The sequence below is a fragment of the Acetobacter persici genome, assembly GCF_018256955.1.
Lineage (GTDB): Bacteria > Pseudomonadota > Alphaproteobacteria > Acetobacterales > Acetobacteraceae > Acetobacter > Acetobacter persici.
The window spans coordinates 57672-115342 of sequence record NZ_JAERKU010000004.1 but is presented as its reverse complement, the minus strand read 5'-3'; the positions used below and the strand labels follow the sequence as shown (position 1 = coordinate 115342).

The window sequence follows — 57671 nt, the reverse complement described above, 5'->3', positions numbered from 1 at the left end:
AAGATGCTGTAGAGCAGCGCAAAGCCAGCCAGAGAGAACACCATGTAGGAGGTGCTGTGCGTGGAGGCGGACAGGAAGGTTGGCAGCGTATTGAACACGGTCCAGGGCTGACGGCCTGCTTCTGCGGTAATCCACCCGAATTCTGTTGCCAGAATGGGGAGCGGAATGGACCACATGCAGGCTTTAAGAATGAGTTTATTACGCTCCAGCCTGTTCTTGAGGCTGAGGTAAGCGGAAATGGCGAACAGCGCAAAGAAGTAGAGCGCAAGAAACACCATGATGCGGAAAGACCAGAAGGTTACAAAAACGTTTGGGAGAATGTCAGGTTTTGTCTGAGTGATAACGCTCTGGAGTGCGTCCGCCGGGATAGCGGTTACGTCCTGATTGGGGGCGTGGCGTGTTGCCAGAAATCCAAAGCCGAGGTCGGCTTCATGCGCTTTAAACTGGTCCAGATCAGCCTGCTGGTGCGTCTCCTGATAGCGGTGCAGAGCCGCCACGGCGGTAATGCCGGATTCAATGCGCGGCGCCGCGGCGTCTTCCAGTTCATGCATGCCCATAATGGGTGTATTGAAGTCATGCGTGATAAGGGGTGTCAGAACAAACGGAACACCGATTTCAAAGTGATTTTCCTGTTTAGCATCGTCAGGCAGGGCCGCCAGAATCCAGGGTTCATAGGGCGGTTTACTGGTGTGCCACAGACCTTCAATCGCAGCGATTTTGGTGGGCTGTTCCATATAGTCTTCCCGCCCCAGAACATCGCCCAGCGTAATGACGGCAACCGTAGAGATAATGCCAAACAGGGCGGCCATGCGGAAGGAGCGGGCGGCAAACTGGCGGTGCTGGCCGCGCAGCAGATAAAATGCGCTGACCCCCATTACGAGGAGTGCCGCAGAAATATAGCCTGCAACCGAGGTATGGACGAACTTGGCCTGTGCATCCGGGCTGAAAATCAGCTTAACAAAGCTGTCAAATTCCAGACGCATCGTATCCGGGTCAAAATGTGCGCCGTGCGGGACATTCATGCCGGCATTGGCAATCAGAATCCATAGAGCCGACAGGTTGGACCCCAGCGCAACAAGATAGGTAACAGCCAGATGCGCCTGTTTGCTCAGGCGGTCCCAGCCAAAAAACATCAGGCCGACAAAGGTCGATTCCATAAAGAAGGCCATCAGACCTTCAATGGCCAGCGGCGTGCCGAACATATCCCCAAAAAAGCGGGAATACATGGACCAGTTGGTGCCGAACTCAAATTCCATGGTGATGCCGGTCGCAACACCAAGGGCAAAGTTTATGCCAAACAGCTTGCCCCAGAACATGGCCATGTCTTTGTAAATTTTTCTGCCGGTAACGACATAGACTGTTTCCATGGCAGCCAGCATGAATGTTAGTCCCAGCGTGAGGGGAACAAACATGAAGTGGTAGAGGGCTGTCAGCGCGAACTGAAAGCGTGAGAGATCAACAACGGTCGGGTTGATCATATCCATTTTAAAAATCCTTTATCAGAGGCACTCTTAAGCGGGGGATTTTCAGGATTATCGTCTCATGGCACCTCCTCCGCCGGGCAGATCTGGCCGCCTGCCAGCGTGAGTGTCCGGTCCATAAACGGGATCAGGGTACGCCGATGTGTGATGCACAGAAGAGTGGCATCTGGCCTTGCGGAAATAAGGCTCTGCATCAGGCTGTATTCGGTTTTCTGGTCCAGACCTTCAGTGGGTTCATCCAGAATGAGCCAGGGGGTGTTGCGCAGTAGTGCCTGTGCCAGTACAAGCCGTCTGGCCTGCCCGCCGGAAAGGGCAAGCCCTTCATCCCCGATCAGTGTGTCCAGCCCGTTGGGGGCGTGCTGCACGAAGCCGTCCAGTTGCACAATGCGCAGGGCGTCATGGAGGCGTGCATCGTCGGCCATCGGGTCTGCCAGCAGAAGTGTGTCCCGAATGCTGCCGTTGAACAGATGGAAGTCTTGCTGTGCAACACTTATGGTTTTTGCAAGATCTTCCGTGGAGAAGGCCCGCAGGTCCTGCCCACCGAGCGTCATCTCCCCTTCCTGATACGGGTAAAACCGGCTCAGGAGGCTGATCAGGCTGCTTTTTCCAACCCCGGAAGCGCCGATAAGAGCCACCCGTTCTCCCTGCCGGATGTGCAGGCTGGCATGATGCAGAACCGGGTTCGGACTATCTGGATACCGGAAGGAGACATCATGCAGAATCAGATCCAGCGGCGCATGCAGAGCAGGGGGCTGGGTGACAGGAGCAGGCACACAAGGCGGTGCATGACATGCGGCTTGCAGGCGTTCCGCCGCAATCCGGGCGCGGGTGTAAGCCTGACAGGCGGCAGGTAAAGGCTGTGCGACATCAAAGGCGGCCAGACACCCCAGAGCGAGCATCGGGATTTCCGGTGCGGAGAGGATGTTCTGATGGCATGCCTGCATAGCCAGAAAAATGACGCAGAGTGTGGTGAGCAAGCCAATAAGCGTGATCAGGCTGCGCGCACCACTTTCCAGTGTGGCAAGAGAGCGTTCTGTCCGCTGGAGGCTTTTCTGCTGTGTCTCCAGCGCCAGAAGGCGGGACTCGCTGGCCCCTAACGTCAGATATTCCCCCAAACCCGTCAGCGTGTCTGCCAGATCGGCCTGAAATGCGCCGCGTTGTGTTGCGAGCGCACGCAGGCGGGGGCCAGATAACAGACCAACGCTTACAGGCACAGGCAGGCAGCAAACCAGCATACCCAGAGCCAGAACATAACCTGCCTCTTTGAGAAAAATGCCGAAAATGAAAGAAAAAACCAGCCCGCACAGGAGCGCCCGCGCAAAAGGAATAAATGTGTCTGTATAGGACTGGCCGACGCGATCTGTATCCGACACAAAGCGGGAAAGTAGATCGCCCCCCCGTTTGTCGGTCAGTCCGGCAGGAGCCTGTGGTGCGAGCTTTGTATAGGTCCAGACCCGCAGGCGGCCTGTCAGGCGCAGGCTGGCATCATGCGTGACCAGCCGTTCCAGATAGCGGGTGATAATCCGGAGCGTCGCAAAAAAGCGCACACCTGTTGCAGGCAGCATCATGTTGAAGGCCTGCTGTGCGGCCAGCTCCGCGGCTCCCGCGCTGGCTGCCCCGGCCAGAAGCCAGCCGGACAGGAACAGCAGTCCGAAATTGGCCAGAGCAGCCACACAGGCCAGTGCCAGACCCAGCAGGACAGGCCTACGCAAAGCGCGTGTGAAAAGGCCTGAGAAGGTCAGCATGGTCATGCGCAGGCCCTCTGATCTGTAAAGAGACTATCTCCCTGCCTCTGGCTGAGATGCAGGCGCTGGTCAGCCAGTGCCGTCATGGCGGCATGATGGGTGGCAACAAGAACAATCCGGTCTGCGGAGCAACGACGGATGGCCTGTGCCACACGCAAGGCGCTTTCCGGGTCCAGATCGGATGTGGGCTCATCCAGACACAGAATATCCGGATTGCGCAGCAGGGCGCGGGCCAGAGCCAGCCGTTTGATCTGGCCGCCGGAGAGGCATGCGCCCCTTTCCCCTACAGATGTTTCAAAACCTTCTGGCAGAGCCAGAATAAAATCCAGAGCATCGGCCTGCTGCGCCGTAGCGCGTAGCTCAGCCTCTGTTGCGTCTGGTTTTGCAAGGCGCAGAGTGTCAGCAATGCTGCCGAGTGCCATAACTGGACGCTGAGGAACCCAGGCGGTGTGGTTTTGCCAGCCCGCAACAGACGCGCCTGTTGCGTCACATGCGCGGATCTCACCGGACATCGGTTGTAAAAAACCGAGAACAAGGCGCAGGAAAGTTGTTTTTCCCGCGCCACTTTCTCCGGTTATGACGGTAAGTGTGCCACGGCTGAACGTGCAGGAGAGATCCTGCAACGTCGGGGGTGTTCCATCATACTTTGCACTCAGGCCGGAACAGACAAGCTGCTCTATGCGGCGGGTGGTGCCGGTGTTCTGTTGGTCTGCTCTGTTGGTTATGCCCATTTCCGGCAGAGCAAACACATCAGCCAGTCGGGATGCGGCGGCTGTTGCGTTCTGGCGGGCATGATAGCTGGCGGAAAAAGCCCGGAGCGGCATGAAATATTCTGGTGCCAGCAACAGAACGAGAAAGGCTGAACGGAAGTCCGCCGTGCCGGAGAGCAGTCTGGCCCCGAACACCACAGCAACGAGGGCGATGGACAGGCTGGAGAAAAACTCCAGAACGGCAGACGTCAGGAAAGCAACTTTCATGACAGACAAGGTGCTGGCCCGGTGTGCTTCCGTGGCGGCTGCCATCCGGGCGATGCTGGCCTGCGTCTGCCCCAGCAGGCGCAGAGTGGGCAGGCCGCGCAGGGAATCCAGAAAGCTGGAGCCGAGCACAACAAGCTGCATCCATTGCCGGTCCATGATGCTCTGGGCGCTGTACCCGACCAGCGCCATAAAAACCGGGATCAGCGGCCCTGTGCAGGCCAGAATTACAAAACTCCAGCCATCCAGATGGAACACCACGCCAAGAATGAGCAGCGGCAGCACGACCATCATGGCTGCACGGGGAATATACTGGGCAAAATAGGGTTCCAGCGCATCCACCCCTTCCGTCAGGGTGGTGAGAATACGGCCAGCGGGGAGCATCGTAGCCCCGACAGGCCCTGCCCGGAACAGATGGCGAGGGCGTCCTGCCGCACCTGTGCTGCAATCCGTAATCCGGCTTCCAGCCCGGCTCTGTCCGCCAGTCCTTGCAGAATCAGACTGCCGCTCAGTGCGGCGATGAGCAGGAAGAGCGTGTGCTGCTCTGTAGCAAAGGACGCGCCGTGGAAGGTCAGAGCATCAATCAGGCCCGCCAGCAGCGTGAGGTGGAGCACAAACAGGACCGCCGCCATACCGCCCAGCATCACGCTGCCAGCCAGCCAGCCTTTGGCCCGCCGGGCCATGCCGGCGGTCTGCCAGTCGTTGTTGGAAGAGTGAGCGTGCATGAAAGGGTGCCTGCCTGTGGAAGAGCGTCATGAAGAAATACACTTTCATAGTTAATGAAAGCAATATTAAAATATTTATGAAACTATTTTCCGTCAAGGGTACGGCGGTGCGCGCTCAGTGCAGGGCTGGCGCGAAAAAACAAAAACGGGGCCGTTAAGGCCCCGTCCCAGTCTTCAGCAGGAAGACGATATTTAATTTATTGGGTTAAGTATCCGCCGTTATCGGCCGGACAGGCATTGCCAGATCATGTAAGTCGCTACGCAGAAAATCACGCAGGCGAAAAAAATGGTCAGCGCCCCTTTGGATTGCGCCAGGGAACGGGCCACCCGAGTCCCGAGCAGGCTGCCCAGCGCGCCACCCAGAATGAACAGTCCGGCCAGAGACCAGTCCACATAGCCGGAGATCATGTAACTGGCGGCGGTGCTGAGTCCGAAGGCGGAGACGGCGACCAGCGAGGTGCCGACGGCATTCAGAATAGGCATGCCGGTGGAGGCAATCAGGCCAGGTACGATCAGAAAGCCGCCGCCAATCCCGAAAAAGCCGGAAAGCAGCCCGGTGCCCGCGCCATAGCCGGCCACTTTTGCGGCGTTATCCCGGTTACAGCTTGCGCCGGGGCAGCCTTCATTCCTGCGGCCCCGTAGCATGAGAATCCCGACGCCAATCATGAGAATGGCAAAGCACAGGAGCAGTTTTTTACCATCAACTGCTTTACCGAGAGCCGCGCCGATAAAAGCACCCAGCACACCGCAGGAGGCAAAAATGGCGGCGCATCGCCATTTGACGGTATGGGCGCGGGCATGTTGCGCCAGCCCGACCAGCGCGTTGATGGCAACAGCCAGTGCGCTGGTACCAATGGCGACATGCGGGTTGGCAACACCTACCAGATACACCATGAGCGGCACTGCCAGAATAGACCCCCCGCCTCCGATAAGCCCGAGCGTAAAGCCGACCAGAGAGCCGGAAAAAATTTCCAGCCCGGTCTGTAGGAGGGGATCTGACATTGTCTGCTGTGTGCCTCAGGTCGGAAAGAACAGGGTGTGTGCTCGCGCGGGGTTCAGAGCGTGTTGATGGGGATTTTGATGTAGCTGACGCCGTTTTCTTCCGGCTCCGGCATATGGCCGCCCCGTATATTGATCTGCACTGAGGGCATGATGAGGTTGGGCAGGGAGAGTGTGGAGTCGCGTTTGGTGCGCATGGTCACAAAGTCTTCTTCCGGCACGCCGTCATGCACATGGATATTATGGGCCCGTTCCGCGCCGACTGTTGTTTCCCACGCAAACTCCGTGCGGCCCGGTGCCTTGTAGTCATGGCAGAGGAAGAGGCGCGTCTGGTCCGGCAGCGTGAGCAGGCGGCGGATGGAGTGGAACAGCATCCGAGCGTCCCCGCCGGGGAAATCCGCACGGGCGGTGCCGTAATCGGGCATGAACAATGTGTCACCAATAAAGGCGGCATCCCCGATAACAAACGCCATGTCAGCCGGAGTGTGACCGGGAACATGCAGGGCTGTAGCCTTCAGGGAGCCAATCTGAAACTGGTCCCCGTCATGAAAAAGGTGGTCAAACTGAGAGCCATCCCGTGCGAAGCGGGTGCCTGCGTTGAAGATTTTTCCAAAAACTTCCTGAACCCGCACAATATCAGCGCCGATGCCCAGCTTGCCGCCTACCTGCTCCTGCAACCAGGGGGCCGCGGAAAGATGGTCGGCATGCGCATGGGTTTCCAGTTGCCATTCAACCTTCAGCCCCTCTGCGCGCACGTAATCGACAATCTTCTGCGCGGAGTCATACCGGGTGCGGCCGGATGCGGCGTCATAATCCAGAACGCTGTCCACCACTGCGGCGGCTTTGGTTCCCGGGTCATGCACCACATGGCTTGCGGTAAAGGTTGCTTCATCAAAAAACGTTTTGACGATGGGCTTCTGTCCGGGGGTGCGCTCAGCGTGCAGAATCTGGGCTGTGGCAGCGGCAATAGGGGCATCCGTCATGAGGAGCGTCCTTGTTAGTTTCTAATTTAATTTAAACCTGTATCTTCATTTTCATTAAATACGAAACCATCTTGCGTCAAGGATAGTAATCCGCGTAAGTAACGCAGCATGAGCGATCCTACGTTTGAAGCATGTCCTCTTTTTCAGGCTCCTGCACCTCTCAAGATTGGTGATGCGGCCCCGGATTTTGTGGCGCGGACCACACAGGGGGACCTGACTTTAAGCAATCTGCGCGGGCACTGGGTGATCCTGTTCTCCCATCCGGCGGATTTTACGCCCGTATGCACCAGTGAGTTTATTGCTTTTGCCAAGGCGGAGCCGCAGTTCCGGGCCATGAACTGTGCGCTGGTCGGGCTGTCTATTGATAGTCTGCCCTCGCATCTGGCGTGGGTGGATGCCATCCGGGCGCAGTTTGGCGTGGTGGTTCCGTTCCCGGTGGTGGAAGACCCGTCGATGGTTATTGGCCGGGCCTATGGCATGCTGGATGTTACAGCCCAGAGCAGTGCGACGGTCCGGGCTGTCTACATTATTGATCCGGACGGCATTGTGCGGGCCATTACATGGTACCCCATGACAGTCGGGCGTTCCGTCATGGAACTGATGCGTTTGCTGGCGGCCCTGCAACGAGTGGCGGAAGGCGATGTGCTGACGCCGGAAGGCTGGATGCCGGGGGATGATGTTGTAAGCCCCGCAGCCCAGACGCAGGATGCGGTGGCGGATGCCGGACCTGCGTGGTTCATGGCGCTCCAGCAGGACGCAAAGGCGTGAGTGGGCTTTCCTTCGACATGGCGAAGCAGCTTGTGGAGCGGCTGAAGCTGTTTGCACAACCGCAGCGCCTGATGATTCTGGATGCGTTACTGGGCGGCGCTCTGGCTGTGAGCGAACTGGAAAGCCGGACCGGTATTGGTCAGCCGACCCTCAGCCAGCAGCTGGGCACCTTGCGGCGTGCCGCCATTATTGTGCCCCGCCGGGAGTCCCGCACCATTTACTACAGTCTGGCCAATGATGATGAAGTGCTGCGGGCGCGGGCTTTGATTGCCCTGCTCCGGGAAGACCGTATGGCGTTGCCGTTGTTGCAGGAAGTTTCTGAACGGCGCGGCACGCCGCCTGCCCGGATAAAACCGCCAGAAGAAGGGGGCGCGCAGTTTGCGTTTATCCGCCCCGGTCTTTCTGCAACCTCTGGTTGAATTTACGCTTTTAGAAATTACTCCGGACGCAAGTGTCCGAAAAAAAGAGGCACATCCCGGAATGCAAGATGTGCCCCTCCTCACTGAATGCCCTCAGCGTGTGGTGGCCTCGGGTGCTTTCGGGGCAACCAGCCGGAAGAGCGGGCCAGTCAGCACCGTAGAAATCACCGCCAGCACCATCAGGGATGCAAAGGCAAATTCGGAAATCATCCCCTGCTGATGCAGAATGGTGGCTGCCACAATTTCCATCAGGCCCTTGCACTGTAACAGCGCCCCGATACTCAGCCGGAGCCTGCTGTTAAGGCCTGCGGCGGGCGGGAACAGAAAGACCGCGCCAATCTTGGTGATAACCGAGAGAACAACGAGCATCAGGGAGGCAATGACGGATGGCCACGTCAGGGCGTCTCCATCAATATGCAGGCCGCTATGGCCGAAGAACATGGGCGCAAGCCAGATGAGTGAGAAGGTACCAACCTGTTCCACCGGCAGGCGGCGCACCCAGCTTGGTGGCATGATAGCCCCGGCAAAATACGCCCCGATCAGCTCATGCAGCCCAAGCTGCATACTGGCCCATGACCCTGCCGCCAGATAAATGGGGACAGCCAGCCAGATAACCCAGAGCGGAGGATGTTTGAGGTTACGGGTGGCCCAGCTTCCCGCAAGCGCCAGCCCGGCCAGCAGGGCAATGGCGACAAATTCCAGCCCGGTCCAGCCCTTCAGGCTCGCAGAGCCTTTCGCGACAAATTGCAACGCGGCGAGGCCGATCCACAGGGCGGCATCATCCACGACGGCCAGTTTGAGGGCCAGATGGCCGATGGGCCGGTGGCCCGGTGACAGCTCACGCACCACGCCAATCAGCACCGGCAGGGCGCTGACGGCCATGCACAGCCCGACCGACATTGCGCCAATAAGCGGGGTTGTATGTGGGGGTGTCCAGCCACGCAGGGGCAGGAAGAAATAATATACCAGTACGGAGCCGATCAGGAACGGACCCGCCAGCGCGACCAACGCGCCGCCCAGCAAGCGACCCAGCGAGGGCGTGGGCAGAGGATCATCCTGCTCTTTTCCGGGGGTCTGCCACATTTCCAGCCCGGCCGTGAAGGCAAGGATCAGCACAGCCACCCAGCCTATGGAGGTGCCATACAGCGAGGGGATGCCGAGGTTCTGCACAGGGGCATGCGTGACGGCTAAAAGAATGCCGACAAGAATCGGGATTACGGCAATAGGAATAGTTTTATTAATCAGGCGCCAGAACCCCCATGGCACCAGAACAAATATGATCACATCAGCAAAAAGTGCTAAAATTTTCGGCATACGCTGATCCTGCCTTTCTTCTTCATTTTCATCTTTATTATATGAGAAGACGCAGAAAGTGAAACAATATTGAAAAAAGTTAATAATTTTTGGTTTATGCGTGTTAATTCTGAGAAGGATTTTAGTTCTGTAATTAATTTCTTTAAAATATCGTTCCGATACTGAATTTTATTTAAGGGGATGACTTTTATTGCTGAACAGCATGAAGACTGGCAGTGCATGACTGGTGTAAAAGCCATGCAGGGAGTGATGGCGGGCGTGGACCGGGAAGGGTTGGAAACAGACAGACTGCACTGCTATCCTGCCTCTCACGCCAGTCTTATCCAGAGTGTGACCAATTTTTGAGACGTGCTGTACAGGGTTGATCTGTTGTGCCAGACAAAAATGCTGAAAAAACCAGTGGAACGCCAGAGGCTCTTCTGACGTACGAAACACCTCTGTTGCTGGCGGAGGAGAAACCCACAAAACTGGGTAAGCTGAAAGCCGGAGCAAAAGCGGCTGGCCAGAAAGCAGGTGCGCTCCGCAAAAAGGTGGTGGAGACATACCGGCCCAAAGCCGAGCTTTCCAGACGGATCCTGAAAAAATACAGACCTTATATTGATAAGGCGGTTTTAATGGTCGCTGTTGCTGCGGCTAGTGAAGTGCTGAATGACCGTGAAAAAATGGAAGCGGTTTATCGGTGGGTGCTCAAACTGGTGCCGTCTTCCATCCGGTTGTTTCTGCCGGAAAAAATTCTGTTCAACACGCTCTGGTTTGTAAAAGATGATCTGATTAAGAGATTTTACGAGTACAGAGAAAAACTTGCCTCTTCTGGTGAGAGTAAAGAAGAAATACAGCGCCTGACGCATGAAGCGGATCAGTCTATTCAGGAGAGAGAGCAGGCAGAGGAGTCCTCTGGCGAAGAACTGCCTGCTAAAACTCTCGAAGACTGACATAACATGCTGAGGCCGAAGCCGGTGTCTGGTGTCCGCGACGGGATTCGAACCCATGGCCCCAGGATTCATCCCACTTCGGTTTTCACCGCCCCCCGGCTTTGTTCCCTTTAAAAGGGGCCGGGTGTTCGTGGTCTGGACTGTCCCTTTGCCGTAAGCCGTTTCCGGCCCGTAGGCACCGCCCGTCCAGTCTCTACACCTTCCGGCTCTGTTGCCAGAGCACGGCTTGGCTCGGGATCGGCACGGCAAAAGCTTGCCAGAGCGTTCCCCGAATTTGAGCGGATACACCATGAAGTTTCCCGTCATGGCGCCCAATTACCTTAGGAATCCTGTGCTCTATCCTGCTGAGCTACGCGGACACACCCCTCTGTCTATACTGAAAGCCCCCGGCCGGAGCAAGGGGAAGAGCCTCTAGCGTCGGGCGGCCAGAACCGCGCGGGCCGCAAGTCCGGCCACATAGCGTTTGCACAGCAGGGCATCCGGCGCGCCGGTCTGTTTGCAGGACAGTTCCAGCGCCTGTGTTTCCTGCACCGCTTTGGTCAGGGCGGCCAGCGGCCACAGATCCACCGCGTGGTTAAAGCTGTTGGTGCGCTTAAAAAAGACCGGGGGTCTCAGGCCTTTAATGGCATCGCTCCGGCTTGCCCCGTCCGCCATGGCCGCCCGCACCCGCCGCAGGCGGTGCAGGTGGGAGAGAAAGGTGCGGGCTATGGCAATCGGACTGATGCCTTCCGCCAGTGCGCGTTCAATAGCCAGATCAGCCTCTGTCCGGCGGCCTTCCGTCGCGGCAAAAGCCGCATCTTCCACAGAGACACTTCCCGCATCCCCAATGCAGGCATGTACATCCTCCAGAGAGAGTGTGCCGCTGTCACCCGCATACAGGGTCAGCTTTTCCACCTCGCTGCGGGCTGCACTGCGGTCAGCCCCCAGCCGGCCTGTCAGCCAGTGGAGTGCATCCGGGTCAATCCGTACGGTGTGGCTGGCCAGCATCTGGGTGATGGTCGCTTCCAGTGTGCGGCCTTCCTCCGGGTAGCAGCCAACACTGGCGCAGTCTTCACGCTTTTCCAGCAGGGCGCGCAGTTTGGAGCGGGAGGGCAGGCCGGGTGCTTCCAGCACCACCAGGGTATCGGTCTTCTGCTCCAGCACATGCGTCACGGCTTTGAGCAGAGTATCTCCGGCATCGCGCACCCGCACGGCCCGGCGTCCGCCCATCAGGGAAAAGGCGGTCGCTTCCTCTTCCAGCCGGTCATGCGTTTCCTTGTCCAGAACCGCAACGCGGAACGGATCATCCACAGACCCGGCAATCTGCCTGACAGCATCCTGCGCCCGCTCCCGGATCAGCCCCGTATCCTCACCATGCAGCAGAATAATCCGCCAGGCACCGGGGTCCCGGGTTACACGGGGCAGGCTGCGGGCATCAATCTTCATGGCGCGGCACCCTGCCTGTGGCCGCCGTTACAGGCCACCGGTCTGGCTTGGGGCCCCACGGCCTGTGGCCATATCCGGGATGGCATCATCCCCTTCCTGCTCCATTGGCGCATCCTTTTCAGAATTCGGGATGGCATTGGGCATGGGGTAGAAGGCTTTGGGACCCTGCGTGCGTTTTTGCGCCGGAGTGGCCTGTGTGCGGAACCACGTTGCCACCTGCTGCGTGACCTGATCCGCCAGCGTTTTGGCAACGCGGCCTGTCGTGGTCTCGTTATTCAGGGTCTGGGCAAAATACTGTTCGTAGGTGGAGGTATAGCCATCCAGCGCTGAGGCATCCCCCTGCGCCAGCATCCTTGGATATTGTTCAACGGTGTACAGCGTCCAGTGGGCGTGCCCGTTCATCCGCACGCGGCCGGAGGTGTTGTCCGAGTGGATGTCCAGAGATTCATAGCTGATGGAAGGCTGGACAACCAGTTTATAGCCTTCCGGATCTTCCGGACCGTCTCCCGCCATGTTCTGTTGCAGCGCCAGACGGACCTGCTGGCCCATCCGTTCAGGAATATTGGCGACGTAGACGCGCTTGAGTTCCGCGTTGATCTGCGGCGCATCCTCGCGCTCACCATAGAGTGGCTGAAAGCCGCACCCGCCCAGCGCAAGAGGAGCCCCCAGCAGCAGAACTGCCAGAGAACCATTGAACAGAGTTTGCGTGAAGCGGGATCTGGACATCAGCCTGCCGTTACAAAATTGACGATACGATTAGGCACATGGATGCGTTTGACAATCCGCTTGCCTTCCAGCAGCCGCGCCACGTTGGGTTCGGCTTCCGCACGGGCAATAACCGCAGCGCTGTCTTCATCGGGTGCAGCGTCAATCTTGCCACGCAGTTTGCCCATAATCTGCACAGCCAGCGTCACCTGCGTGGCGGCCAGAAGGTCAGGTTCGGCGTCCGGCCAGGGCAGGTCCACGACCATGGTCTTGCCCGGTTCCAGTTGCGCGAACATTTCTTCCGCCAGATGCGGCATCATGGGGGCGCAGAGCTGGCACAGGGCGCGGGCGGCCTCCCGGCGGGCAAACGCCATACCGGCCAGATCCGGTGTTTTCTCCGCATCCGCCAGAGCCGATGTCAGCTCATGGATACGGGCCACCGCCACGTTGATGGTGAAGGTTTCCAGAGCTTCCGTCACGGCGGCAATGGTGCGGTGGGTGGCGCGGCGCAGCGCATCCGCCTGCGGGGCAATCTCTGCCGGACAGGCGCCCTGAGCGGGCACGGTTTCTGCCACGTTGCGCACCAGACGGAACAGGCGCTGGGCAAAGCGGGCCGCACCGGACACACCGGCCTCCGTCCATTCCATATCGCGTTCCGGAGGGCTGTCAGACAGCACAAACCAGCGGGCCGTATCCGAGCCAAACCGTTCGATAATGGCTTCCGGAGAGACTGTGTTGCGCTTGGACTTGGACATTTTTTCCACGCGGCCAACCGTCACGGCTTCTCCGGTGTCACGCTTGACGGCACCTTCCGGCCGCAGGTCCACCTCTTCCGGATACAGCCAGTTTCCGGCGGTGTCCTTGTAGCTTTCGTGGCTGACCATGCCTTGTGTGAACAGCCCCGCAAACGGTTCGCTCAGGTCCAGATGGCCGGTCTTGCGCATGGCGCGGGTAAAGAAGCGCGCATAGAGCAGGTGCAGAATGGCGTGCTCAATCCCGCCAATATACTGGTCTACTGCCAGCCAGCCATCGGCAGCGCTACGCACCGTCGGTGTTTCGGCATGCGGGGCAGTGAAGCGGGCAAAATACCAGGAACTGTCAACAAACGTGTCAAACGTGTCGGTTTCACGCACCGCAGGCTTGCCACATTTGGGGCAGTCCACATGTTTCCATGTCGGGTGGTGGTCCAGCGGATTGCCGGGTTTATCGAACGTGACATCTTCCGGCAGCTTAACCGGTAGCTGGGCATCCGGCACCGCGACAGGGCCGCAATGGTCACAATGGATCACCGGGATGGGGCAGCCCCAGTAGCGCTGGCGGGAGACACCCCAGTCGCGCAGACGCCAGTTGGTGACGCCTTTGCCAACGCCCAGTTCTTCCAGCCGGGAAATGGCTTCTTTCCGGGCGTCTTCCGTGGTCAGACCATCCAGAAAGCCGGAATTGATCATCGTGCCATCGCCCGTAAAGGCAGTTTTGGTAATGGCGAAGTCGGCCTGATCCTTGCCCTGCGGCAGAACAACCGGCGTGACAGGCAGATTATATTTGTGCGCGAAGTCCAGATCGCGCTGGTCACCAGACGGGCAGCCGAACAGCGCGCCAGTACCATAATCCATCAGCACAAAATTGGCGATCCAGATCGGAAAGCTTTTGTCCATGAAAGGATGGTTGACGCGCAGGCCGGTATCAAAACCACGCTTTTCAGCCGTTTCGACAGCCTCGACCGAGGTGCCAAGGCGGCGACATTCCGCAATGAACTCGGCGGCCTCCGGGTTGCTTCGGGCCACAAAAGCCGCCAGCGGATGGTCCGGGGCAATAGCCAGAAAGGACATGCCAAACAGCGTATCCGGGCGCGTGGTGAAGACCTCGACCGCGTTCAGATTGCTGTCCAGCCCCTGATTGTTCTGGTCATGGGGCGGCTGATGCAGGGAGAAGGTGATGTGCGCCCCTTCCGAGCGGCCAATCCAGCGTTCCTGCATGACGCGCACACGGTCCGGCCAGCGGTCCAGCGTTTTCAGGCCATCCAGAAGGTCTTCTGCAAAATCAGTGATTTTCAGAAACCACTGTGAGAGTTTCTTTTTCTCAATCAGCGCGCCGGAGCGCCAGCCGCGGCCATCCACAACCTGCTCATTGGCCAGTACGGTCTCGTCAATCGGGTCCCAGTTCACCCAGCTTTCCCGGCGTTCCACCAGACCAGCTTCAAGGAAGTCCAGAAACAGCTTCTGCTGTTTGCCGTAATAGTCCGGCAGGCAGGTCGCAATTTCACGGTCCCAGTTGAGGGAGAAGCCGAGGCGCTGGAGGGTGGCGCGCATGGCGGCAATGTTTTTCAGCGTCCAGTCCTGCGGGTGCACGCCGCGTTCCCGCGCTGCGTTTTCCGCCGGCAGGCCGAAGGCGTCCCACCCCATCGGGTGCAGTACGGCGTAGCCACGGGCGCGCTTATAGCGGGCGACAACATCCCCCAGCGCGTAGTTGCGCACATGGCCCATATGGAGCTGACCGGAGGGATAAGGGAACATTTCCAGCACGTAGTATTTGGGTTTATCGGCCGGGGGGACGTCCGGCACGGTAAACACACCGGCCTCATTCCACGCTTTCTGCCACCGGGGCTCAACGGTCTGAAAATCGAAGGACGCCCCTGTGGAGGGCTGCGCCGGGGCGGTGGACGTGTTGGCAGGCTGTGTCATGGAACTCGCGCGGGTGAATTTTTCAAAATCAGGGAAAACCGGCCCACGGGGGGCCGGGGCGGCACAAAGCCGGGACGTCAGTCGTCCCGGTTGCCGTTATCCGCACGCAGCTTGCGCGCGCGGGAGAGGATACGGGCTGCAATGTCAGACGCCGTATTGCCAGCGGGCGGGGTATCCACCCATTCATTCCCCTGCTGGACCTGACGGAATACGGTCAGGCGCAGCGCATCGGAGCGCAGGCGGCGGTCCAGAATGAACGCGGTCATTTTAAAGCGTTCGCCGTGGGCTGCGGGTGGGGTGTACCAGTCCGTCAGGATAATCCCGCCTTCCGCATCCGCCGTGGCGACGGGCATGAAGGAGAGCGTATCCAGCGTGGCGCGCCACAGATAGGCGTTCACGCCGCCTTTCAGCACATCCTCACCCCCGGAGGCGCCCCGGTCTTCATGCAGAAGATGGTTGCGCGGGGCGGTCAGATCATTGCTGCTGCGGGGGCCACTGGAGCAGCCCGGCAGCAGGAGGAGGCCGGAAAGGGCAACGCCGGCCAGCCAGAAAGCAGGCCGTGAGCCGCTGGAGGCAGAACCGGAAGCGGGAGGGCAGGGCATGGGACGACGTGGCATAATGTCGATACGGCTCCTTCGGCGGTGGGGCGCCGATGTTCCCCGGCCTGCCCGACGCGCAGGGTCAGGTCCGGTTCATGGTCATGGGTCTTGGCTCTCTTCATATCCTGTCGGGGCAATCCCGCCAAGCGTCTGCTTGCGCTCTGCGCGGATACGGCGCTGTTTACTGATCAACAACCAGAATACAGGACAACCCCTGCTGACGAAGCTGCGAGCAGATGGAGCCTGTCTGGGTGCTGGACAGCCCCGCCAGCCGTGTCCGCCAGATCTGGCGTCCATTGGATGCGGGGATCAGCTCAATCCGGTTTACAGCACTGGCCAGCCCGCTGGCGGAATGTCTGGCCAGTGCGGCGGCCTGCACCGCGCGCTCCTGCGTGGAGAACGCTCCGATCTGAATCATGGCGTTCCCTCCCGTATCCTGTTGCCAGACGGTGGCGGCTGCCGGGGCGCTATAGGAGGCGGGTGTGACGGCCGGAGCAGTTAAGGCCTGCCCTGCGGCCTCTGTTCCTGTTGCGGAAGAGACGACAATATCGCCATCCGACGCATACGGGGCTGGAGGGGCAACCTCATCAGACTCAAGAGGCGGTGCGGTTGCGGCTCCGGCCGCACTGGCAACAGCCACAGCGGCTGGCGGGGAGGTTGCCACAACGCGATAGGCCGGCGGGGTGGCGGGCGTTATCACCTGCCGGGAGACGGTCTGTGTCGGGGCTGTGGCATACGCCATCTCGGTCGGGGTGGTTATGGCCGGAACCGGGTCATTCAGGTGTGGTTTGACCGCCGCCAGATAGGTCCGGGCGTAGGAGGGCAGGCTTGCGCCCCGGCTGCGGTGGTTTTCTGCGCATTGCGGCCCGCAATTATAGGCGGCCACAAAGTCCGGGGAGCCAAAGCGGTCATACAGTTCCCGGATATAGCCGCTGCCCGCCATGATGTTGTCATGCGGGTTATACGGATCGGACCCCAGATGGTAGCGTCTGGCCAGTTCCCGGTACGTGTCCGGCTTGATCTGCATGAGGCCGACGGCCCCATGCACAGAGCGCGTCAGCCTGCCGTGCAGATACTGATGCCCGCCCGATTCCTGCTGCATGATGGCCCGAATCCAGGCCTGCGGGATGGAAAAGCGGGTAGAGGCTTCCTGAATATACGGCCCCCATGCGTCCACTGCGGGACCGGGTGCGCGGTATGTGGAGCGTGTTGGCCCGGCACAGGCAGAAAGAGCTGCCAGCCCGCCAAGAAACAGCGAACAGAGCGTGCGTTTCTTCGCCTGGGCTGTTCCGGGAAGAAGAGAAGTCCGAACCATGGCGGTCATGGTGCCTCTCCTGAAAGCCGGATGCAATCACAACCTCAGAAGGCAGGTGCATTGCCGTGCAGGAAAGAATGCAGGGCTGGAGGTGTTGGGCAACGTGCCCTGTGGAATTTGCCGGGCGTTCCGGCGCCCAAAAAAAATCCCCACCGAAGTGGGGATTTTCCTGTGTTCCGAAACCAGAGTGTCCGCCGCTTATTTGGCAGCGGCATCATCCGGCAGGGTGTAGGCAATAATATAGTCGCCCACATCCGGGGAATGGCTCATGCCACCGGCAGAGATCACCACATATTCCTTACCGGTTTTGGGGGAGCGGAAAATGAGCGGTGCGGCAACAGCGCCAACCGGCAGGCGTTCACGCCACACTTCCTTGCCCGTGCCGGAATCCAGCGCACGCAGATAATAGTCCTGCGTTCCGGCAAAGAAGACCAGTCCGGATGCGGTGGAGGTCGGGCCACCCAGAGTCGGCATGCCCATGGGCACTGGCAGATGGGTTTTAATGCCCATCGGGCCCAGATCCTGCGTTGTGCCCATCGGCACCTGCCACAGCATCTTTTTGGTGTGCAGATCAATGGCGCTCATGGTGCCAAACGGAGGCGTATTGCACGGCACCTGTAGCGGAGATTGCAGGATATCAATGCGCACACCGGCATACGGTCCGGCAACCTGCGGACGGATGGTGCCCATAAAGCCCGGTACTTCGTCCGTGGAGACTTTATACTTCTTGGCTTCTTCAAGATTGACCAGCGTCATACGCAGGGGCATGCGCATGTCGTTCACAAACATGATGCCACGGGCTTCATCAATAGAGATGCCGCCCCAGTTCATGCCACCCAGCAGGCTGGGCCATTCAATGTAGGGTTTTTCACCCGGCGGTGTGAACGGGCCTTCATAAACCGAATCCTTGAACATGATGCGGCAATAAAGCTGGTCAAACGTGCTGACACCCCACATGGAGCTTTCCGTCAGCGGGTCCGCGCCAATGGTGGGCATCCCGACGGAGAAGGGCTGGGTGGGGGAGAGGTGTTCACCCTGCGCCGCTGGTGTTGTAGCCACTTTGCGTTCCTGAACCTCGGTCACCGGCTGGCCGGTGCGACGGTCGAGAACAAAGATATGGCCTGTTTTGGTGGTCTGGATCAGGGCCGGGACTTTTTCACCCTGTGCGTTGGTTACGTCATACAGCACAGGCTGGGACGGCAGGTCATAATCCCACACGTCATGATGCACCGTCTGGAAAACCCATTTGGTTTTGCCGGTTGTTGCCTCTACCGCAACAATAGCGGCACCGAATTTTTCCTTAACCGCGTTGCGGTCTCCACCCCAGTAGTCAGGCGGGCCGTTGCCAGTGGGCAGGTAGACGAGGTTCAGGTCTTTATCATAGGTCGGGATGGTCCACACATTGGGGGTTTCCAGCGTGTAGGTCTGCCCGTCCTGCGGTGCATTGGTGTTTTCCGGGTCACCCACATCCCATGCCCAGGCCAGAGCGCCGGTCCGCACATCATAGGCGCGCACAACGCCGGAGGGTTCACCGTGGACAATATCACGCACCCAGCCACCAATAACGGCAACATGGCCCATCACAACCGGAATGGATGTGGGGTGGTAGCGTTTGCCCCCTTCAACCGGACCCATCTGTTTTTTGAGGTCAACAGAGCCGTTTTCACCAAAACCGGAGCACAGGGCACCGGTATGCGCATCCAGCGCGATGAAGCGGGCATCCACGGTTGAGACCAGAATACGCTGGTGGCACATCGGAGCAGCGTCGTCCGCGGCTTTATCCTCAGCGGTCAGGCTCGCATCTTTCGTGGCATCGTAATAGCCAACACCACGGCAGGACACGTGCTCAGCCGTATGGGCCTTGGGGTCAAACTTCCAGATTTCTTTCCCGGTGTCCGCTTCCAGAGCCGTAATCAGGTTTTCCGGCGTGCAGGAATAGAGCACATTGCCAATCTGCTGCGGCGTGTTTTCATCGACCCCGGCGCCCGGCCCATGTGTCCGTCTGCCTGTGTGGTAAACCCAGGCGACTTTCAGCTTGCTGACATTGTCAGGCGTAATCTGGGTATAGGGCGCATAGCGCGTGCCCTGAGCATTCCGGCCGAAAAACTCCCAGTCGTCCGGTGCATCCGGTTTGCCCGCCTGTGCAACCTGCTGCGGTGCGGGGGCCGCGTTGGGGTTGCTGATCTGCCCGTGAGGGAAAAAGGCTTCAACCAGCGTGACCAGCAGACAGCCCACAATCCCGAGGCCACCATAGACGCTGCCACGGCGGATGGAGGCAGGTGTTGCAGGGAAGGTTGCAACGGCCCACACATTCAGCGTGAACAGAATGGCCGGGACAACCAGACGCGGCAGAAGAGCCCAGTAGCCAATTTCCGGCGTGTCACACAGGGCCCAGACAAACGTGGCGGCAAAAACAGCCACAGCCGCCAGCAGCGTTGCGCGATGCTTCAGAAAAACCAGAACAGCCAGCGCACAGTAGGCAAGCCCGGCCAGAAGGTAATAGGCCGAGCCACCCAGCATCAGCAGCTTCAGGCCGCCATATGCAAGAGCCAGACCGACAGCAAGGCTGATGATGGAAAAGATGGCGCGATAGACGCCACCGAGCGGAGAATGGTGATCTGCGGGTTGAGCGCCACCCATGCTATCACTCCAGTATTGAAATCGTCCTGACAGCAAGGTGTCGGGCCGGGGTTACGACTAAATCCTGATACGCTGGTGTCTGATAAGAGAGTTTTCCCGCAGGCACGGCCTGTGAGGGTCTTCATCAGTGTTTCCAGAGGAGCGGAACTTGCTCTGTGTCTAATATAGTCCGGCCTGTCAAGGAGATCCTGAAGCAAAATCTCATAAAAAGTCTGATTTTTTATAAAAGTTTCCGAGACTTCGTAAGCAGCCGACGTGAGCGCGTCTATTTTTGAAATGGCCGGGCCTTCCGGAGGGGGTGGAGTGCCAGATCGGGAGGAGCCGTTCTGGCCCCGTCAGAGGGGTGAAAACAGCCTTATCGGGCGGCTTTTAATGGTAACGTTCCGGTGAGAGTGCCCATAATCTGGCGTGAAACGCATGTCAGGCTGTGGGGTTCATTTAATGGGATATATAATTCTAAGTTTATGATTTATATAGGTTTTGTTTCTGGAAACCACACAATTTACGTATCAGTTCTGCAACTGACCTATATGAAATAAGTATGTATAACACTTCTTTCATATATTGGACAATGGAGGGGTTTTCAGCGCCTTAAGATCGGTATGACAAGCTGCAACGCAGCGGCGCTATCGGTTTGGCAGTTAAGAGGAGTTTAAAGGAAAAGAACGAGATTGTTGCTTATAAAATATTATAGTTTTTCTTTTTTAAGGCGTGGGAGACGTGCGTTCAGATTTTCTGATCGGCATCATCTCTGCCTGAGCGCGAATTATGGTATGACGATTGCAGTAAAAATTTGATTTATTGGAAATATTTTCCTGTTTTTAAAGTAGTTCATATTTTTAATCTTATTATTTTCAGATTTTTTGAAAAATATAGCGTCGCGGATCGTCTTCTTCTGTGTGTAGCAGAAGGGGACAGGCAGGCAGTCTCCTGACTTTGGAGTCTGTTTAAGATTTTTGCTGAATTTTTGCAGGTATGACCTGATTTTGAAAGCGTTCAACCCGGGATGCTTTTCTTGTCGTGCCTTCACCATTCTATGACTTTAACCGGGCACTTTCTGGCCGGAGTTCTGAAACTTTTTCGTGGTCAGATGATGTATCGTAAACGCTTCAACAGATTTTCTGTGTCTAAATCGTCCGCTGCTTTGGGGTATGTCACCGTTGCGGGGAGCCTGATAACCACTCTGTGTTTTGGGGCGGCCTATGCGGATGAACCCGCTGTATCCTCAGCGCCGGATAAAAAACCTGTTTATGTGAATGTTATTTCCGGAAAACCGCAGCAGCAGGATGATCCCTCTTTGCCAGAGGCAGGTGTGCTTGTGCGGCCTAAAAACTCGCCGCTTCCGGCAAGTGGTGTCCCGGTAGCGCCATGGCCCGGTCTGGCCACTATGGACGTGCCCAGTGTGGATGAATATCAGAGCGCGAAAACATTCCATAAAATGGAGCTGGATGATCTGACGGGAAAAGAAGGGCTGTCATGGCTCCTGCCCTCAGAGCTGGACGCGCAGCGCCGGACGGATATGGATGATCCCTATTACGTGCCCACGGCAGGCAGCGGCCATCTGGTTCCGCAAATCATGCCGTTCAGAGAAAGACTTCAGAAAAAAGGTTTCGTTTTTTCCTTTGCTTACAAAGGCGAGGCGATGGCCAATATTCATGGCGGCATGCAGCGCGGCATGGATTATGTGCATGAGCTGACCCTCCAGATGAACTTTGATCTGGGGAAGCTGGCAGGCCTGAACGGATGGTCTATTCACACCCTGCTCATGAACCGTGCGGGGCGTGAAGTTTCTCATGACCGTGTGGGCGAGTATTACGTAAACCTGATGGAAGTTTATGGACTTTCCGGACATGTTGTGGCGCATCTTGTTGATTTTTATGCGGAAAAGAAATTCATGCAAAACCGCATGGATGTCACGTTTGGCCGGATGTCCCTGACGCATGTTTTTGCCACATCGCCGCTGATCTGTTCTTTTATGGTAACGTGCTCCGCCCCCGTGGCGCTCAAGGTTGATCCGGGTTTTGCCGTTTACCCCAAGGCAACATGGGGCAGCCGTCTGCGCTTTCGGCCCACGCGGGATACATTGTTGCAGGTGGGGGCGTATCAGGTCAGCCCTCTCTCCACCAATCCCAGTGGCTGGGCGTGGGGGAGTGAGAACACGACAGGCCTGATGCTGCCCATAGAATTTACATGGCAACCCTTCCTGACGCGAAACCGCCTGCCGGGGCATTATGTTTTTGGATATGCGCATGATACATCGCGGTATCCGGATGTTCTGGGCGCGGCGCCTGCCAACAAGGTCATTGCCACCGGCCGTCTGCACAGCGCGCCGATGGATATGTTCTGGTTTGAGGGCGACCAGATGATTTACCGTAAAGGGGGCCGAAACCAGATGGCGGGTGGTTACCTCATGGCCGGGTATATCCATAACACGCCGCATGTTTCCTCCATTTCGGATGAAGCCTATGGAGGCCTTTCCTTCAACGGGGTTATTCCCTCCCGTGTGACGGACCGTCTGGGGATTTTATATTCCTGGTATCACGTCAGCCACCGTAAGGAGCTTGGGCAGATGTACGCGCAGGACGCCGGTCTTTCTCTGGGCGCACAGGTGCTGGCTCCGCAGACGGATTCTCATGTGATCGAGGCGTATTACGCGATTGATGCTGTGCCCGGCGTGCTGGTGCAGCCTGAATTCCAGTATATGATCCGCCCCGGCGAGACCTCCCGCAGGCCAGATGCCGCTCTGGTCGGACTGAAAGTTATTGCCAACCTCTGACTGTGTCTGTCTGAGTAGAAAATTTCTGAAATATACAGGATTTTTAGCGTCTGTGCTTGTCCTGAACGATATGCGCGCCCAGAGATTCCAGAGCCTCTTTAAGGGGGCTGTCTTCCATGTCAGGCAGAGGGCAGGGGCGCAGGGCGGCTCTGGGCTTCCGCTGTGCCGTGATGCGCTGCCCGGCAGCCGGGTCCTGCACAAACCGCAGGCGCGCCACAAGCGCCTGCCCGCACCATGTGTTGATCCGGGCGATCAGCGCGTCGCTCAGATGCTGAAGCTCCATGGCCACAGGTCCGGCGCAGGCAATGCTCAGTGTGCCTGCTGAAAGTTTGCGCGGGGTTGTCACCGCCGCATGGGCAGGCCCCACAATATCCCCCCAGTCCGTAAAAAGCTGCACGCCTGCGGGGGAGCGTTTTTTAAAAGCCGGAGCGGTGACGTTGGGCAGGAGCGCGGCCAGACTGCGGGCCGTCATGGCCCGGCGCGGGGGTTCCGGCGGGGTCTCTGCTTTTCTGGGGGTGGCAGTTTTGCGCCCTGTTGTCTTGCCGGAGGAACTCTCCTTCGTCATAACTCACTCCGTGAAAAAGCCATCCGCCCAATCCCTGCTTGACTGGTATGACAGACATCGGCGCACTCTGCCATGGCGTGCCGAGGCAGGCCAGCATGCCGACCCTTACTCTGTCTGGCTGAGCGAGATCATGCTTCAGCAGACAACCGTCAAGGCTGTCGGCCCTTATTATCATCGTTTTCTGGAGAAATTCCCCACAGTGCAGGCGCTGGCCGCGGCGGACCGGGATGAAGTCCTCTCCGCATGGGCCGGGCTGGGCTACTATTCGCGCGCCAGAAACCTGCATGCCTGCGCGCAGCAGGTGGTGGCCCTTGGCGGCTTCCCGAAGGGTGTTGCCGGTCTACGTGCTCTGCCGGGAGTAGGGGCTTATACGGCGGCGGCGGTTGCGGCCATTGCGTTTGGGGTGCCTGTGGTGCCGGTGGATGGCAATGTGGAGCGCATTACGGCCCGCCTGTTTGCGGTGGAAGAGCCTCTTCCGGCCGCCAGAAAAACACTGGCGGCGCTGGCGGAAGGGCTGAACACGGACAAGGCGGCACGGGCGCGCCCTTCCGATTTTGCGCAGGCGTTGTTTGATCTGGGGGCGTCTTTATGTTCCCCGCGCTCTCCCGCCTGTGGTCTGTGCCCCTGGCGGGAGAGCTGTGCCGCGCAAAAAGCCGGGATTGCCGCCACCCTGCCGCGTAAGGCCCCCAAAGTCGCGCGGCCTGTGCGGTATGGCGCGCATTTTCTGGTGATGGATGCGGCGGAGCAGATTCTGTTGCGTAAAAGACCGGAGACAGGACTGCTGGCTGCTATGACGGAACTCCCCGGCACGGACTGGCGTTCGGAACGCTGGTCAGAGGCCGGGGCTCTGGCGCAGGCTCCCTGCACGGCATCCTGGCAGGCCTGTGGTGTGGTCCGGCATGTTTTTACGCATTTTACGCTTGAGGTTACTGTTTACGCTGCGCGTGTGCAGCATTTTTCCAATCACGTCGCGCAGACCGGCTTTCTTGCGCCGGCAGGGCGTGTGGCGGGGCTTTCATTGCCCTCTGTCATGCTCAAGTGCATAAAACTGGGGCTTAAAGCTCTGTAAGAGGTTTCATGGTCTTCCAGCATATTCCCCCTCGTAAACATCCTGATGGCGCCGCCCGGCATGAAGGTCGTCCCGGTATTCTGTTGCTGAATCTGGGAACGCCGGAGGATACGGGCTACCGGGCCGTGCGGCGCTATCTGTCCGAGTTCCTTTCAGACCGGCGGGTTATTGAAGGCTCCCCCGTGCTCTGGCAGCCTATCCTGCAGGGTGTTGTGCTGACGGTCCGTCCCGGCAAAAGCGGCAAGGCGTATGAACGCATCTGGGATAAAGAGAAGAATGAAAGCCCTCTGCGGGGCTATACCCGTGGGCAGGCAGACGGGCTGAGGGCGCGGTTTGAGGCGGATAATGTGCCCGTCGTCTGGGCCATGCGCTATGGCACGCCTTCCGTTGAGGCCGGGGTGCGCGCTCTGCTGGAACAGGGGTGTGACCGTATTCTTGCCATGCCGCTTTACCCGCAATACAGCGCTACCACGACGGCCACCGCCAATGACCAGCTTTTCCGGACATTGATGACGCTGCGGAACCAGCCTGCCATCCGCACTCTTCCGGCCTTTCCGGATGAAGCGACTTATATTGAGGCTCTGGCAGGTTCCGTCCGTAAGACTATGGCGACGTTAGCCACACCCCCGCAGATGCTGGTGGCCTCATTCCACGGTTTGCCAAAAGAGTATGTGGATAAAGGGGATTCCTATCTTGCGGACTGCCAGAAGACCGTAACGGCCCTGCGTGAGGCACTGGGAATGGATGAAGCAATGCTTCCGCTCACCTTCCAGTCCCGTTTTGGCCCGACCAGATGGCTGGAACCCTATACCGCGCCGTTTATTGCGGGCCTGCCGGAAAAGGATGTGAAGCGCATTGCGGTTGTCACGCCCGGCTTCATGACGGACTGTATTGAAACGCTGGATGAAATTGGAAACGAGGTCTGTGAAGACTTCCTCAAGGCCGGTGGAGAAGAATTCACACTCATCCCGTGCCTGAATGACAGCATGGAAGCCATTGACGTGCTGGAACGGCTGGCCCGGCAGGAACTGGCTGGCTGGTTGTAACGGCCGATATGCCCCTGATACGTTCTGAATACGCTCTGACGGGGCCTGTCTGATTACAGGGTCTGCCGGGGCGGTTTGATAACGGGCCGGTCTGTTTTGACCGGATACAGGCAGGGCGTGCTGGCTGCACACCGCCAGCATTCCGGCTTGCGGGCCTTGCACACGTAGCGGCCTTGCAGGATCAGCCAGTGGTGGGAATCGCGGATCATCTCTTTCGGGATACGGCGTTCAAGCGCGGCTTCCACGGCTTCTACCGTCTTGCCGCGCCCAAGCCCCGTGCGGTTGGCCAGCCGGAACACGTGCGTATCGACCGGCACGGTGGGCTGATGGAACGCAACATTCAGCACTACATTGGCCGTCTTGCGTCCCACACCGGCCAGTGCCTCCAGCGCTTCCCGCGTGCCGGGGACCTCACCGTTATGGTGCGTCAGGAGCTGGCGGGAGAGTTCGACCACGTTTTTGGCCTTGTTGCGCCACAGGCCAATGGTGCGGATCAGTTCTCCAACGCCGTCTTCCCCCAGCGCGACCATGGCGGCAGGGTCAGGGGCGGCGGCAAATAACGCCGGGGTGACACGGTTGACAGAGGCATCCGTTGCCTGAGCGGAGAGCACAACGGCAATCAGCAGCGTAAAAGGCGTGCTGTAATGCAGCTCCGTTTCCGCATCCGGCCACGCGCGCTCCAGGTCTGTCAGAAACTGCACAATTTCAGGCCGCGTCATGTCACGCGGGGCTGTTGCCTTCTGATCGGCTGAGGCAGCGCGGTCAGACGCTTTCGCTTTCGCTGCCGTGCGTCTGGCGGAGGCGGGTTTTGCGGGTGGAGTGTCTGCCTTGGCAGGGGAGCGTGTCGGTCTGGCCATAGGGCCGACTCTACTCCGCTCAGTGTGGCCGCGTCTATCGTCCGGCAGTCATTCTTGCAGTCTTCCGGTGGGTGATACGGAACCAGATTTAACAGTCAGATGATTTGCCAAATACAGGGCAGCAGGATACAGACAAACAACCAGACCTCAGCCGGGGTCCGCTATTTTCTCCCTTTTTTCGGATTGTTCTGATGAGTACCTCCTCTTCCGATACGGGTCGTGCCGTACGGGGGCCAAACCTGTTTGTCGATGTTCTGAAGTTTGTCATGCGGCGCTGGCTGGAGTTTCCACGCCCGCTGGCAGCAACAGTCGGCGGCGTTATGCTTGCGACTCTGCTGGATGTGCTGATGCCGGTTCTGGCAGGCCGTCTGGTGTCAGACGTGGCGCAGCCTGCGGGCCAGTCTGCCGCTCAGTCCGGCCTGATCCGGGATGCGTTGTGGATGCTGGCTGGCATGGCCGCCTGCGGCGTGGGCAACGTGCTGGGCAAACGGGCGGCCTATCTGGGTATTACGCATCTCAGCACGCAGGTTATGCAGAAAATTATCGGGCAGGCTTTTGCGCATGTGCAGAAGCTTTCAACCGACTGGCATGCCAACACCTTTGCAGGCTCCACCGTGCGGCGGCTGACGCGCGGCATGTGGGCTGTGGACATGCTGGATGATACCCTGCTGCTGATGCTTATTCCGGAAGCCAGTCTGCTGGTGCTCACCACTCTGGTTCTGGCATGGCACTGGCTGATGATGGGTGTGCTGCTTGGTGTGCTCTCTGTGGCGTTTATTACCTGTTCCTGTCTGCTCACGCTGCGCTATGTGGCTCCCTCGGCCCGGCAGGCTAACCAGTGGGACAGCAAGATGGGGGCTGCACTGGCGGACTCCATTACCTGCAACGCCGTGGTGAAAGCCTTTGGCGCGGAAGAGCGGGAAGAGGCCCGTCTGATGCAGGTTGTGTCTGAATGGAAAAAGCAGACCTGCCACACATGGACGCGCGGCACCAACAGCGCCAGCATCCAGAACCTGATGGTCACGGCGATGCGTGTCATTCTGTCCGGTGCGGCCGTATGGCTGTGGCTTAAGGGCAAAGCCGGGCCGGGGGATCTGGCCTATGTGCTGACCATGACATTTCTGGTGCAGGGCTACCTGCGGGATATTGGGCAGCAGGTTTCCGTCGTGCAGCGGTCGGTGAATGAAATGGAAGAGCTGATTGAACTGTGGCGCACGGAACCCGGCGTGAAGGACCTGCCCGTGGTGCAGCCTTTTGCGATCCGGGACGGGGAAATCCGGTTCGAGCATGTCTCCTTCCAGTATCCCGGCCAGACACGCCCCATTTTTACAGACCTGAACCTGACGATTGCACCGGGCAGCCGGGTGGGGCTGGTGGGGCCGTCGGGGTCCGGGAAATCGACCTTCACCAAACTCTTACAGCGGCTTTACCCGCTTAGCGGAGGGCGGATCCTTATTGATGGCGTGGATATCGCGACTGTCAGCCAGTCCCGGCTGCGCGCGGAAATTGCCATTGTGCAGCAGGAGCCGACCCTGTTCCATCGTAGTCTGGCGGACAACATCGCCTATGGCCGCCCGGATGCGACACAGGCGGAAATTGAAGAGGCCGCCCGTCTGGCCAATGCGTCGGACTTTATCGCCCGCCTGCCGGATGGCTATCAGACTCTGGTGGGGGAACGGGGCGTGAAGCTTTCTGGCGGTGAGCGCCAGCGTGTGGCCATTGCCCGGGCTTTTCTGGCGAACAACCCGATTCTGGTGCTGGATGAAGCAACGGCCAGCCTTGATTCAGAATCTGAATCTCTGGTGCAGGACGCTATGCAGCGGTTGATGGAAGGCCGCACGGTGATTGTTATTGCGCATCGTCTGGCGACGGTGGTGGATCTGGACCGTATTCTGGTGTTCGAGCGCGGGCAGGTGGTGGAAGATGCCCCGCATGCGGAACTGGTGCAGAAGCCGGACGGCCTGTATCGCAGGCTGTATAATCTTCAGTCTCTCTGACGGGATCTTTTCAGGGTAAGGGGCGTTAACCCCCTGCTCTGGCCTGCGGGAGCCCTGCGGCCTTTGTAGCATACCCTGTTGCAGGATCAGCACACCTCTGAATAATACGAGTAAAACCGCACCTCTCCTAATTGTGCATTTTTATAAGTGTTATAAATAAACGATCAAGACAGTTTGTTTATTAAGTGTGTGTTTGGGAGCGTCCGCCGTGCGCAAAGGTTTTTCCTCAGAAACTGTTATTCGGGTCCGTTCAGCGCAGGCACGCGGACCGGTGTGCGGACGCGGCTTTTCTTCTGCTTTGCTGGCCGCGACCCTGCTTTCCGGTTTTGCCGGAGGGGAAGCTCTGGCGGCTGAAAGCACACAGTCCGGCAAAGCTGTAAAACATGCGGCCAGACCGGCTGCACAGACAGGTGCGGCCCGCCATGCTGGCACAGGGCCGTCTGCGCTGTCTGCCGCCGTGCGCCCGGCCTCCAGTGTGGTTCCGGCATCAGCATCTGCGGCAGCTGGACCTGCCGCATCGTCCCCCCGGCAGATGCGCGCTCTGCGCGACGCTGTCGCGGCCCCCGCTCCAGTGGCTGCTGAGGGTGAAGAATCTGTAATTGTCACCGGCACGCGTGAGACGGGCGGGCGCAAGGCGCGGGAGAGCCTTTCCCCCATTGATGTCGTCTCGGCCAAACAGATCAGCCAGACCGGACAGCCCAACCTGCGGGAAGCTCTGGCGCAGCTTCTGCCCTCGCTCACCATGCCCACAGGCGGGTTTGATAGTGGCGCGCTGACGGATTCCATCAGCCTGCGTGGCCTCAACCCGAATGAAACGCTGGTGCTGGTGGATGGAAAACGCCGCCACACCACCGCGAACATCTACGCTGACCCCGGCCCGCAGCAGGGGTCCACAGCTGTTGATATTGACATGATCCCGATGGCCGCCATTGACCATGTGGAAGTGCTGCGGGATGGCGCATCGGCCCAGTACGGGTCAGACGCCGTGGCCGGGGTGGTGAATATCATCCTCAAAAAGCAGGATCATGGATTCCACGCGGAATCCATCTCCGGCATTACCGCCGCCAAGGATGGCTTTCAGCAGGGCGTGTATCTGGATGGCGGCGCAAAGCTCGGCAACCGTGGCTTTGTGCATGTGAGTGGTGATTTTTATCATACGGACCATACCTTCCGCAGCGCGCCCGATGCCCGGACCGGCCAGAAAAACAACTATGTGCTGGGCCAGCCGGAACAGACGCGTGAGAGCGTTGCCATCAAAGCCGGGTATGATCTGACGGACAGTATCCAGCTTTACGGCACCGGCACCTATGCCCACCGGCATGCGGAATCTTACCAGAACTATCGTCTGGCGAGTTCTCTGGCCAAATATCCCGGTTATGCCGCTATTTATCCGTGGGGCTATTCCCCGCTGGAAACGCTGGATGAAGATGATTTTGAGCTGACGGCGGGTGTTAAAGGAAAAGTCTGGGGCTGGAACTGGGATCTTTCCACAGTCTATGGCCGGGATTTTGATGATATCGGGGTCATCAATTCCGCAAACCTGGCTCTTGAGAAAGATACTGGCCGCACACCGACCCGTTTTGACGTGCAGGGTTTTAACAACTCCCAGTGGAGCAATAATTTCGATCTGTCCCGCAAATTTAAATTCTCCGGCTGGCCGCATGAAATCAATGTGGCGGGCGGGGCATCCTACCGGTATGAAAGCTACTCCATTGGCACCGGGAGTGAGGATTCACTCTATGGCAGCGGGTCTGACGCCATGGCAGGCACCAATGCCGGGAATGCGGGCAACTTCAACCGGGATGTTGTGGCCGGATATGTGGATGTCTCCACGCATCTGACACGCCACTGGCAGCTGGATCTGGCTGGCCGTTACGAGCATTATACCGATGTGGGGGATACCGAAACCGGCAAGGTGTCCACCCGCTATGAGGTCTCTCCCCGCCTTGCGTTCCGTGCCACGATTTCCAACGGTTTTCATGCACCCACACTGGCGCAGGAATATTACAGCGCCCTGGCGATTTCCCCCACCGCAGCGCGTGGTCTGATTGGCGTGAATTCTCCGGGCGCACTGGCCAACGGGGCGTCCCCGCTCAAGCCGGAACGCTCAACCAACGTCAGCGGCGGGATTGTCATGGAGCCCTTCCGCAAACTGCATGTGACAGTCGATGTGTATCAGATCAACCTGCGGGATCAGATCATGCCCGGCGGGCAGGTTTACGGGGAGCAGGCAAAAAAAGCCCTGCAAATGAATGGCTTTGGCCTGCCGGGTGATGTGGATACATGGTCCGCGTCTTCCCTGTCCACGCACTGGTTTGCCAATGTTGCCAGCACCCGCACACAGGGGCTGGACCTTACGGCAACTTACCCGACCCAGCTTGGGGATATCGGGCGTATTGACTGGGATGTGGCGATCAACCTGAACCGCACCCGTCTGTCCCATCAGGGGACTGATGCGGACGGAAACCCGCTGCTGAATGCGCAGAGCATTGCGTATCTCACCACAGCCTACCCGCGCAGCAAGATGATTTTTGGCGGACGCTTTACCAGCGGCAAATGGACCGTGGGTGTGCATGAAATCCGTTACGGCCAGACCACATCTCAGCTCACCTATTACGGGGGTGCGGGCAACACCAGCTCCCTGTCCAGCACGCAGTTCAGAGAGTTCCATAACACACCGAAGTTTATCACCAATCTGGAAGTTACCTACCGCGTGCATCCCCGGCTTGCGCTTACACTGGGGGGGAATAACCTGTTTGATGCCCGCCCAAGCCGCGTGCCGGATAACAACCGTTATCTCGGGGCCCCGCAATATTACATGAGCACGTCTCAGCTCGGCATGAATGGCGGGTTCTATTATCTGCGCGGGGATATCAATTTCTGATTGTCCAGGAGGATAACAGGACAAAATCTCTGATCAGATCAGGGATCAGCCCGGAGCCGCCCTACTAAGCTAACGGGTGGCTCCGGGCGGAATGGTTTGAAAAAGCCTGATTTTATGGCGGTTAATAAAAAACGCCTGTGTGCGAGGGAAGCCCTCCTGCACACAGGCGTTTTTTTTATGCTCGGGCCGGAAGTCTGCTCAGTTTTTGCTGGCCAGTGCTTCAAACATCCGCGCAATGGCTTCTGCGCCGGGGTCGGGCACGTTGGCCAGTTTTGCATCCGGCACGTAGGAGGCGCGCCCGGCATTGGCGTGCGTCATGCGTCTGGTGGCATCTGCCCCCTCCCGCGCGGCCTGTGCGACCTCCGCCAGCGTGCCGCCTGCGGCCAGAACCGTAAAGGCAGGATGCAGGGCATCAATCATGGTGCGGTCCCCCGGTTTGGCGCCCCCATGCTGCTGCATGGCGGTCAGGCCTTCTGCCAGAGCGCTGGCCCATGGGGCGGAGCTGCGTCCGGCGGCAGAGAACATGATGGACAGCAGAACACCGCTGGACCCACCGGCATGCCGGGCGAGAATAGCTCCAAAAGTGGCAAACAGCGCCTGCGGGTTTTGCAGAGGCAGACGGTCAACCGTTTTCAGGATTTCCTGCGCCCCTTCCGCAAAGGTGGACCCGGCATCACCATCCCCGATCTGTGCATCCAGCGCGTTCAGGGCTTCCGCATTGCTGATCAGGGTTTCCGCCGCGTGCCGGATCAGAGCGTCCACCACCGGGTTGGAGGACGCCGGGAAACGGAATGTTTCCGGCAGCGCGGGCAGGGGGCGCACCACCGGCGGTGCAAATGGCGTGGCACCCGGCCATGCCCAGGGCTCCACCGGAGCACTCAGGGCTTCCACAATCTCAGGAGACAGAGGGACAGCCGTCAGGGAGAAGCCGTTCATGTCCAGCGCCGTCATCATGGGGGCCGGGCCAATAATCAGATCCGTTTTTCCGGCCAGATCAGTTTTGGCAAATGCGTTGAGCAGAAGCGTCATTTCAATCGGAGGAACGCTGCCGAGCATATTCAGCAGAATGCCGTAGCGTTCCTGTGTGCCGGAGGCATTTTTGGCGGGCAGGGCTTTTGCGAGTGTGTCCGCTGCCTGCGCCATCAGGGTATCAGCCTGCGCCAGCGCAATCTGCTGCGCTCCTGGCTCCCCGTGGATGCCTAAACCCAGTTCGGCCTGTTCTGCTGTCAGGCGCGTTGTGTGGGCCGGGTCATACGCATTACAATCAGTCAGGGAGAGGCCGATGGAGGAGATCTGCGCTGCGGCGGCACGCGCGCGATCGGCCACACGGGCCAGAGATTCGCCCTGACTGGCGGCATAGCCTGCAATTTTATGCACCAGAACGGTGCCCGCAAGACCCCGGGCAAAGCGGTTGTCCGGCAGGGCGATATCATCCCCCACCACAACGGTTTCCACCTGATAACCCATGCTGCGCGCCTGCTCGGCAGCCAGCGCAAAATTCAGGCGGTCCCCGGTATAGCTTTTAATTACCAGCAGGCAGCCCGCCTTGCCGGTAACCGCCAGAATCCCAGCCAGAATAGCGTCCACACTGGGGGAGGCAAAAAGAGAGCCGCAGACAGCCGCATCCAGCATGCCAGCGCCCACAAACCCGGCATGGGTTGGTTCATGCCCGGCACCCCCGCCGGAAATGACAGCAACATGGTCAGGATTGCGGTCTTTTCTCAGCACAACGCGAATATCAGGATATCCGTCCAGTCGGCACAGATGCTGCCCCATGGAGGAGCGCAACAGACCATCCAGAGAGTCCGTTACAAGAGTTTCGCGGGAGTTGAAAAAACGCTTCATAAACACTCTGGTCCTGTTGTTGCGCTGTATAGCGAGAACCGAAAGTGTAACCCCTCAGGGATTTTTGGAAAGGTCAGGGGCGCGGGCTCCCTCTGCATCTTCTGCAAAGGGAGCTCGCGGATCATCCTTATTCCGCAGGAACGTAGACGTTTCCGCCTGCTTTGCGGAATTCTTCATTTTTCTGCTCAATACCGGCCATGCGGGCGGCATCTTCCTTCAGATCCTGACTGATCCGCATGGAGCAGAATTTGGGGCCGCACATCGAGCAGAAATGCGCGGATTTATGCGCTTCCTTCGGCATCGTTTCATCGTGATAGGCACAGGCCGTATCCGGATCGAGCGAAAGATTGAACTGATCCTGCCAGCGGAAGGAGAAGCGCGCACGGCTCAGCGCATCATCCCGCAGTTTTGCCGCCGGGTGGCCTTTGGCAAGGTCGGCCGCGTGGGCGGCAATGCGGTAGGTGATCACGCCAGTTTTCACATCATTGCGATCAGGCAGGCCGAGATGCTCTTTGGGGGTGACGTAGCAGAGCATGGCGGTGCCAAACCAGCCGATCATGGCTGCGCCAATGGCTGAGGTAATATGGTCATACCCCGGTGCAATATCCGTGGTCAGCGGGCCAAGCGTGTAGAACGGGGCTTCGCCACAGTCACGCAGCTGCTTGTCCATGTTCTCCTTGATCTTGTGCATGGGCACATGGCCCGGCCCTTCGATCATCACCTGACAACCTTTGGCCCATGCAATCTGCGTCAGTTCTCCCAGCGTTTCCAGCTCGGCAAACTGGGCGGCGTCATTGGCGTCGGCAATGCTGCCGGGGCGCAGGCCATCCCCCAGAGAGAAGGAGACATCATACGTGCGCATGATGTCGCAGATCTCTTCAAAATGCTCATACAGGAAGCTCTCGCGGTGGCCGTTCAGGCACCAGCTTGCCATGATGGAGCCGCCACGGGAGACAATGCCGGTCACGCGTTTTGCCGTCAGCGGCACATGCTGGAGGCGCACACCGGCATGGATGGTGAAGTAGTCCACACCCTGCTCGGCCTGTTCAATCAGCGTATCGCGGAAGATTTCCCAGCTCAGTTTGCTGACATCCCCGCCCACTTTTTCCAGCGCCTGATACAGCGGCACGGTGCCAATCGGCGTGGGGGAGTTCCGCAGGATCCAGTCCCGGATATTATGGATGTTGCGGCCGGTGGACAGGTCCATCACCGTGTCAGCACCCCAGCGGATGGACCAGACCAGCTTTTCCACTTCTTCCGCTGCGGAGGAGGTGACCGCAGAGTTGCCGATATTGGCGTTTACTTTCACAAGAAAGTTACGGCCAATAATCACCGGCTCAAGTTCCGGGTGGTTGATGTTTGCGGGAATAATGGCGCGGCCACGGGCAATTTCTTCCCGCACAAATTCCGGCGTCACGAAGGACGGGATGGCGGCACCAAAGGAATTTCCGTCTTCAAGCCGGGCAGCGGCCTCTTCCGCCGCTTTCAGGCGGCCCAGATTTTCGCGGTGCGCTACGTAAATCATCTCTTCCGTGATGATCCCGGCTTTTGCAAATTCATACTGCGTAACGGGCGTGCCCGCCTGACCTTGCAGCACGGTATGCGGGGCCGGACAGGGGGCTACAAGCTGCTCGCCCTGTGCGCCACCGTTATCTTCCGGTTTGACAGCACGCGGCGTGGCCTGAACCAGAGCGCGCTGTGCAAGCCATGCCGCACGGGGCTTGGGCAGACCGGCGCGTACGTCAATCTCAGCCCCACTGTCCGTGTAGGGGCCGGAGGTATCGTACACGCGCAGAGGGGGCTCATTGGCGGACGGGTCCAGCAGGATTTCACGGAACGGCACGCGGATATCGGGGCGGCCTTCCGGGCTGGAATAGACTTTTCTGGAGCCGCGAATGGGGCCGGTTGTCACCTGCCCGGGGGCGGGTGCGGCCGTGTTGGCAGGTTTCGGGTTTCCGGTGACAGCCTGCGGGGCTGTTCTGGTGGTTTCAGTTTGGGTCACAGCGTTCTCCTCTGCCCAGAGGAGGACAGAGGCCGGAAGCGGGGCGGCTACGTGGGGTGCGGTGTACGGACCTTCAGCAGCAGCATCTTCTGGCACCAGTCCCTCCGCCGGTATGATCCGGATCAGGTTCCCCACCAGTGCAGTATGCCTCTGGTGGCAGGGTCACCACGCATTGTCCCCTGCGGGACATAGTGGACTCTCAGTTCCTTGTCGGAACCCCCCTTGGTCTATGTTCTGGAGCAGATAGCGTTCAGGGCCGCTCTGTCAAGAAAAAACAGGCGGGAAAAACTGGGTGTGATAACGCGTTTTGCCGGGCACGAACGGCCGCATGCCGCGTTGAAGGCGGGTGCTGTCAGAAGCTGGAAATTTCCCTGTCTGAAAGGGGCGTCAAAAGACCTGATTTGCCGCAAAAGAATAAAAAAATGTCATTTTTCATGCAACCGTTGCAAAAGTGTGGTATTAAGAAGGCATGCAAGCAGAAAGAACCAAAGCTCAGGAAGCAATCGCGAACGTCGAAATCTCCCCTCATGCCCACCGTGTCTTATGGATAGCTGCACTTGTTGCTGCCATATGTGGCGGTCTTTACGGGTATGATACGGGTATTATTTCCGGCGCTCTTCTTCTTATTACAAAAGATTTTCACTTAACTTCCGGTCAGGAAGAACTGGTGACCTCCGCCATTCTGGTCGGGGCGGTTGTAGGGGCGTTGTGCGTCTCATGGCTGTCGGAACGGTTTGGCCGGCGTAATTCGGTGATGATTGTCACAGGTGTGTTTGTGCTTGGCGCAGTCGCCTGTTCCCGCGCACCGGATGTCACCTCTCTGATTATTGCCCGTGTTTTTCTGGGGCTTGCCGTAGGCGGTGCCACGCAGGTGGTGCCAACTTACATCTCGGAACTGGCCCCTGCCAGCAAGCGCGGCAATCTGGTCACTATGTTTAACGTCGCCATTGGTGTTGGTATTTTCCTTGCAAACCTCGTCGGGTTTACCATGCGGGAAGCCTGGGGCTGGCGCCCGATGATTTCCGTTGCGGCTCTGCCTGCAGCATTTGTCTTTGTGTGCATGTTCTTCCTGCCCAAAAGCCCGCGCTGGGCCGCGGAAAATGAAGGGCTGGAATCCGCTGTTGAGCATCTCAGCCGCGTGCGCAGTTCCCGTAAGGCCATCCGTCGGGAAATCCGGGAAATTCATGAAAATGCCTCGGATATTGATGAAGATGAGCGCGGCTGGAAAGGTCTGATGCTGCCATGGGCCCGCCCGGCGGTGATCGCGGCTCTGGGCATTGCCTTCTTCACGCAGGCCGGTGGTCTGGAGATGATGATTTACTACGCACCGACCTTCCTGTCGGATGCCGGGTTTGGTAATTCCGCAGCGCTGCTGGCCAGCCTTGGGATTTCCATCGTCTATCTGGTCATGACCCTGCTGGGCTGCATTTTTGTGGACCGCATTGGCCGCCGCCGTCTGGTGCTGATCATGGGGCCGGGGTCTGTCCTTAGCCTGATCGGGCTGGGCATTATGTTTGCCATCCATCCGGACAAAGGCAGCGTCGGGAGCTGGGCGATTATCGCGTTCCTGCTGCTGTTCATGATGTTTAATGCCGGTGGTATTCAGGTTGTGGGCTGGCTGCTGGGGGCTGAGCTGTTCCCGTTGCCCATGCGTGCAGCCGCAACCAGCGTGCATGCCGCTGTGCTGTGGGGGGCCGATCTGCTGGTGACCTCAACGGCGCTGACACTGGTGCAGATTGTCACGCTGGGCGGCACCATGTGGATTTATGCCGGGGTCAATCTGGCCTCTGTGCTGTTTGTCTACTTCCTTGTGCCGGAAACGGCGGGGGCAACGCTGGAGGATATCGAGACCGCTCTGCGCCGTGGCGAATTCAGGCCGCGTGTGGGGCAGGACCCGCGCATCCGCTCCTACGATGAAGAAGAGAATGAAGACGCTGTTCAGGCCACGTCTGCTGCCTGAAGCGTAGTGGTCTGAGTAAAGACCGGAAGAAAGGCTCCTGCGGGGGCCTTTCTTTTTGCCCGGTTCTTGTTCTTGTTGGGCGAGAGTGGCCTCTCAGCGGAAAACCAGCCCGCCATCAATCATGACGGACTGACCCGTCATGTAATCCGCATCAACACTTGCAAGGTAGGACACAAACCCTGCCACATCGTCCGGTGTTTCAACCCGGCCCAGCGCAATGCCCTCCACATATTTTTTGTAGGTTGCCCCAATTTCGGCCCCTGTGGCTTCCGCCATGCGGCGGTCAATTTCCGTCCACATATCTGTGCCCACAACGCCCGGACAATACGCGTTGACGGTAATGCCGGAGGACGCCAGTTCCTTCGCTGCCGCCTGCGTCAGCGCCCGGACGGCAAATTTGGTGGCGGAATAAATCCCCAGAAACGCGTAGCCCTCATGCCCGGCAATGGAGCAGGCATTGATAATTTTGCCTTTGCTTTTCTGGGCTTTGAACGCTTTGGCCGCAGCCTGAATGCCCCATAGCGTGCCCTGCACGTTGATGCGGAAAATGGTTTCCACATCCTCAGCCGTTGCATCCACAACCGCACCCACATGCGCGATCCCGGCATTGTTGATCATGATATCGACATGGCCAAACGCCTTGCCGGCTTCCTGCACGACGGCAAAGACCTCGTCGCGCTGGCTGATATCAGCGGTCTGGATAAGCGTTTTGCCCCCAAGGGCCTCAATTTCCGCAGCAACAGCCTCAAGCTTGTCTTTCTTGAGGTCTGTCAGAACGACAGAGGCTCCGTCGCGGGCCAGACGCAGGGCGATGCCGCGCCCGATTCCCTGCGCGGCCCCGGTGACAATGGCGGTTTTCCCGGCCAGTTTTTCTGAAAAAGACATGGCGTGATCTTCCTCCTCAAAGCGCGTATTGCGCTGTCCTCAACGCTGGAAAAGCCAGCGGGTTTGGACAAGTGCAGAGGGAAGATGTCACGGGGTTGTGACCCCGGCCAGAGGCACCCGCAAGGCGAGGCTCCGGCCGGGGGAGGCGTGCCCTTTTAGTGCGGGCGCGCGGTAAACTGTTCCAGCCAGTGGATGGTATAATCCCCTTTCTGGAACTCAGGATCAGCCAGAATGCGGCGGTGCAGCGGGATAACGGTTTTAATCCCTTCCACCACAAATTCATCCAGCGCACGGTGCATGCGGGCAATGGCCTCCGCCCGTGTCGGGGCGTGGACAATGACCTTGGCAATCATGCTGTCGTAATACGGCGGCACCTTGTAGCCGGTATAGAGCGCGCTATCGATGCGCACACCCAGACCACCCGGTGCGTGATACACCGCCACAGTGCCAGGGCACGGGGCGAAGGTATCCGGGTCTTCCGCATTGATACGGCATTCAATGGCATGGCCGGAGAAGGTCACGTCAGACTGCGTGTAGCCCAGCTTTTCCCCTGCCGCGATGCGGATCTGCTCACGGACCAGATCAACATCACACACCATTTCCGTCACCGGATGTTCCACCTGCAGGCGGGTGTTCATCTCAATGAAGCAGAACTGCCCGTCCTGATACAGGAACTCCAGCGTGCCGGCGTTGCGGTAGCCCATTTTGGAAAGGGCGTCCGTCACCGTTTTGCCAATGGTGTCGCGCTGCTCTGCTGTAATGGCCGGGGACCCGGCTTCTTCCAGCAGCTTCTGGTGGCGGCGCTGAAGGGAGCAGTCACGCTCCCCGAAATGCACCACGTTGCCGTAGTTATCGCCCAGAATCTGGAGTTCGATATGCCGGGGCTTATCGAGGTATTTTTCCAGATAGACCGCATCATTGCCGAAGGCCGTGCGGGCTTCCGTGCGGGCCACGCTCCAGGCTTCCTCAATTTCGCTGGCATCCCGCGCGACTTTCATGCCGCGTCCGCCACCGCCTGCGGTTGCCTTGATCAGCACCGGATATCCGACCTGTTCCGCAACGGCACGGGCTTCATCCAGACTTTTCAGCTCCCCATCGGACCCGGGGACCAGCGGCACACCCAGCATTTCCATGGTGGTCTTGGCGGTAATTTTATCGCCCATCATGCGAATATGCTCCGCCGTGGGGCCGATAAAGGCCAGACCGTGGGCTTCCACCGTTTCCGCAAAATCGGCGTTTTCAGACAGAAAGCCATAGCCGGGGTGGATGGCTTCCGCGCCGGTAATGGTCGCGGCGGACAGAATGGCCGCGACGTTCAGGTAGGACTCCCGCGCAGCAGGCGGCCCGATACACACGGCTTCATCCGCCAGACGCACATGCATGGCGTCTTCATCCGCTGTGGAATGAACCGCTACGGTTTTGATGCCCAGTTCCCGGCAGGCGCGCAGGACACGAAGGGCAATCTCGCCGCGATTGGCGATGAGGATTTTGGAAAACATCACTCGATAATGGCGAGCGGCTGGCCAAATTCCACCGGGTCACCTGAGGTGACGAGCAGGGTTTTCACCGTGCCGGCTTTGGGGGCTTTGATCTGGTTGAAGGTTTTCATCGCTTCAATCAGCAGCAGGGTCTGGCCAGCGCTGACAATCTGCCCTTCGCTGACAAACGGGGGAGAGGAGGGGTCAGGCGTGAGATACGCCACACCAACCATCGGGCTGTTGACCGCGCCGGGATGGCGGGAGAGGTCAGCCGGGGCTGCGGCCACGGGGGCGGCAGGTGCTGCGACGGCTGCCGGAGCAGGGGCCGCGGCAACAGCCGCGGGTGCCACAGCCTGCACCGTTGCGGGGGCGCGGGCCACCCGGATGCGGCTGTCTTTCTCCGAGACCTCAATTTCAGTCAGTCCGGTGTCGGTCAGAATTTCGGCCAATGCCCGAATGGCATCTGCGTCCACGAGCAATCCGCTCATTGGTCATCCTCATCTAGAATAAGATCTGTCATTGCCTGCAATGCCAGAGAATACCCCGCCACGCCTAGCCCACATATCACGCCAACGGCGGCGCGGGACACATAAGACATGTGACGGAACGGTTCACGACGGTGAATGTTGGAGATATGCACCTCAATCACGGGCAGGTCCGTGGCCAGCAGGGCATCCAGCAACGCCACGGAGGTGTGGCTGTATCCCGCCGGGTTGATGATGATGCCGCGCGCACGCTTGCGGCATTCCTGCACCCAGGAAATCAGCTCCCCTTCAATGTTCGTCTGACGGAAGTCGATTGCCAGATCCAGCTTGTCGGCTGTCTGGATGCAGATCTGCTCCACATCATCCAGCGTGGCGCGGCCATAAATTTCCGGCTGGCGCTGGCCAAGCATATTCAGGTTCGGGCCGTTAAACACAGCGATGAGGGGTCTTTCCATAGTGTTCCGGGCCGTAGCACGATGCCGGACAGCATCCAAGAGAAGAGATGCCCGAGACCTCTTAATCCTGCGTAAAAACGTGCCTTCTGTTTCTGCGGGCGTGTGTCTGTTGGGGCGGAATGGGGGCGCGGGTGCCACGTTTTTGCCATTTGGGCCGGGCATGCAGGGGGAGAGTCAAAAGGTTTCAGCAGGCAGAAAGCGGTTGCTTTTTGTGCTGTGTCCCGGCTTTACTGGCCGGGTGAAACGGAAAACGGAGTAAACAAGCGGATGTCAGCCCTGCGCCGGGCACTTCTGGGAAGTGTGTTTGTTATGGCCTCCATGGCCTCTGGAGCGGCAGCGAAAGCCGCAGCTCAAGGACCACAGGGGACAACCTCATGGGCCGACTCCGTTCAGCGCGCTCTGGCCGCGCGTGAGCAGCAGGACCCCACGTTTGACGCCCCGGGAGCCGGACACTCCGCGCACGCACACCATTTCCAGAAAGGCATGGCAAGCTGGTATGGCGGCCGTTTCCATAACCGCCGCACGTCCTCTGGCGCGGCTTTTAACAAGGCCAGCCTGACCGCAGCCCACCCGACCGCGCCTCTGGGCAGCAAACTGCTCGTGACGTCTGAAGAGACTGGCCGCTCCGTTGTGGTAACGGTGAATGACCGTGGTCCTTACAGCCATAACCGCATTATTGATCTGTCACAGGCCGCTGCCGCACGCATTGGCATGCTCGGCGCTGGCGTGGCCCACGTGAAAATTGAAACCGCCCCGATTGAAGTGGCGTCTGCTCCGCAGGATGGCAGCGAATCCCTCGATTCCGGTGCCCTGCAGATGGATGCGGCGCAGCCGCAGTCCGGTGTGCGTGTTCTGCACCGTTCCCGCGCGAGATCAGCCCGCCACTAAACCCGGCGACGCACCGAAAAGAGAGAAAAAGGCCGGTCAGGATGCTCCTGCACCGGCCTTTTTTGTGCGCCCGTCCCGCAAGGATGCATGCGGGATTATGGGGAAAATCAGAAGGTCAGCGGCTTGCGGCGTTCGCCCCGGGCGTAGATTTCCATCTCGGCATTGAGTTCCGCACCCATCAGCACAACCCATGCGCTGACGAAGAACCACATCATAATGGCAATGACAGCCCCCAGAGGCCCGTAGGTGGCGTTATAACTGGCAATGTGCGCCACGTAATAAGAGAAGCCGAACGCCACGATAACCCATGTAATGGTGGCAAAAAGCGCCCCCGGAATAACCCATCGCCATAGGCCCGGCGTCTTGCGGTCCGGCCCGAAACGATAAAGCGCGGACATGGCCAGAATCTGGAAGGTGAACATAATCACCGGGCCGCTCCACTGGGCCAGAAACTCGATGGAGCCGGGCGGGGTGGGGATGTTCAGCCAGGCTGGCAGATTAAGCAGGAGCGGGAGTGCCACCATCAGCGCCAGTGTGAGGGCCGCACCCAGCACGGCGGACAGTGTCATGGCCAGCGCTGTCAGCTGAAACACAAAGAAGTTACGGTTTTCCTGCGTGTTGTAAGCAATGTTCAGGGCTGCCAGAATCGATTTTGTGGCCGCGGAGGCAGACCACAGCGCCACGCTGAGCGAGATCACGAGGGTGACGGTCAGAGAGCTGTGTGGCTCGGCCACCAGTGTCTGAATCCGGTCATAAATCAGAGCATAGGCTCCCGGTGGCAGTAAATTCCGCAGGACTTCCAGCTGAGGGGTGACTGTCTGCACATCAAACGCCAGCCCGTAGATGGAAATCAGGGAACTGATGGCCGGGAAAAGGGACAGGGTGGTATAAAAAGCGCAGCCTGCGGCCACGAGGGTGGTCGGGCCGGAAATCAGGCTTTTGAACGTCAGCGTAAAAATGGCTTTCCAGTCCCGCCACCGCAGGGCGGAAGGGCGCGAGAAAGTCGGGTTATGGGCTGAGGCGTCTGTGGTCTGCCCCTGTGCGGGGGCCTGATCATGCGGACGCGGAGCGGCTGGATCACAGAGAACCTGCATCGTTTATAAAGCATCCTTTTTGGTGTGCTGTAACGGGCGGTTCCCTTCACGGAAGAGAACGGGGGTTCTGCAATGTTCAGAAGGCTGTGCAGACGTGAAGAAACCGAATGAAGCCCGGTTTTATAGCCCCTCAGGCCTGTTTTCCATGTTTTTTTAAAACTGTCCTTTTTTTGACTTGCGCTTGTGGCGTTCTGGCCTCATATGCACCCCCCTACGCAGCAACGCACGTGCCACTGGCCCTCTGAGGTTACGCAACGACGTCAAGCGTTCTGGCAATCTGGGTTTCCGTTTTTTAGGAGCCCTTCTTTGGTCGCTGGTCCGTTAGACCGTTTCGCAACTCCTCCTCGCGTATTTATCAAAAGCGATGGAGCCTTATATTGGGGGAATGGGTGGGATGAATCCCAAAATCGCCCGTTTTTTCGCTGAGCAAAAGCCAGCAACGCCTTGCCTCGTCGTCGATGTCGATCAGGTTGAGGCGCGTTATCATGCCCTGACAAGCGCTCTGCCGCATGCGCGGGTATATTATGCCGTCAAGGCGAATCCGGCCATGCCGATTCTGAACAGACTGGTAGGGCTTGGGTCCTGCTTTGATGCCGCCTCCTGGGAGGAAGTGTCTCTCTGTCTGGAAGCCGGTGCGGCGCCGGATGCCATTTCCTTTGGCAATACAGTCAAAAAAGTCTCTGCCATCCGGGCCGCTTATGAGGCCGGGGTGCGGATGTTTGTGTTTGACTGCCGGGAAGAGCTGGAAAAGCTGGCGGCGCATGCCCCCGGGTCCCGCGTGTATTGCCGCCTGCTGGTGGATAATGACGGCGCGGAATGGCCGCTGTCCCGCAAGTTCGGCACGACGCTCGACTCCGCACGGGAGCTGATGCTTCTGGCGCGTGAGCTGGGGCTGGACCCGTATGGTCTGTCCTTCCATGTCGGCAGCCAGCAACTGTCTTCTGATGCGTATGAGGTGGCGATTGCCCGTGTGGCCGCCCTGTTTACAGACCTCAGTGCAGCAGGGCTGGACCTGCGTATGGTGAATCTGGGTGGTGGTTTCCCGGTCCGTTATCGTGCGGATGTGCCGGAAATTGACCATTTCGCGCAGGCGATCAGCCACGCCATGACCACCCATTTCGGCAATGCCCTGCCGGAAATGCTGGTGGAGCCGGGCCGCTTTATTGTGGGTGAGGCCGGGGTTGTGCGGTCAGAAGTGGTGCTGGTCAGCCGCCGTGGGCGGGAAAACGGCCCGCGCTGGGTCTATCTGGATATCGGCCGTTTTGGTGGTCTGGCAGAAACGGAAGGTGAAGCCATTCGCTACGCCATTCGCACGGCACGGGATGGCGGCCCCACAGGCCCCGTCGCTATTGCCGGCCCGACCTGTGATGGTGCGGATATCATGTATGAAAAGACAGCCTATGAGCTGCCTCTGGCGCTGGAAGCTGGGGAACAGGTGGATCTGGAAGCGACGGGCGCTTACGTCTCGACCTATTGCTCCACCCGGTTCAATGGCTTTCAGCCACTGACCGAACATTATATCTGATATGTTTTGACAGGGGAGCAGGCCTTTCAGGGCCTGCTCCCCTTGTTTTATGCCTCTTCCGCCCGGATTAGACACAACGGCAGCCCAGCCCTGTGCGGGCCTGCCTTTGCAGATGGACTGATCTGGCTCAACACTCTCCCGAACTTTTATGACGGATCTGGAGAGATTTCATGAAAAAAACAGGACTGATGCTGGCGGCTCTTCTGGCCTCTGCGGCCCCTGCCGGAGCAGGGTTTGCACAGACCACCAGTTCCGCAACACCCGCCCCAGCGGCTTCACCTGCTGTAGCAGATGCTGCCGCGCAGGATTTTGGACGCCTCTCTGTGGATGGCGGCACGGCTTTTGAAGATATCGGTCTGGCGCGTCAGGCTATTTTTGACGGGGATCTGGAAACAGCGGGGCGGCTGATTACAGACGCCAGTACAGCGCTGGAACGCGCCCGCGTAGACAATACAGCCTTCCAGAAAGCGGAAACAGACCTGCAACCCGCCAAAACAAAAGCCGCACAGCCTGCTCACACGGCGTCTGCCAGCAGCACGCCGGTAGCATGGTTGCCGATTGATGGAGAGCTTGTGCTGGACGAGGCAATTGAGCCGTCTCCCGAAAAAAACGCGGCGGTTGCAGCCGCCAATCGCCATCTGCGGGCAGGTAATACGGCACGGGCCGGAGAGGTGCTGAAAGTCTCCGGCATTGATGCGGATTATATTATCGCTGCGGTTCCACTTGAGCAGACCCGCAAAGATGTGTCCCGCGCTGCAAAGGTCCTTAAAGGGAACCCTTATAAGGCCAGTGAAGCCCTGCGGGATGCGCAGAACGCGGTGCGCTATGCGTCAGTCAATGTGCAGGCTGTGCCGCAGCAGGCCCCGGCCACATCTCAGGCAAAATAAGCCATAGCTCACCATTGAGAGCCTGTGGCTGGCCCCCGGTTGCTTTGTGGCAGCCGGGGGCTTTTTTATTTACTGTTTCAGGAACGGGGCGGCTGCTTTTGGGGTGCCGTCCTCAATTGGTAGTGCGGGATTACGGGACCATTCGTTCCATGACCCCATATAAATCCGCAGTTTTTTGAAACCGGCCTGAGAAAGGGCAACATAGGTATTGGCGGCACGTGCGCCTTTGAAGCAATAAATGATGATATCATCATCAGGTTTCAGGCCACGGGATGCGGCAAGGGTAAGCGTTTCTTCAGGAGAGCGAAAAGACGCCTGCCCGTCAGAGACTTTCATGAACTCATACCATTCGATCCACACGGCTCCGGGAATACGGCCTTTCCGTGGGGCAAAATCCACGCCGTACGGGGATGAGCTTTCTGCCAGCCATTCCACTTTGTCACGATTATCCAGCAGGCGGACGGTGGGGTCTGTCAGCGCATGCAGCACATCCTGATAGGTTGCCATCAGGCTATTCTGAAGAGCGGCCGGAAAAATCGAGCGCTCTGGTCGGGTATTTTCCGTTGTCAGGTCGCCGCCAGCCTGTTTCCATGCCATCAGGCCACCATCAAGAATACCAACATTGGGGTAGCCCAGGTAACGCAAAATCCAGTAGCCACGGCATGATCCGCCGTACCGCGTATGTAGCGCATCCTCGTAAATAATCGCGGTTTTCTTGCCATCGAGACCATATTCAGAGAACAGGGCTACAAATTTTTCCTGAAGGGTTTTCAGCCCGTCTTCTGTTGTTTCTGCAAGATAGGTAAAGATATCCGGCATATTCACAGCGCCGGGCAGATGGCCTGCCTCAAAATCCTTGCTGTCTCGCACGTCAATAAACACAACATTGCCTGTGGAGATAAGCTCCTGAACCTGTTTGGGGGAAAAAAGAACAGTACCGGACATTCATGGTCTCCACATCTGGTTGAATGTCTGGGCTTTTATCAGTCTCCATGGGGTCCCTGTAGAGGGCCTGTATGCGGTGCCGTTATGAGGCAGGCAGGATGCTCTCAGGCGTCCTGAAAATTCTGCGTTCGTCCATAGTGTGTTTGAGGAATTAACAATATTTTTTCAGGATACGAAGTGGCTTTTAATGTGAAATTTTTGTTTATTGTTCTGTGTGCTGGGATGTTTCTGATTTTCGCGGTATAATTTTCTGCAAACATTCTGAAGGAACTCAGTCATGCAGTATCGTGAGCTTGGCCGTACCGGCATTCTGGTCAGTGAACTCTGTCTGGGCACCATGACATTTGGGCAGCAGAATACAGAAGCAGAAGGGCATGCCCAGCTTGATCTGGCTCTGGAGCATGGCGTCAATTTTATTGATACCGCCGAGCTTTATTCCATTCCGCCGCGCGCCGAGACATATGGCGCGACGGAAACAATTATCGGGAGCTGGCTGAAGGCGCGTGGGGCGCGCGATAAAATTGTTCTGGCCAGCAAGGTGGTTGGCCGGAGTCAGTCCCCGTGGTTCAGGCCTGACGGAGAGGAAGTGCGCCTGACGCCGCGCCAGATCCGTTACGCGCTGGAGCGCTCTTTGAAACGGCTGGGGACGGATTATCTGGATTTGTACCAACTGCACTGGCCGGATCGCAAAATCGGTTTGTTTGGCGAGGGTGGAACAACTTTCACAACGGTTTCAGACGCGGATGAAGTGCCGCTGGACGAAACGCTGGGCGTACTGGGGGATCTGGTGGCGGAAGGGAAAATCCGTCATGTTGGTCTTTCAAACGAAACCGCATGGGGTGTTGCAAAATCCCTTGCCTGCGCAAAAGAGGGCGCACCGCGTGTTGCCTCGATTCAGAATGCTTATAATCTGATCAACAGAACATTTGAAATTGGACTGGCGGAAATGGCATTGCGGGAGAAAGTCAGCCTGCTGGCCTATTCTCCGCTAGCGCAGGGTTATCTCACGGGAAAATATCTGAACGGCGCGCGACCTGCCGGTGCACGGACGACGTTGTTCAACCGTGGCCAGCGTTATGAAAAACCGGGTGTGGATGTGGCCGTGGAAGCCTATCTGACCCTTGCGCGAGAAGAAGGGATCGACCCGGTGCAGTTTGCACTGGCGTTTGTGACGTCGCGCCCGTTTGTGACGTCCAATATCATCGGGGCGACCAGCGTGGAGCAACTGATGACGGCGCTAACATCCGTCACGGTCCAGATCACGCCGGAGCTGGAGGCTAAAATCAACGCGATTCATCAGGTCCATTCCAACCCGGCTCCGTAAAATAACAGGGCAAAAAGTGCTGGAGCGTGTCGGCGGATAAAGTCCTGACTGAACGCCGCGCAAAGCCACACCCGCCAGATATCTGGCGCGGTATGGCCTTGCTAAGGCGTCTTGAGAGAGCGGCGTTATTCCACCGCCGCCCGCAGGCCTGCCCCGGCGGCCAGTGGGCAGAGGGGAATGGCGGCGGCCAGGAACGCGCCCAGCAGTTCAAGATCCGGAGCCCAGGGCAGGCCGGTGCGGGCGGCGTCAATCGCTGCGGCCCCAAAAATCAGGGCTGGCGTGATAAGTGGCAGCACCAGCAGGGGCAGAAGAACACCGCCGCGTCTGGCCCCCAGCACAATTGAGGCCCCCATGCCCCCTATAAGAGAGAGGACCATCGACCCCAGCAGCAGACCCGCCAGTAAAATAGGCAGCGTGGCGGTGGGCAGGCCAAGCATAATAGCCAGCGGCACGGCGGCCAGCAGCAAGGGTACACCGGTGGTCAGCCAGTGTGCGGTAATTTTGGCGAGCGCGACCAGAGAGGGTGGCAGACCCAGCAGCAGAAGCTGATCAAGTGATCCGTCTTCCAGTTCAGCGCCAAACAGGCGGTCCAGCGGTAGCAGGGCGGCCAGCAGGGCGCAGACCCAGATAATGCCGGGCGCCATGTGGCGCAGCAGTTCGGGCGAGGGGCCAAGAGCAAGCGGAAACAGTGTACCTGTTAAAATAAAGAAGAGAACCGCGCCCAGCGTGTCCGCGCCGTGGCGCAGGGCCAGCCGCAGGTCCCGGAGGACAACGGCACAAAAGAGCTCCATCATGCTGCGTCTCCCGCCAGACTGGTCTCTTCCGCACCCCACCAGCCCCGGCTCTGGTCTGGCATGCCGGGCAGGGCCAGATGGCTGACTTCTCCTAAGGGCAGAGGGACATGGGTTGTCGCCACAACAAGGCCGCCCTGCGCGCGGTGGGCGGCAATGGCGTCCCCCAGCAGGTCTACGGCGGCGGCGTCCAGCCCGAGGCTCGGTTCATCCAGCAGCCAGAGCGGGGCCTGCGCCAGTAGCACACGGGCCAGCGCCGTGCGGCGCTTCTGCCCGGCGGACAGCAGGCGGGCGGGCAAGGTGGACAGGTGCAGAAGGTCAACGGCTTTCAGCGCCGCGTCCATCTCTCCACCGCCAGCGCGGGCAAACAGCGCCAGATTTTCCTGCACGGTCAGGCTGGGCTTGAGGGCATCCTGATGCCCCAGATACGCCACGCGGGCTGCATGCGCCGTCCGGTCCTGCGTGACAGGCGCGCCATCCCACAGCAGAGCGCCGCCATCCGGGCGCCGCAAACCCGCGAGAACACGCAGCAGAGTGGACTTGCCTGCGCCGTTAGGGCCGGTCAGCAACAGCGCGCCGCCAGGGTCCAGCGTTAAGCTGACATCATCCAGCACCAGACGATCCCCCCGGAAAACTGACAGAGACTCAGCAACCAGCCTGGGAAAGGACTCGGAAAAAAGCTCGGAGATGGGACTTCTCCTTATTGTTACCAGTTAAACACCGCCAAAGCCGGGGTGTTCGCGTTTTCGTGGTCGCCTGCCCGCTTGTGCAGCGCCAGACTGCCGGTATGTTCTACCGTCATCGGGATATCAAGCCGGCCGCCCGGAAGACCGGGTGAGTGCAAAACGCCGCACATGGCGGCGTGCCGGCTCCGGAACGTATCACCAGCCATGGGCTGTGATCGGGGAGAAGGGTTACTATGAAGACGGTTGGGCACGATTCACTCAAGACAGGTCGCACGCTCTCGGTTGATGGCAAGACCTACCATTATTTTTCCATTCCCGAAGCGGCAAAGACCATTGGCGATATCAGCCGTCTGCCTGTTTCGCTGAAAGTGCTGCTGGAAAATGTGCTGCGCTTTGAAGATGGTCATTCCTACAACGTGGATGACGCCAAGGCGATTGCAGGCTGGCTGCCGCAGGGAAGCAGCACCAAGGAAGTGCCGTTCAAGCCTTCCCGCATTCTCATGCAGGACTTTACCGGCGTGCCGGCTGTGGTCGATCTGGCCGCCATGCGCGACGGGATTGTGAAGCTGAACGGCAACCCGCAGAAGGTGAACCCGCTGGTGCCGGTCGATCTGGTGATTGACCATTCCGTGATGGTGGACGTCTACGGCTCACAGGATGCGCTGCAGAAAAACATCACGCTGGAATTCGAGCGCAATGGTGAGCGTTATGCGTTCCTGCGCTGGGGGCAGGAAGCGTTTGAAAACTTCTCGGTTGTCCCGCCGGATACGGGGATCTGCCATCAGGTGAACCTCGAATATATCGCGCAGGTTGCCTGGACCGCCAATGTGGATGGCAAAGACTACGTTTATCCGGACTCCCTGTATGGCACGGACAGCCACACGACCATGATCAACGGTCTGGGCGTTCTGGGCTGGGGTGTTGGCGGGATTGAGGCTGAAGCCGCCATGCTGGGCCAGCCGATTGCCATGCTGGTGCCGGACGTGATCGGCTTCCGTCTGACGGGGAAGCTGCCGGAAGGCGCGACTGCAACCGATCTGGTGCTGACGGTTACGCAGATGCTCCGTAAAAAGGGCGTTGTGGGCAAGTTTGTTGAGTTCTTTGGCCCGGCTCTGGACCACCTGCCGGTGGCTGACCGCGCAACCATCGCCAACATGGCTCCGGAATATGGCGCAACCTGCGGCTTCTTCCCGGTTGATACACTCACACTGGACTTCCTGCGTGAAACCGGCCGTGACGAACACCGCATCAAACTGACGGAAGAATACCTGCGCGCGCAGGATATGTTCCGTACATCCGACACGCCGGAACCCGTCTTTACGGATGTTCTGGAACTGGATCTGTCCACGGTTGTGCCGTCCATCTCCGGCCCCAAACGCCCGCAGGACCGCGTGGTGCTGAAGGAAGCCAAAACCGCGTTTGAAAAAGAACTGACCTCTTCACTGGGTGTTCCGGCAAACGACGCAAACAAGAAAGTGCCGGTCGCCGGGACCAATTATGAAATTGGTCAGGGTGATATCGTCATTGCCGCCATCACCTCCTGCACCAACACGTCCAACCCGGCCGTGCTGATTGCCGCAGGGCTTGTGGCCCGCAAGGCCCGCGCACTGGGCCTGACGCCGAAACCGTGGGTGAAGACCTCTCTGGCGCCCGGCTCTCAGGTGGTGACGGATTATCTGGACCGCTCCAAGCTGTCTGAAGATCTGGATGCCATGGGCTTCAACACCGTGGGCTACGGCTGCACCACCTGTATCGGGAACTCTGGCCCGCTGCCGTCCCATATTGTGGACGCCATTGAGAACAACGACCTTGTGGCCGTTTCTGTTCTGTCTGGTAACCGTAACTTTGAAGGCCGTATTTCTCCCAACGTGCGCGCCAACTATCTGGCCAGCCCGCCGCTGGTGGTTGCCTATTCTCTGCTGGGCACCATGCGGAAAGATATCACGACCGAGCCGCTGGGCACGTCCAAGGATGGCAAGCCGGTTTATCTGAAAGATATCTGGCCTTCCAACAAGGAAATCGCGGATCTGATCGGGTCTTCCATCAACCGTGAAGAGTTCATCAACCGCTACAAGAACGTGTCTAAAGGCACGAAGGAGTGGCAGGACCTGAAGGTGGCCACAGGGTCTGAAACCTACAAGTGGGACCCGAACTCCACCTACGTGCAGGACCCCCCGTACTTCAAGGATATCACGCCGGAACCGGCAGCACGTGGCGGCATTGAAAACGCCCGTATCCTTGCTGTTCTGGGTGATAACATCACGACCGATCACATCTCACCCGCCGGTGCCATCAAGAAGGATTCTCCGGCAGGCCGTTATCTGATCGAGCATGGTGTGGAACCGCGGGACTTCAACTCCTACGGCTCACGCCGCGGGAATGACCGTGTGATGGTGCGTGGCACCTTCGCCAACATCCGTATCAAGAATGAGATGCTTCCCGGTACCGAAGGGGGGCTGTCCAAGCACTTCCCGGATGGCAAGGAAGGCTCCATTTACGATGTCGCGATGGAATACAAGAAAGAGGGCACCCCTCTGGTTGTGTTCGGCGGTAAGGAATACGGCATGGGGTCCTCCCGTGACTGGGCCGCGAAAGGCACCTTGTTGCTGGGCATCAAGGCCGTGATCGCGGAGAGCTTTGAACGTATCCACCGTTCCAACCTTGTGGGCATGGGCGTCCTGCCTCTGCTGTTCAAGGAAGGCACAACCCGCCAGACCCTTAAGCTGAAGGGTGATGAAATCATCACCATCAAAGGTCTGGAAAAAATCACCCCGCGGATGGATGTGACCATGACCATCACACGGGCTGACGGGTCTACGCAGGATGTGCCGCTTCTGTGCCGCGTCGATACACTGGACGAAGTTGAGTATTACCGGCATGGTGGCATTCTCCAGTATGTGTTGCGTGGGATGACCAAAGCTGCCTGACGATTTTCTTGTTCCACCGGAACATCAGAACGCCGGCCCGGATAACTCCGGGCCGGCTTTTTGCCTTGAAAATGAACCTGTTGTGCTGGATGCACAGGATATTCACAAAAGCTTTGGGGACGGTGCTATTCTGGGGGGCGTATCCCTTCAGGTGCGCAAGGGGGAACTTGTCTCCATCATCGGCCCTTCAGGGTGTGGGAAATCAACATTTCTGCGCTGTCTGAATTTTCTGGAAATTCCGGACCGTGGCACCATTAACGCCATGGGTGTGACCATTGCCCGGGATGGCGGACCCTGGCGCCGTGCGGATGAGCACGTTGCGCACCGGCTCCGCACCCATGTCGGGATGGTTTTTCAAAACTTTAATCTTTTTCCGCATCTGAGCGTGCTTGATAACGTTCTGCTTGCCCCGCGTGTTGTGAAGGGCGAGACGGGACCGGCTGAGCGGGATGAGGCGATGGCGTTGCTGGAAAAGGTCGGGCTGGGCCGTGTGGCGCAGCGTTACCCTGTTTCTCTTTCTGGCGGGCAGCAGCAGCGCGCCGCCATTGCGCGGGCGCTGGCCATGCGGCCCGAGATCATGCTGTATGACGAACCGACTTCGGCTCTGGACCCCATTGTGGCGGAGGAAGTGCTGGGCGTGATGCGCACGCTGGATGATGAAGGCATGACGCAGATTATTGTCACGCATGATATGCGGTTTGCGCAGGTGGCCTCAGATACAATCGTTTACATGGATGGCGGCCACATTATTGAATCCGGGCCGCCGGAAATCCTGTGTGTGAATCCGGCAGATGACCGGACCCGGCGTTTTTTGAGGACTGTTTTGTGAAGCACGGCATGTGGCGCCAACTGGCCCGGTTTTTAACCGTTCCGCATTGGCTGATCTGCGCAATGCTTATGGTGCTGCTGGCCGGAGGGGGCTTTCCTCACGCAGCTTACGCGGAACAGCCTTTGCGCTGGGGTGCCGATGCCTCGGCGGATGTGCCCTACACCTTTCATGACCCCAATAATCAGGCCCGGCTGACCGGGTTTGAATATGACCTGATGCAGTCTCTGGGCGAGCATATCAGCAAGCCTGTGCAGTTTGTCCAGAATGACTGGGACGGACTGATTCCCGGGCTGCAGCGTGGCCTGTATGAAATGGTGATCTGCGGGATTGAGATCACGCCCGAACATGCGGAAGGGATTGATTTCAGTATTCCGTATTACGTCACGTCCGAGCGGATTGTTGTGCGGCGCAGCGGCCCGACGCTCTCCAGTCTGGAGGCGCTGAACGGGCATGTTGTTGGCACCATGAAGGCCACGCAGGCGGAGCGTATTCTGGCGAACCATCCGCAGGTGCAGGTTCGCACCTATGATGAAGAAACCAATGTTTTTATGGATCTGGTCAATGGCCGCACGGATGCCGTGCTGATTGACGGACCCATCGCCCAGTATTACGGCGCGACCAACCCGGACCTGCAACTGGTGGGGGAGCCAGTCGGCACGGTGTCTTACGGCATTGCGTTTGCCAAAGGGCAGAATGCGGCCCTGCGGGAGCAGGTCAATACGGCGCTGCAAGCCATGAAGAAAGATGGCAGCCTGCACCGGATTCTGGCGCGCTGGAACCTGTGGACGCCGCAGGCCGCGGCATGGGCTGACGATGCGTCTACCCCGGCGATCGAGCCTGTGAGCTGGAATGACTACGTCGCCGCTCTGCATGGGTCCTCCGGCTGGCGCGCCAAAGTGGCGCGGTATGCAAGCTTTTTGCCGTTGCTGGCCAAAGGCGCGGTGCTGACGCTGCTGGTTTCACTCTGCGCCATGGTGCTTGCTGTGGGGCTTGGGCTGACGCTGGCCCTGCTGCGGCTGTATGGTCCGGCTCCGCTGGCAGCACTGTCCTCCTTCTATGTGGAGGTTGTGCGCGGCACCCCGCTGCTGATCCAGATTTTGCTGATTTTCTACGGTCTGCCGCAATGCGGCCTGAACCTGACGCCGTTTGTGGCCGGGGTGCTGGCGCTCGGGCTGAACTATGCCGCCTATGAAGCCGAGAATTACCGGGCCGGATTGCAGTCCGTCGCACGGGGGCAGATGGAAGCGGCTCTGGCACTGAACATGACGCATGTGCAGGCCCTGCGCTACGTGGTGGTGCCGCAGGCGTTCCGGCTCGTCATGCCCGTCATGACCAATGACTTCATTTCTTTGCTGAAAGACTCCTCTCTGGTCAGTGTCATTACTCTGACGGAGCTTACCCAGACTTACATCCGGCTCTCCTCAACCTATTTTGATTATTTTGGTACGGGGCTTATGGTCGGCGGAGCGTATCTTCTGCTTGGTCTGCCGTTTGTCCGGCTGGCTCGCATGGCGGAAAAAAAGCTCTCGCAGCCGCATATCAGGCGGCGTTAAAGCCGCCTGCCAATGCGCTTACGGCATGGCGGGGCAGAGAACACACCGTATTGTCTCCTAAAGGAGATTAAGTCACAAATAAGACAAATAGCCTGATAGGTTTGGGTTATCACTTGTTTCTGTCTGCGGGTGTGGGACGCGGTGTAATAAACCGGGCTGTCCGGGTCTGACATATTCCAAGGGCGGCGGCGGGTCATGGCGGAATCTCTGCAAAAAAGTCCGGGATTGAATGGATCTTCTTTCAGCACTGCACAGCTTTGTCCGCGTGGCGGCCACAGGCTCCTTTTCTGCTGTCTCGAGAGAGACGGGAGTTAGTCAACCAACCATCTCCCGCCATATTGCGTTGCTGGAAGCGCATTACGGGACAACGCTGTTTGCGCGCACAACCCGCAGCCTGATGATGACGGAAGACGGGCGCAGCCTGCTCCCGCATGCGTATGAAGTGCTGGAAATTCTCGAAACCGCGGAAACTGTTCTGGGCCGCCGCCGGGCTTCGGTCTCCGGGCTGGTCAGACTGGGGATGACAACCGCATTCGGACTCTATTTCACCAGCCGTCTGGGGGAATTGCTGGACCGCCATCCGGACCTGTCTGTTGAAGTTGTTATTCGGGACGGGTTTGGGGATCTGGTTGAAGAAGGGCTGGATCTGGCCGTGCGGGTTGGTGAGATTGCCGAAGGCTCCCTGATTGCCCGCAAGCTTGGCGTCGTCCGCAAATGGCTTGTGGCATCCCCGGCCTGTCTGGCGCGCTGTGGCACGCCCCAGCACCCCAGAGAGCTTCCGGAATATCCGGCTATTGTCTACAATTATGGCGGCGGCCGACATGACTGGAACCTGTTCCGGGACGAAGAGGAAAGCGTGATCGCGCCTTCAGCCGTGTTCCGCGCCAATAGTAGTGAGGCTGTGTTGTCGGCTGTTTCAGCCGATATTGGTATTGGTCTGCTGCCGGAATTTCAGGTGCGGCAGGATGTGGAGTCCGGCAAGCTGGTCAGGCTTTTTCCGGACTGGAAAATTCCCAACCTGCCGTTCTACGCCGTGCATACCGGTCCGCGCACTCTGCCGCTGCGTACCCGTACCGTGCTGGATTTTCTGGTGGAAGTTTCATCAGAAGTTCTGCGGGACGATCTGCCCGCCTGACGAAAATCAACACCATGCCGAAGGGCTGCCAGAGCATCCCCGGCATGGTGTTGCATTTAGCTGTGAAAGCCGGGGTCCGTTGCGACCGCCTGAGGCAGTGGGGCGCTGCTATCCACTTCCCCTTTATAGCTCTTGCGCAGATAAGGCAGCCAGCCTTTCAGCCAGGTGTCTGTGCGGCCGACAAAGTCAGCCACCACGGGGGCATCCGCCATGCCGCCATGCGACCAGTTTTCGGGTGACCCCGGCACAACCGCCTTCGGGCCGGGGAGGGCCGGGCTGATCAGCGTGTGAATGGTCGCAAAGTCCACGCCTTTGCCAGACTTGCTTTTTTCAATCCGCGTCCATGCAGCATCCACCAGAACGGGTGGAAGCTGAAAGCCCATCATGCCAAGCCGTTGCAGCGCGGGCGGGATAAAGAGCGGGCTGCTCAGCATGCCCTGAAGTGCCTGATTGGATGTGATGAACAGGTTGTTCACCACCTTGATGGGGGATGTCATCCAGCATTCTGTGCGGTTTCCATCCTGCGGCAGATCCCCCACGGTAAAATTGAACGTGCTGTGGCACTGGGCCTCAAGCTGTTCCGTCGCGGATGCCGGGAGGGACTGCGTCGTGGCCTGCGCAATAATAAAGCCCGTTACGGCCCCCTGTTCAGAGCGGACAAAAATGGATGTCAGAACTTCTCCGTGCTCCACATCATCCTGATAATTCAGGACAGGGTGCCACTTGCCCGCAGGCAGCGGGAGCTGCCGCCCGGCAAAGGGAATCACGCCCTCAAACTGCGCATCCATTGGCGGCTGGGAGACCATCCGCCGCCCTTCATCACCCCCATCCGGCTGTGCGTCTGTGCCGGGGGCAGACCGGCCCATCATGTGGCCTACCTTGGAGGTCAGCGTACCGTAATACGGCAACCGGTTGACCAGCCAGGGGGCAGGGAACAGCACGGAAAACACCCCGCACACACCGGTGGTAATCAGGGCCGTGCGCCACAGGGGCGCGCGTTGCCAGAGGCGGGTAAAAGCGGACATGCCGGGGTGCTCAGTTCAGAGTAAAATCAAAAGCAGATGTAAGGCTCGTCAGGAAGAGCAGCCTCACGGTGTCAGGCGGGCATGAATGGCATCCCCGTTATCGGGCGTACCATCCGCGATTTTGGCGGTAATCGTGCCATCGTCGTCCCGCACGATGCGCACCATCTCGGCACCCTGCTGGCGGGCAATAATCAGCGATTCGCTGATCATATCCTCAATGGAGCGGACCAGATCACGCGCGGAGGCGGAATCCCCCATGCGGCTCTGGCGGCGCATCACGTCCATCAGCAGGCCTGCGTCAATGCCGCCGGTTTCCACTTTCAGGCCGTAGCTTTCAATCATACCTTCAATTTCCAGCGCGGAAACACGGGCAATATCCAGCCCTTTCAGCGCACGGAACACAAAGATGCGATCCAGACGGTTGAGCACTTCGGGCGCAAAGCCAGCCTGACGCAGCGCCTCGACCGACTCGGCGCGCATGCGATCCGGGTCATTATGCAGGCGGTCGGCAATTTCCGTCAGCGCATCGGTGGCGATGTTGGAGGTCAGCACAAAGATGCTGCGTACGGTGGAAATCTGCTGCCCGGTGGAGGCTTCCGTCACATGCCCGTCATTCCAGGCGGTCAGGAATTTTTTGAAAACATCCGGGTGGGCTTTTTCAATTTCATCCAGCAGCACAACGGCATCCGGCTTTTCCTTCAGGCCGCCGGTCAGTTTGCCGTAAGTGTCAGACCCCACATAGCCTTTAGGCGAGCCAAAAAGCTGTGTTGCGGCGTGCGGGCTGCTCATCTGCGTCATATCAAAATGCAGCAGAGGGCGCTCAAGCTGGCGGGCAAGCTGTTTGGCCAGATAGGTTTTGCCGGTGCCGGGCGGCCCGGCCAGCAGGAAGATCCCGACCGGCTTGCCACGGACCTGCAGGGCGAGGCGGCGGCGGAGCTGGGTTGCGATATCCTCGCAGACCTGATCCTGCCCGATAACGCGGGCGCGCAGGTTGGCGGCCAGTTCCTCAGCGTCAATTGTTGTTTCCCGCTGCTCACGCGCCAGCATTTCTTCCAGTGCGTTGCGGTTGGTCAGTCTGGCGAGAACATCCATCATCCACCCCCGTCGGCGTAACAGGCCCTTGCGTGCGAGCCGTTCTGCGCGTGTTTCAAATAAGAGCCCCCCGATTGTCAGGAGCCCGCCTACCGCAGCCAGCACGGGCCAGGCCGGCGCACACCATTCCATGAAGTGGGTGAGGGAGGCCAGAGAGAGGTGCAGGCTGATCGCCATCTGGACACTGGCAAGCACCAGAAAGATGACCATCATCAGCGGCATAAGCCGGTTAAGAGCCGGAAGAAGAGCTTTCATTGCGCGATCACCGTCAGGCCAAGTGTGTCACCCTGATGCATGATGGGCAGCGCCTGCGGGCCAAACATGGTCACCACACCACTTCCGATCCCGATAGCACCGGGGTCAGACGATGGAATGATATCAACATTCCCGCTGACTGTAATGGGAAGAATCAGAACAGTCGGTTTAGGCTGAAGCAGGACTGTCTGGTGCATAGTGCCACACGCCACCGTAACCGTGCCGCCAGCTCCCGTTGCATCAAAAATCGGCATGGCCACCAGCCGCAGTTCCCGCCGCTTCACGCCGGCCAGAATGTCGGCCTTTTCCTTTTCAGAAAAGCTGGTCATGGCCAGAGCTTCCGCCGCCTTGTCCGGGGCAATCAGGGAAAACTGCACACCGGGGCGCGGCTGAGCCGTGCTGCCGTTCTGCTCGGCACTGCCTCCGGCGAGAGGCGCTGTGGGGCTGCCGGTGTTTGAGCCGGCGTAATGAAAGCCAGCTCCGGCCACCAGAGCGCAGGTTGCCAGTGCGACCATGATGAGGCGCAAATGAGAGGGTTTTTCCTCTTTTTCTGGCTGTGCCTTGTATGCGGGATCAGGCGAATACGTCATAAAACAATCAGACATATCCGGGCGGGAAAGCGCAAGGCCTGAGACTGCAGCAAAGGCCTGAAAAAAGAATATGTCTGATTAATTTCTTTTTCACGAATTCAGCCGGGCGGGGCAGG

At 58.8% G+C, this 57671-nt stretch carries 46 protein-coding genes and 1 pseudogene (1 of these 47 only partly in view); 18 read left to right on the top strand and 29 right to left on the bottom strand.

Features of this window, described 5'->3' with window-relative positions; all coding sequences use genetic code 11:
* The 6 genes from JK199_RS07015 to JK199_RS06995 all read right to left on the bottom strand — a co-directional run.
* Positions 1-1484 carry the 5' portion of a cytochrome ubiquinol oxidase subunit I gene (locus tag JK199_RS07015; protein WP_212374800.1) on the bottom strand. It extends 133 nt beyond the left edge of the window, so only the first 1484 of its 1617 coding nucleotides appear in the window; its start codon is at positions 1482-1484; its stop codon lies beyond the left edge, outside the window.
* Between the two features lie 56 nt (positions 1485-1540).
* Positions 1541-3232, bottom strand: a complete 1692-nt coding sequence (cydC, locus tag JK199_RS07010; protein ID WP_244984960.1) for a thiol reductant ABC exporter subunit CydC — start codon at positions 3230-3232, stop codon at positions 1541-1543.
* Positions 3229-4584, bottom strand: a complete 1356-nt coding sequence (gene cydD, locus JK199_RS07005) for a thiol reductant ABC exporter subunit CydD (protein WP_244984959.1) — start codon at positions 4582-4584, stop codon at positions 3229-3231. Before cydD ends, cydC begins: the two co-directional genes overlap by 4 nt.
* Positions 4551-4925: a 6TM ABC transporter family protein gene (locus tag JK199_RS15755; RefSeq protein WP_244984958.1), complete on the bottom strand. Its 375-nt coding sequence runs from the start codon at positions 4923-4925 to the stop codon at positions 4551-4553. The genes cydD and JK199_RS15755 overlap by 34 nt, the downstream gene beginning before the upstream one ends.
* Positions 4926-5144: 219 nt before the next feature.
* Positions 5145-5927 carry a sulfite exporter TauE/SafE family protein gene (locus JK199_RS07000; protein ID WP_212374798.1) on the bottom strand — a complete coding sequence of 261 codons (783 nt, stop codon included), beginning with the start codon at positions 5925-5927 and terminating at the stop codon, positions 5145-5147.
* Positions 5928-5980: 53 nt separating this feature from the next.
* Positions 5981-6907, bottom strand: coding sequence for an MBL fold metallo-hydrolase (locus JK199_RS06995; protein ID WP_212374796.1), 927 nt, complete (start codon positions 6905-6907; stop codon positions 5981-5983).
* 108 nt (positions 6908-7015) lie between these two features.
* On the opposite strand from JK199_RS06995, the gene JK199_RS06990 reads away from it, so the two are divergent.
* Both JK199_RS06990 and JK199_RS06985 read left to right on the top strand, forming a co-directional pair.
* The gene (locus JK199_RS06990; RefSeq protein WP_212374794.1) at positions 7016-7675 is read left to right on the top strand and encodes a peroxiredoxin; all 660 of its coding nucleotides are present in this window, start codon (positions 7016-7018) and stop codon (positions 7673-7675) included.
* A 17-nt stretch (positions 7676-7692) separates the two neighbouring features.
* Complete coding sequence (locus tag JK199_RS06985) at positions 7693-8094, top strand: ArsR/SmtB family transcription factor (protein ID WP_077930703.1); 402 nt, start codon at positions 7693-7695, stop codon at positions 8092-8094.
* A 93-nt stretch (positions 8095-8187) separates the two neighbouring features.
* On the opposite strand, the gene JK199_RS06980 is transcribed toward JK199_RS06985, so the two are convergent.
* A complete protein-coding gene (locus JK199_RS06980; protein ID WP_212374792.1) occupies positions 8188-9408 on the bottom strand; it encodes a cation:proton antiporter in 1221 nt (406 codons plus the stop codon).
* A gap of 180 nt (positions 9409-9588) precedes the next feature.
* On the opposite strand from JK199_RS06980, the gene JK199_RS06975 reads away from it, so the two are divergent.
* Positions 9589-9753, top strand: a complete 165-nt coding sequence (locus JK199_RS06975; protein ID WP_212374790.1) for a hypothetical protein — start codon at positions 9589-9591, stop codon at positions 9751-9753.
* A 26-nt stretch (positions 9754-9779) separates the two neighbouring features.
* On the top strand, positions 9780-10340 hold the full coding sequence (locus tag JK199_RS06970; RefSeq protein ID WP_212374789.1) for a hypothetical protein: 561 nt from the start codon (positions 9780-9782) through the stop codon (positions 10338-10340).
* Between the two features lie 411 nt (positions 10341-10751).
* Here JK199_RS06970 and holA read toward each other — a convergent pair whose 3' ends face one another.
* The 6 genes from holA to JK199_RS06940 form a co-directional block, all read right to left on the bottom strand.
* Positions 10752-11765, bottom strand: coding sequence for a DNA polymerase III subunit delta (gene holA / locus JK199_RS06965; protein ID WP_212374787.1), 1014 nt, complete (start codon positions 11763-11765; stop codon positions 10752-10754).
* Between the two features lie 27 nt (positions 11766-11792).
* Positions 11793-12491, bottom strand: coding sequence for an LPS assembly lipoprotein LptE (locus JK199_RS06960; protein WP_212374785.1), 699 nt, complete (start codon positions 12489-12491; stop codon positions 11793-11795).
* Positions 12491-15151: a leucine--tRNA ligase gene (leuS, locus tag JK199_RS06955; RefSeq protein WP_212374783.1), complete on the bottom strand. Its 2661-nt coding sequence runs from the start codon at positions 15149-15151 to the stop codon at positions 12491-12493. Before leuS ends, JK199_RS06960 begins: the two co-directional genes overlap by 1 nt.
* Positions 15152-15228: 77 nt before the next feature.
* A complete protein-coding gene (locus tag JK199_RS06950; RefSeq protein WP_025825970.1) occupies positions 15229-15768 on the bottom strand; it encodes a DUF3576 domain-containing protein in 540 nt (179 codons plus the stop codon).
* 163 nt (positions 15769-15931) lie between these two features.
* Positions 15932-17074 (bottom strand): lytic transglycosylase domain-containing protein, encoded by a 1143-nt coding sequence (locus JK199_RS06945; RefSeq protein ID WP_244984957.1) that lies wholly within the window; start codon positions 17072-17074, stop codon positions 15932-15934.
* 189 nt (positions 17075-17263) lie between these two features.
* A complete protein-coding gene (locus JK199_RS06940) occupies positions 17264-19705 on the bottom strand; it encodes a membrane-bound PQQ-dependent dehydrogenase, glucose/quinate/shikimate family (protein ID WP_212374781.1) in 2442 nt (813 codons plus the stop codon).
* Positions 19706-20966: 1261 nt separating this feature from the next.
* Between JK199_RS06940 and JK199_RS06935 the strand changes: the two genes are divergently transcribed.
* Entirely contained in the window at positions 20967-22481 is a 1515-nt protein-coding gene (locus tag JK199_RS06935; protein WP_237388868.1) for a carbohydrate porin, read from the top strand.
* Between the two features lie 43 nt (positions 22482-22524).
* Here the strand turns inward: JK199_RS06935 and JK199_RS06930 are convergent, their stop codons facing one another.
* Positions 22525-23046 carry a DUF721 domain-containing protein gene (locus JK199_RS06930; protein WP_212374779.1) on the bottom strand — a complete coding sequence of 174 codons (522 nt, stop codon included), beginning with the start codon at positions 23044-23046 and terminating at the stop codon, positions 22525-22527.
* Between the two features lie 10 nt (positions 23047-23056).
* On the opposite strand from JK199_RS06930, the gene mutY reads away from it, so the two are divergent.
* Together mutY and hemH are read left to right on the top strand one after the other, a co-directional pair.
* Complete coding sequence (gene mutY, locus JK199_RS06925) at positions 23057-24115, top strand: A/G-specific adenine glycosylase (RefSeq protein WP_408742349.1); 1059 nt, start codon at positions 23057-23059, stop codon at positions 24113-24115.
* 8 nt (positions 24116-24123) lie between these two features.
* A complete protein-coding gene (hemH, locus tag JK199_RS06920; protein WP_212374774.1) occupies positions 24124-25161 on the top strand; it encodes a ferrochelatase in 1038 nt (345 codons plus the stop codon).
* 53 nt (positions 25162-25214) lie between these two features.
* Here the strand turns inward: hemH and nth are convergent, their stop codons facing one another.
* Complete coding sequence (gene nth / locus JK199_RS06915) at positions 25215-26018, bottom strand: endonuclease III (RefSeq protein ID WP_212374772.1); 804 nt, start codon at positions 26016-26018, stop codon at positions 25215-25217.
* Positions 26019-26209: 191 nt separating this feature from the next.
* On the opposite strand from nth, the gene JK199_RS06910 reads away from it, so the two are divergent.
* Both JK199_RS06910 and JK199_RS06905 read left to right on the top strand, forming a co-directional pair.
* Complete coding sequence (locus JK199_RS06910) at positions 26210-28015, top strand: ABC transporter ATP-binding protein (protein ID WP_212374770.1); 1806 nt, start codon at positions 26210-26212, stop codon at positions 28013-28015.
* 457 nt (positions 28016-28472) lie between these two features.
* Positions 28473-30899 (top strand): TonB-dependent receptor plug domain-containing protein, encoded by a 2427-nt coding sequence (locus JK199_RS06905; protein WP_408742354.1) that lies wholly within the window; start codon positions 28473-28475, stop codon positions 30897-30899.
* A gap of 198 nt (positions 30900-31097) precedes the next feature.
* On the opposite strand, the gene JK199_RS06900 is transcribed toward JK199_RS06905, so the two are convergent.
* Entirely contained in the window at positions 31098-32744 is a 1647-nt protein-coding gene (locus tag JK199_RS06900) for a dihydroxyacetone kinase subunit DhaK (protein ID WP_212374768.1), read from the bottom strand.
* Between the two features lie 127 nt (positions 32745-32871).
* Positions 32872-34746, bottom strand: coding sequence for a phosphomethylpyrimidine synthase ThiC (thiC, locus tag JK199_RS06895; protein ID WP_025825985.1), 1875 nt, complete (start codon positions 34744-34746; stop codon positions 32872-32874).
* A gap of 469 nt (positions 34747-35215) precedes the next feature.
* On the opposite strand from thiC, the gene JK199_RS06890 reads away from it, so the two are divergent.
* Positions 35216-36706, top strand: a complete 1491-nt coding sequence (locus tag JK199_RS06890) for a sugar porter family MFS transporter (RefSeq protein WP_086655821.1) — start codon at positions 35216-35218, stop codon at positions 36704-36706.
* 93 nt (positions 36707-36799) lie between these two features.
* Here JK199_RS06890 and JK199_RS06885 read toward each other — a convergent pair whose 3' ends face one another.
* The 4 genes from JK199_RS06885 to aroQ all read right to left on the bottom strand — a co-directional run bounded on the left by JK199_RS06885 (position 36800) and on the right by aroQ (position 40009).
* Entirely contained in the window at positions 36800-37591 is a 792-nt protein-coding gene (locus tag JK199_RS06885) for an acetoin reductase (protein ID WP_212374766.1), read from the bottom strand.
* Positions 37592-37746: 155 nt separating this feature from the next.
* Positions 37747-39090 (bottom strand): acetyl-CoA carboxylase biotin carboxylase subunit, encoded by a 1344-nt coding sequence (gene accC / locus JK199_RS06880; protein ID WP_025825993.1) that lies wholly within the window; start codon positions 39088-39090, stop codon positions 37747-37749.
* Positions 39090-39557, bottom strand: a complete 468-nt coding sequence (accB, locus tag JK199_RS06875; RefSeq protein WP_212374764.1) for an acetyl-CoA carboxylase biotin carboxyl carrier protein — start codon at positions 39555-39557, stop codon at positions 39090-39092. Before accB ends, accC begins: the two co-directional genes overlap by 1 nt.
* Complete coding sequence (gene aroQ / locus JK199_RS06870) at positions 39554-40009, bottom strand: type II 3-dehydroquinate dehydratase (RefSeq protein WP_025829366.1); 456 nt, start codon at positions 40007-40009, stop codon at positions 39554-39556. Before aroQ ends, accB begins: the two co-directional genes overlap by 4 nt.
* 267 nt (positions 40010-40276) lie before the next feature.
* Between aroQ and JK199_RS06865 the strand changes: the two genes are divergently transcribed.
* A complete protein-coding gene (locus JK199_RS06865; protein ID WP_086655839.1) occupies positions 40277-40897 on the top strand; it encodes a septal ring lytic transglycosylase RlpA family protein in 621 nt (206 codons plus the stop codon).
* Positions 40898-41004: 107 nt separating this feature from the next.
* Here JK199_RS06865 and JK199_RS06860 read toward each other — a convergent pair whose 3' ends face one another.
* A complete protein-coding gene (locus tag JK199_RS06860; RefSeq protein ID WP_086655817.1) occupies positions 41005-41991 on the bottom strand; it encodes a YihY/virulence factor BrkB family protein in 987 nt (328 codons plus the stop codon).
* A 394-nt stretch (positions 41992-42385) separates the two neighbouring features.
* Here JK199_RS06860 and JK199_RS06855 point away from each other — a divergent pair, with 394 nt between their 5' ends.
* Both JK199_RS06855 and JK199_RS06850 read left to right on the top strand, forming a co-directional pair.
* Positions 42386-43516, top strand: coding sequence for a type III PLP-dependent enzyme (locus JK199_RS06855; protein ID WP_077931731.1), 1131 nt, complete (start codon positions 42386-42388; stop codon positions 43514-43516).
* Positions 43517-43686: 170 nt separating this feature from the next.
* On the top strand, positions 43687-44403 hold the full coding sequence (locus JK199_RS06850) for a YfdX family protein (protein ID WP_099050344.1): 717 nt from the start codon (positions 43687-43689) through the stop codon (positions 44401-44403).
* 69 nt (positions 44404-44472) lie between these two features.
* Here the strand turns inward: JK199_RS06850 and JK199_RS06845 are convergent, their stop codons facing one another.
* A complete protein-coding gene (locus tag JK199_RS06845; RefSeq protein WP_212374762.1) occupies positions 44473-45348 on the bottom strand; it encodes a sulfurtransferase in 876 nt (291 codons plus the stop codon).
* A 277-nt stretch (positions 45349-45625) separates the two neighbouring features.
* On the opposite strand from JK199_RS06845, the gene JK199_RS06840 reads away from it, so the two are divergent.
* Entirely contained in the window at positions 45626-46672 is a 1047-nt protein-coding gene (locus tag JK199_RS06840) for an aldo/keto reductase (protein ID WP_212374760.1), read from the top strand.
* A 125-nt stretch (positions 46673-46797) separates the two neighbouring features.
* Here the strand turns inward: JK199_RS06840 and ccmB are convergent, their stop codons facing one another.
* The 3 genes and pseudogenes from ccmB to JK199_RS06825 form a co-directional block, all read right to left on the bottom strand.
* Positions 46798-47466 carry a heme exporter protein CcmB gene (gene ccmB, locus JK199_RS06835; RefSeq protein ID WP_077930646.1) on the bottom strand — a complete coding sequence of 223 codons (669 nt, stop codon included), beginning with the start codon at positions 47464-47466 and terminating at the stop codon, positions 46798-46800.
* Positions 47463-48116: pseudogene (gene ccmA / locus JK199_RS06830) on the bottom strand (heme ABC exporter ATP-binding protein CcmA); the annotation flags it as partial. The gene ccmB and the pseudogene ccmA, both read right to left, overlap by 4 nt.
* 53 nt (positions 48117-48169) lie before the next feature.
* Complete coding sequence (locus tag JK199_RS06825; RefSeq protein ID WP_157762970.1) at positions 48170-48319, bottom strand: hypothetical protein; 150 nt, start codon at positions 48317-48319, stop codon at positions 48170-48172.
* Between the two features lie 63 nt (positions 48320-48382).
* Between JK199_RS06825 and acnA the strand changes: the two genes are divergently transcribed.
* From acnA to JK199_RS06805, 4 genes are all read left to right on the top strand, one after another.
* Entirely contained in the window at positions 48383-51076 is a 2694-nt protein-coding gene (gene acnA / locus JK199_RS06820; protein WP_086655812.1) for an aconitate hydratase AcnA, read from the top strand.
* Between the two features lie 82 nt (positions 51077-51158).
* Positions 51159-51905 (top strand): amino acid ABC transporter ATP-binding protein, encoded by a 747-nt coding sequence (locus JK199_RS06815; RefSeq protein ID WP_077930643.1) that lies wholly within the window; start codon positions 51159-51161, stop codon positions 51903-51905.
* Positions 51906-51967: 62 nt separating this feature from the next.
* Positions 51968-53458: an ABC transporter substrate-binding protein/permease gene (locus JK199_RS06810; protein ID WP_077931729.1), complete on the top strand. Its 1491-nt coding sequence runs from the start codon at positions 51968-51970 to the stop codon at positions 53456-53458.
* Positions 53459-53687: 229 nt separating this feature from the next.
* The gene (locus tag JK199_RS06805) at positions 53688-54593 is read left to right on the top strand and encodes a LysR family transcriptional regulator (RefSeq protein WP_077930642.1); all 906 of its coding nucleotides are present in this window, start codon (positions 53688-53690) and stop codon (positions 54591-54593) included.
* A 56-nt stretch (positions 54594-54649) separates the two neighbouring features.
* On the opposite strand, the gene JK199_RS06800 is transcribed toward JK199_RS06805, so the two are convergent.
* The 3 genes from JK199_RS06800 to JK199_RS06790 all read right to left on the bottom strand — a co-directional run bounded on the left by JK199_RS06800 (position 54650) and on the right by JK199_RS06790 (position 57570).
* Positions 54650-55618 carry a hypothetical protein gene (locus tag JK199_RS06800; protein ID WP_212374758.1) on the bottom strand — a complete coding sequence of 323 codons (969 nt, stop codon included), beginning with the start codon at positions 55616-55618 and terminating at the stop codon, positions 54650-54652.
* Positions 55619-55681: 63 nt separating this feature from the next.
* A complete protein-coding gene (locus JK199_RS06795; protein ID WP_086656227.1) occupies positions 55682-56965 on the bottom strand; it encodes an AAA family ATPase in 1284 nt (427 codons plus the stop codon).
* A complete protein-coding gene (locus tag JK199_RS06790; RefSeq protein ID WP_244984956.1) occupies positions 56962-57570 on the bottom strand; it encodes a hypothetical protein in 609 nt (202 codons plus the stop codon). Before JK199_RS06790 ends, JK199_RS06795 begins: the two co-directional genes overlap by 4 nt.
* Between the last annotated feature and the right edge of the window lie 101 nt (positions 57571-57671).

Excerpts from the sequence above, each read along its gene's own strand:
- JK199_RS06940 (WP_212374781.1), bottom strand. The coding sequence starts at position 19,705 with ATGGGTGGCGCTCAACCCGCAGATCACCATTCTCCGCTCGGTGGCGTC.
- JK199_RS06890 (WP_086655821.1), top strand. The coding sequence starts at position 35,216 with ATGCAAGCAGAAAGAACCAAAGCTCAGGAAGCAATCGCGAACGTCGAA.
- JK199_RS06840 (WP_212374760.1), top strand. The coding sequence starts at position 45,626 with ATGCAGTATCGTGAGCTTGGCCGTACCGGCATTCTGGTCAGTGAACTC.
- JK199_RS06805 (WP_077930642.1), top strand. The coding sequence starts at position 53,688 with ATGGATCTTCTTTCAGCACTGCACAGCTTTGTCCGCGTGGCGGCCACA.
- JK199_RS06950 (WP_025825970.1), bottom strand. The coding sequence starts at position 15,768 with ATGCCACGTCGTCCCATGCCCTGCCCTCCCGCTTCCGGTTCTGCCTCC.
- JK199_RS06995 (WP_212374796.1), bottom strand. The coding sequence starts at position 6,907 with ATGACGGATGCCCCTATTGCCGCTGCCACAGCCCAGATTCTGCACGCT.
- aroQ (WP_025829366.1), bottom strand. The coding sequence starts at position 40,009 with ATGGAAAGACCCCTCATCGCTGTGTTTAACGGCCCGAACCTGAATATG.
- JK199_RS06990 (WP_212374794.1), top strand. The coding sequence starts at position 7,016 with ATGAGCGATCCTACGTTTGAAGCATGTCCTCTTTTTCAGGCTCCTGCA.
- JK199_RS06810 (WP_077931729.1), top strand. The coding sequence starts at position 51,968 with ATGCTTATGGTGCTGCTGGCCGGAGGGGGCTTTCCTCACGCAGCTTAC.
- JK199_RS06855 (WP_077931731.1), top strand. The coding sequence starts at position 42,386 with ATGAATCCCAAAATCGCCCGTTTTTTCGCTGAGCAAAAGCCAGCAACG.
- JK199_RS06975 (WP_212374790.1), top strand. The coding sequence starts at position 9,589 with ATGACTTTTATTGCTGAACAGCATGAAGACTGGCAGTGCATGACTGGT.
- nth (WP_212374772.1), bottom strand. The coding sequence starts at position 26,018 with ATGGCCAGACCGACACGCTCCCCTGCCAAGGCAGACACTCCACCCGCA.
- JK199_RS06845 (WP_212374762.1), bottom strand. The coding sequence starts at position 45,348 with ATGTCCGGTACTGTTCTTTTTTCCCCCAAACAGGTTCAGGAGCTTATC.
- JK199_RS06860 (WP_086655817.1), bottom strand. The coding sequence starts at position 41,991 with ATGCAGGTTCTCTGTGATCCAGCCGCTCCGCGTCCGCATGATCAGGCC.
- JK199_RS15755 (WP_244984958.1), bottom strand. The coding sequence starts at position 4,925 with ATGCACGCTCACTCTTCCAACAACGACTGGCAGACCGCCGGCATGGCC.
- JK199_RS06980 (WP_212374792.1), bottom strand. The coding sequence starts at position 9,408 with ATGCCGAAAATTTTAGCACTTTTTGCTGATGTGATCATATTTGTTCTG.
- cydD (WP_244984959.1), bottom strand. The coding sequence starts at position 4,584 with ATGCTCCCCGCTGGCCGTATTCTCACCACCCTGACGGAAGGGGTGGAT.
- JK199_RS07000 (WP_212374798.1), bottom strand. The coding sequence starts at position 5,927 with ATGTCAGATCCCCTCCTACAGACCGGGCTGGAAATTTTTTCCGGCTCT.
- accC (WP_025825993.1), bottom strand. The coding sequence starts at position 39,090 with ATGTTTTCCAAAATCCTCATCGCCAATCGCGGCGAGATTGCCCTTCGT.
- hemH (WP_212374774.1), top strand. The coding sequence starts at position 24,124 with ATGGTCTTCCAGCATATTCCCCCTCGTAAACATCCTGATGGCGCCGCC.
- accB (WP_212374764.1), bottom strand. The coding sequence starts at position 39,557 with ATGAGCGGATTGCTCGTGGACGCAGATGCCATTCGGGCATTGGCCGAA.
- ccmB (WP_077930646.1), bottom strand. The coding sequence starts at position 47,466 with ATGATGGAGCTCTTTTGTGCCGTTGTCCTCCGGGACCTGCGGCTGGCC.
- JK199_RS06865 (WP_086655839.1), top strand. The coding sequence starts at position 40,277 with ATGTCAGCCCTGCGCCGGGCACTTCTGGGAAGTGTGTTTGTTATGGCC.
- JK199_RS06790 (WP_244984956.1), bottom strand. The coding sequence starts at position 57,570 with ATGTCTGATTGTTTTATGACGTATTCGCCTGATCCCGCATACAAGGCA.
- JK199_RS06800 (WP_212374758.1), bottom strand. The coding sequence starts at position 55,618 with ATGTCCGCTTTTACCCGCCTCTGGCAACGCGCGCCCCTGTGGCGCACG.
- acnA (WP_086655812.1), top strand. The coding sequence starts at position 48,383 with ATGAAGACGGTTGGGCACGATTCACTCAAGACAGGTCGCACGCTCTCG.
- JK199_RS06825 (WP_157762970.1), bottom strand. The coding sequence starts at position 48,319 with ATGTGCGGCGTTTTGCACTCACCCGGTCTTCCGGGCGGCCGGCTTGAT.
- holA (WP_212374787.1), bottom strand. The coding sequence starts at position 11,765 with ATGAAGATTGATGCCCGCAGCCTGCCCCGTGTAACCCGGGACCCCGGT.
- leuS (WP_212374783.1), bottom strand. The coding sequence starts at position 15,151 with ATGACACAGCCTGCCAACACGTCCACCGCCCCGGCGCAGCCCTCCACA.
- JK199_RS06930 (WP_212374779.1), bottom strand. The coding sequence starts at position 23,046 with ATGACGAAGGAGAGTTCCTCCGGCAAGACAACAGGGCGCAAAACTGCC.
- JK199_RS06910 (WP_212374770.1), top strand. The coding sequence starts at position 26,210 with ATGAGTACCTCCTCTTCCGATACGGGTCGTGCCGTACGGGGGCCAAAC.
- JK199_RS06885 (WP_212374766.1), bottom strand. The coding sequence starts at position 37,591 with ATGTCTTTTTCAGAAAAACTGGCCGGGAAAACCGCCATTGTCACCGGG.
- JK199_RS06945 (WP_244984957.1), bottom strand. The coding sequence starts at position 17,074 with ATGACCGCCATGGTTCGGACTTCTCTTCTTCCCGGAACAGCCCAGGCG.
- JK199_RS06985 (WP_077930703.1), top strand. The coding sequence starts at position 7,693 with ATGGCGAAGCAGCTTGTGGAGCGGCTGAAGCTGTTTGCACAACCGCAG.
- JK199_RS06850 (WP_099050344.1), top strand. The coding sequence starts at position 43,687 with ATGAAAAAAACAGGACTGATGCTGGCGGCTCTTCTGGCCTCTGCGGCC.
- cydC (WP_244984960.1), bottom strand. The coding sequence starts at position 3,232 with ATGACCATGCTGACCTTCTCAGGCCTTTTCACACGCGCTTTGCGTAGG.
- JK199_RS06960 (WP_212374785.1), bottom strand. The coding sequence starts at position 12,491 with ATGTCCAGATCCCGCTTCACGCAAACTCTGTTCAATGGTTCTCTGGCA.
- JK199_RS06795 (WP_086656227.1), bottom strand. The coding sequence starts at position 56,965 with ATGAAAGCTCTTCTTCCGGCTCTTAACCGGCTTATGCCGCTGATGATG.
- JK199_RS06900 (WP_212374768.1), bottom strand. The coding sequence starts at position 32,744 with ATGAAGCGTTTTTTCAACTCCCGCGAAACTCTTGTAACGGACTCTCTG.